Origin of the sequence: Gordonia zhenghanii, from assembly GCF_021738965.1 — a bacterium.
Lineage (GTDB): Bacteria > Actinomycetota > Actinomycetes > Mycobacteriales > Mycobacteriaceae > Gordonia > Gordonia zhenghanii.
Window position 1 is genome coordinate 230,687 of sequence record NZ_JAKKOQ010000008.1, and the last position, 57,671, is coordinate 288,357.

Here is a 57,671-nt window from a genome sequence, read left to right on the forward strand (position 1 = left end):
CGAACTCATCTCCGACCCGTCGATGTTCAAAGGCCGACGCAGCGGGAACATCGTCGTCGTCGCAGGCGACGGCGACCTCCCCGAGTCAGCGGCCCTCGAACGGGCGCTTCGCGCCGATCCCGAACCGTCTCGCCTGATGACCGGTCGCGACGCCGCTGCGTTCGGCTCGGGAAAGATCCGTCGCGACGAGGCGTCCGAATAGGAGGCGAGGGGGACGTCTTCCCCGTTCAGATCATGTAGTGCAGGCTGTCGACGATCGCCGATCCGAGGGCGACGTCGCCGTCGATGGTCACACTCGCCTCGGCCGCACCGGGCCGGCCGCCCGCGAGCCGCGTGTAGTCCGTGATCGTCGTCCGCAGCGTGACGTCGGCGGGACCGTCCAATTCGGGAACCAGAGCTGCCCGGTCGTCGACGGCGACGTGCACACGCATCGGCACCAGGCCGGTGAAGTCGAACGTGACGCGGCTTCCCTTCGGAGCCGAAGCCTTCTTGCCGACGATGTACGGCATGACTACCGCCATCTCTTCCAACGCGAACCGGGCGGGCACCGGATCCGACGGCTCGCCTGCACCGACCGCATCGCGCAGGTCCACTTCGTGCACCCAGCTGTCGTAGGTCCGCACCCGCATGAATCGCCCGTAGCTCTCCGGGCCGACCGGCGTGACGGCGTCCGCATTCCACGCTTCGTCGTCCATCGCGGTCAGGTCGGCGATGCGCTTGGCCGTCATCGACCGATAGTCCGCCATCAACTCGGCCCGGCTGCGGGCACGATAATGGTCGAGCCACCGTTCGTTGAGCTCACCGATCGGATTCTTCACGTGGTCCAGTCCGGATACGTCGCGACCGGCGTCGGCTTCGAGCCCGTCGATCATGTTCTCGGTGCCGACGATGTGGGCGATGATGTCGCCGACCGACCAGCCCGGCAGACCCGACTCGGACGAGAATTGTTCGTCGGAGAGATCGCTGACAAGCGTGTCGATCGTCGTCCACTGTGCGGCGAGCGCCGCGATGACCGGCGCCTTCTCGACTCGAGTCTTCACGCGGTTATCCTCTCGCTGGGGCAGGCCTCGGTCGAGTCTACGAACACCGGTTTGAGCCCGCCACCGCGCACCCGATATTGTTCTGTGGAGCCGCCGTTCCGACGACGGCCCACGCGCGTATAGCTCAGCGGTAGAGCTCTGGTCTTACACACCAGCGGTCAGGGGTTCAAATCCCTTTGCGCGCACCACGTTTGACCTGGTCAGTGGCAGTAACCATGCCACACAGCAGCACACCCACCCCCGGCACGACGACGCCGCATCCGCACCTTTCGGACCGCACCCTCGCATACCTCGTCACACCTTCATTGCGTCTTAGCAGCCTGGGCGGAGGCTGCTAAGACGCAATGAGAGTGTGACGACGTATCTGAGTGTGCGGTGCGTGAATCGAGGCTGCGGCTCGCAACCTCAGTACCTAGGAGGGACGATCAGGTATGTCCGCGTCCGAGTCACCCCACCCTGGGCCCGGAGAACTGTCCGCTGCTGACCGGGCGATCCTCGACCTGTCGCGGCGACACCACCGCACTGCCGAGGCCCACGCCGAAGCCGTCCAGGCCGAACTCGGCCTGTCGGTGACCCGCTACTTCCAAGAACTCAACCGACTGCTCGACGACCCGGCAGCACTCGCGTACTCCCCGATCGTCGTCAAACGCATGCGGCGGCTCCGCGGACTAGGCCGATGACCAGAGCGGATGGCGGGATTCGAACCCACGTAGACGGTTTTGCAGACCGCTGCTTAGCCTCTCAGCCACACCCGCGTGCAACGCCTCCGACTCTGCTCGACACCACCGATCTCGTCCAGGGTTTCGCGCACCGGTGCGCGGATCTGGCAAATCCGGAACGATCTGCCGACCTGCGACGACACCCGGTGTGATCGATTCGCAACCCCATTTCCCTTGAAACGGATGTGGTTCATGTTGTCTACTGTGGCTATTGTGACTACAAAGAATGAGTTCCGTTCCGCTTCACGTCGACCGACGTGGCGCCTTCGCGCCGCCGCATCGGTAGGCGCCGTCACCGTCGCCGCCACGTTGGCAACGGTCGCTCCCGGGCAGGCCACGGCCGAACCGACGATCGGCGAACTCATGGACAGCGCGGGAAACGTACTGCAGGAACTGCCGATCGACCCGAACGGCTCCAGCGATCTGACCTCGTTGTTCGATCTGCTCACCCCTGCGAAGCCCGGCACCCCGAACACGCCGACCACCGAGCGACGCACTTCGTGCACCCAGGTGACGCAGATCGGCGACTCCACGTCTGTCGGCGTCGACAGCGCGTCCAAGGTAGCTGCACCCGCAGATCGTCTCACCGCCCAATACGAGCGCGTCGGCGTCAAGAACGTCACCCTCGACGCGGGCGGCGGGCGCTCCATCGTCGAGAAGGTCGACGGTGAGCCCAACGGACTCGACGCCGTCGACACCGCGCTGGCCCGTGGCGACCGCGGATGTTGGGTGATCGCGTTGGGCATCAACGACGCCGCCAACATCGCGAAGGGCTCGAAGGTCACCGCCGACGAGCGGATCGACCGCATGATGAAGAAGCTCACGGACCAGAACGTGCTGTGGCCGACTGTGATGACGAACGATCCGAGCAACTCGGCGTACGCGAAGAAGAACATGACGGCGTTCAACGACGCCCTCGAGCGCGCCGCTGACCGCTACCCGAACCTGAAGGTCTACGACTTCGCCGCCGAAGCCCAGCCCACCTGGTACGCCGACGACGGAATCCACTTCAACGCCACCGGTGCGACACAGCGCAACCGCCTCTTCGCGACAGCACTGGCCACCGCGTTCCGCGACTGAGTCAGCGCAGCACGATTCAGCTGCGGGCGGTGAATGCCGCCGTCCAAGTGTCCTCGGTGCGCGCCTCGCCGGGGCCCACCATGGAGGAATGCCGAATCAATCCGTCACGACCGACGAGAAAAGTGCCGCGGTTGGAGTATCCGCGCTGCTCGTCGAGCACGCCGTAACTGCGCGCGACCTCGCCGTGCGGCCAGAAGTCCGACAAGATCGGGAACAGATACCCCTGCGCCGACGACCAGACCTTATGCGTCGGCGGCGGGCCGACCGACACTGCGACGGTCGTCAAAGTGTCGTCGGAGAACCGCGGAAGATTGTCGCGGATGTGCCCGAGTTCGCCTTCGCAGGTTCCGGTGAACGCAAGCGGGAAGAAGACGGCGAGAACGTCGCCGTGTTCACGTAGGCCCGAGAGCGAGACCCGTCGATTGTTCTGGTCGCGCAACTCGAAATCCGGCGCGACCGACCCCACCGGAATGGGGCCGGCGACAGCGGTGCCGGAACTTGTCATGCCTTCTTGCCCGACCGAGCCTTCGGTGTCACCAGTCGTGCGCCGGACCAGTCGTCCAGATTCACGATGGATGTCTGTGTCAGACCTGCGGTCGGTGCGGCTTCAGCGATGACAGCTGGATCGACGTGACCGTCGAGACCGGTTTTCGGCGACAGAACCCAGACGTATCCGCCTTCGGCCAACGGACCGATGGCGTCCATCAGCTCGTCGACCAGGTCTCCGTCGTCGTCACGCCACCACAGGATCACTGCGTCGACGACGTCGATAGCGTCCTCGTCGAGCATCTCTGCGTCGATTGCGTCTTCGATGTCGGCCCTCAGGTCGTCATCGGTGTCTTCGTCCCAACCACGCTCTTGAATCACCATTCCGTTGGTGAATCCGAGCTTGCTCGCCTTGTCGTCTGTGGCGGCTACCACCGCGTGAGTCCTCCCGATCGCTGTTCTGATTCCACGTCCGCCGAAGCGAGACGTAAGGCAAGCGTAGAGGGTTCGGCCGGTATTCGACAGCAGACACCCATGTCCGGGACCAAGTATCTGCTTCCGGCGATCACTGCGTCGGCAGGTATTCGGCACACCCGTCGAGCGCCGCGCTCCGCTTGTCGTCCCACTCGTCGGAGGCGCGATTGAGGCCGGCACGCTGCTTGCGCCCGATCCGCTCGGCGAGCTTCTCTGAACTGTCGACGAACTCCGAGACGTCATCGACGAGGTCGGTCGGCGTCGCAGGCGAGACGGCCTTTCGGACGACGTCGGCGCCGGTCTCGAGAGTCTCGACCGCCCAGCGATCCTCTGATCCGACACTCTCGTACGACTGCGTCTTGTTGAGTTGCTTCATGAAGGTGTTGTAGTCACGGACCATCACACCCGCCGACGTGATCACTTGGCGGCACACTTGAATCGCGGCCACCCGCTCCACGTCGGATCGCTCCGCAGACGGCGCGCCCGCCGACACGTCCGACACCGACTCGGCCGACGCCGGCACGGTCGAGGAATCGTCGGAGCACCCCGTGATCAGCATCGCGGCCGCTAGCAACGCCACCCCGACGACGGCTGATCGAACGCCTTTCATGCGACTCCCCCTGGCGTAGACACGAATGGTTTGAGGTTACCGCAGAGTAGAACGTGTGACTCGGCACATCGTTCTCCGAGCACCGTGATTTGAGGCACCATGGAACCGAGAGTGCGCAAGAATCCTTGAGTACTCCAAACGAATTCGACCGTCACCACCCCGACGGCCATGTGAGATGTGCACCGCAGACCATCACGGTGCGCTAGAGGAAGATTGGTGGATAAGTGACTGACCTGACCACGAGCACACCGAGCACCGGAGCGCGGTCGAGCCGCGTCAAGGTGATCCGCGACGGTGTGGCGTCCTACCTCGCCGACAGCGACCCTTCGGAGACCGACGAGTGGCTCGAATCGTTCGACGCGATGCTGAGTAACGCGGGCCCCGAACGCGCGAGATATCTGATGCTCCGCATGCTCGAGCGCGCCGACGACAAGCGTGTCGTCCTGCCGCAACTGACGTCGACCGACTACGTCAACACGATTCCCACGGATCTGGAACCCGAGTTCCCCGGCGACGAGGACATGGAGCGCCGCTTCCGCGCATACATCCGGTGGAACGCCGCGGTCATGGTCCACCGAGCCCAGCGACCGGGCATCGGCGTCGGCGGCCACATCTCGACGTACGCGTCGTCGGCGTCGCTCTACGAGGTCGGCTTCAACCACTTCTTCCGCGGTCTCGACCATCCGGGCGGCGGCGACCAGTTGTTCATCCAGGGCCACGCCTCCCCCGGCATCTACGCACGCGCGTTCCTCGAAGGCCGCATCGACGAGCACCGCATGGACGGATTTCGACAGGAGCACAGTCACGCGGGCCTGGGCGGCGGCCTCCCGTCGTACCCGCACCCGAGGCTGATGCCCGAGTTCTGGCAGTTCCCGACTGTGTCGATGGGCATCGGCCCGATGAATGCCATCTACCAGGCACGGTTCAATAAATACCTGCGGCTCAACGGCATCAAGGACACCTCCGAACAGCACGTGTGGGCATTCCTCGGCGACGGCGAGATGGACGAGCCGGAGTCGCGCGGACTCGCACAGGTCGCGGCGTCCGATCACCTCGATAACCTGACGTTCGTCGTCAACTGCAACCTGCAGCGCCTCGACGGCCCGGTTCGCGGAAACGGGAAGATCATCCAGGAACTGGAGTCGTTCTTCCGGGGTGCAGGCTGGAACGTCATCAAGGTCGTCTGGGGTCGCGAGTGGGACGACCTCCTGCAGGCCGACCAGGACGGCGCCTTGGTCAATTTGATGAACAAGACGTCCGACGGCGACTACCAGACCTACCGCGCCAACGACGGCGGCTTCATCCGCGACAACTTCTTCGGACGGGATCCCCGCACCAAGGAACTCGTCAAGGACTACACCGACCAGGACATCTGGAACCTCAAGCGCGGCGGCCACGACTACCGCAAGATCTTCGCCGCCTACCAGGCCGCGATGAATCACAAGGGACAGCCGACCGTCATCCTGGCGCACACGATCAAGGGCTACACGCTGGGCGAGCACTTCGAGGGACGCAATGCGACCCACCAGATGAAGAAGATGACCCTCGACGATCTGAAGGCGTTCCGCGATACGACGCGCGTTCCGATCTCGGACGCGCAACTCGAGTCCGACCCGTACCTGCCGCCGTATTACCACCCGGGCGTCGATTCGCCGGAGGCCCAATATCTGCTCGAGCGTCGGAGCACGCTCGGCGGATTCCTCCCGCGACGCCACATGACTCCGGAGCCGTTGCGGCCCGACACCACGCGCGCTCTCAAAGCGGTCGCCGGCGGCTCGGGCAAGCAGCAGGTCGCCACGACGATGGCACTGGTCCGCATCTTCAAGGAGTTGATGCGCGACAAGGAGATCGGCAAGCGGATCGTGCCGATCATCCCGGACGAAGCCCGCACGTTCGGCATGGACTCCTGGTTCCCGACATTGAAGATCTACAACCCGAACGGACAGCACTACCGGTCGGTCGACGCGGAACTGATGCTCGCGTACAAGGAGGCCGAGAACGGCCGAATCATGCACGAAGGCATCAATGAGGCTGGCTCCACCGCATGCTTCACCGCGGTGGGGACGTCGTACGCCACGCACAACGAGCCGATGATCCCGCTGTACATCTTCTATTCGATGTTCGGTTTCCAGCGGACCGGCGACGGACTGTGGGCCGCGGCCGACCAGATGGCCCACGGCTTCGTGATCGGTGCGACCGCAGGCCGCACAACGCTCACCGGTGAGGGCCTGCAGCATGCGGACGGCCACTCGCACCTGATCGCCGCAACCAACCCGGGCGTCGTCGCGTACGACCCGGCGTTCGGCTACGAACTCGCGCACATCGTCGACGACGGTCTGCGCCGCATGTACGGACTGGATCCGGAGAAGGTGTACTACTACATCACCGTCTACAACGAGCCGATCCACCAGCCGGCCGAGCCCGCAGACCTCGACGTCGCGGGTGTCCTGAAGGGCATCTACCTGCATCGTCCGGCCGAGGGCGACCACGACCAACGGGCAGGCATCCTCGCCTCCGGCATCACGATGAACGACGCGATCGAAGCGCAGCGCCTACTCGCAGCCGACTGGAACGTCGCTGCGGACGTGTACTCGGTGACCTCATGGAACGAGCTCGCGCGTGACGGAATCGCTTGTGACCGTGAGGAACTGCGCGAAGGCACAGTCCGGACGCCGTACGTCACCGAGGTGCTGAGCCAGCGCTCCGGCCCGTTCGTTGCGGCCTCGGACTACATGCGTGGCGTCCAGGAGCAGATCCGCGCGTACGTACCGGGCACCTACCTGACGCTCGGTGCAGACGGCTTCGGGTTCTCCGACACGCGATCGGCCGCTCGCCGGTACTTCAACATCGACGCGGCGTCGATCGCCGTCGGCGTGCTCGTCGCCCTGGCGCGGGACGGAAAGATCGATCGCTCCGTCGCCTCGGATGCCGCCACGAAGTACCAGATCACCGATCCGATGGCGGCCCCGGTGTCCACGGCCGACCCCGGCGTCGCCTGATCTGCAGTCGCGACCGACACGACGCCGTCACCGGGATCCGGTGGCGGCGTCGTACGTCCTGGCCGGGGTCCTACGCGGCGCTCGACCCTCGCAACGAGCCATCAGCGTTACATTGGTGACGTGTCCGACCAACCGCTGAAGTCCACCCGCGCAACCGACGTGTTCGCCGACAAAGGTGCGCACGTCCCGGCGCCGGCGACGGTGCACGATGCACTGCCCGATACGTTGTTGCGTCGAATGAAGCAGTACAGCGGCCGCTTGGCGACCGAAGCCGTGCACTCGATGTCCGACCAGCTCCCCTACTTCAGCGAGCTCGACGCAGCGCAGCGCGCGAGCGTCCAACTCGTCGTACAGACGGCCGTCGTCAACTTCGTCGAATGGATCCAGGACCCCGAGGGCAACGTGAAGTTCACGGTGCAGGCTTTCCAGGTGGTCCCCCAGGATCTGGCGCGCCGCATCACGCTGTTGCAGACCGTCGAGATGGTCCGCGTGGCAATGGAGTTCTTCGAGAAGTGGCTTCCGCTCCTCGCTCGCAACGACGCCCAACTGCGTGCGCTCACCGAGTCGGTGCTCCGATACGGCCGCGAGATCGGATTCGCGGCGGCAGCGATCTATGCCGCGGCCGCCGAATCGCGCGGGGCCTGGGACTCGCGGATGGAGGCGCTCGTCGTCGACGCCGTCGTCCGCGGCGACGACGACGCGCAACTCCTTTCCCGCGCGGCCGCGCTGAACTGGCCGAGCGACTCGCCTGCGACGGTGATCGTCGGAACGCCTCCGCCCGAGCAGAACGTGTCGGTGCCGATCGCCGTCCACACCACGGCGAAGCAGTACGACCGTGCGACGCTGTCCGTGGTGCAGGGCAGCACTCTCGTCGCCATCGTCGGCGGTTCACTGCGCCAGTCGGATCGATTCCTCACTGACCTCCTGGAACACTTCGCCGACGGGCCCGTCGTGATCGGGCCGACCACCGCGAACCTCACCGCCGCTCACGCGTCGGCTGTGGAAGCTCTCGCCGGCGTGCGCGCGGTGACCGGCTGGCAGAGCGCCCCGCGCCCGGTCTACAGCTCCGATCTGCTCCCCGAGCGCGCTTTGAGCGGCGACGCCGACGCCGTTCGAATGCTCATCGATTCGCTCGTCACTCCCCTCGGCGGCGACAACGACACCCTGATGGGCACCCTCGAGGCGTACCTCGATGCGGGCGGCTCCATCGAGTCGTGCGCGCGCAAGCTTTACATCCACCCCAATACTGTTCGATACCGACTAAAAAAAGTGACCGACGTCACGGGTCGTGATCCAGGTAACCCTCGGGACGCCTACATCCTTCGTGTGGCCCTGACCGTCGGTCGGTTGACTCATTTTCAGCAAGAATCGCATTAAACAGCCACGTGAGTCACATGCGTTACACATTGCGTGAGAAAGATCCGCACGTCCGGTACGTTTTTACCCAGGCGGTAACGGATAACGGGCCGATGACGATGAAGGTGCCACTCGTGACACTTTTGTAGGAAACCTACAAATTTCATGGCCAAGGTTCATACGACTCAACACCCACACGGAGGGCCTTAAGGGTGTTCGCTTAGTCACGTGCTTGCGATGCTTGCGCCCGGACAGGGCTCTCAGAAACCCGGAATGCTCGCCGAATGGCTTGAGCTTCCGGGAAACCGTGACCGTGTGGCCGCGTGGTCGGAGACGACTGGGCTCGACCTCGCGCGTCTCGGAACCACCGCTACGGCCGAGGAGATCACCGACACCGCGGTGACCCAGCCGCTCGTCGTCGTCGCCTCATTCCTCGCCTTCGACGAACTGACCCGTCGCAACGGCCCACTCCCCGCAGACACCGTCGTGGCAGGCCATTCGGTCGGCGAACTCGCGGCTGCAGCCATCACCGGCGTGATCACCCCGGACGAGGCGGTCCGCCTCGCGGGCATCCGCGGCAGCGAGATGGCCAAGGCCTGCGCGCTCGAGCCCACGACGATGGCCGCCGTCCTCGGTGGCGACGAGGCCGCCGTCCTCTTGCACCTCGCTGGACTCGACCTGGTGCCGGCCAACCGGAATGCCAAGGGGCAGATCGTCGCAGCCGGAACGGTCGACGCGATCGACGAGTTGGCCGCCAACCCGCCGGAGAAGGCCCGGGTCCGGAAGCTCGCCGTCGCGGGCGCCTTCCACACCGAGTTCATGGCTCCCGCGCAGGAGGCGGTCGCTGCTGCTGCCGCCGAGATCGCCCCCGCCGATCCGACGCACACCCTGCTGTCGAACGCGGACGGAGAGCCCGTCGGCGACGGAGCCCTCGCCCTCAAGAAGCTCGTCACCCAGGTCACCAGCCCCGTACGGTGGGACCTCTGTTCGCAGACGATGCTCGCAACCGGCACCGATGCGATCGTCGAACTCGCCCCGGCCGGAACCCTCGTCGGTATCGCCAGGCGCGAACTCAAGGGCGTGCCCTCGCGCGCCGTCAACGTCCCCGCAGATCTGGAGGACGTCCCAGGACTTGGATAGCGGTCGGGTAACCCCCGGCCACCGGAGAGTCGATCATCGACTTGTCCAGCAGCGAACCCGCTGATCTCCGGAAACACGCAAAGCAACACGAACTAGAAGGGAGCCACACAGTGGCTGCAACTCAGGAACAGCTCGTCGCCGGCATCGCCGAGATCATCGAAGAGGTCACCGGTATCGAGCCGTCGGAGGTCACCCTCGACAAGTCCTTCGTCGACGACCTGGACATCGACTCGCTGTCGATGGTCGAGATCGCCGTTCAGGTCGAGGACAAGTACGGCGTCAAGGTTCCCGATGAGGACCTCGCCGGACTGCGCACCGTCGGTGACACCGTCGCCTACGTCCAGAAGCTCGAGGCCGAGAACCCGGACACCGCTGCTGCTATCGCCGCCCAGATCGAGGCGAGCCAGTCCTGATGACTGAGCTGCGTGACTTTTCCACTCGCGGTGGGGAGTTCCCCAGCGTCGTGGTGACCTCTATGGTCGCCACGACGTCACTGGGCGCCGACCTGGACACGACCTGGGAAAATCTCGTCGCCGGTAAGTCCGGCATCCGCGAGCTCACCGACGAGTACGTCAGCAAGTACAACTTGCCGGTTCGTATCGGCGGCAAGCTCGTCGAGGATCCCACCCAGGAGGTCACCCGCATCGAGGCGCGCCGCATGGCGTACGTCGAGCGGGTCTCCCACATCATGAGCAAGCGTCTGTGGGCGCAGGCGGGTGAGCCGGAGGTCGATCGCGACCGTCTGGCCGTCGTGCTCGGCACCGGGATGGGCGGGGCCGACGCGATGATCGACGCCGACAACGCCATCAAGACGACCGGCAACTACCGCAAGGTGTCGCCGCTCGCGGTGTCGATGACGATGCCGAACGGCCCCGCGGCCGTCGCAGGCCTCAACGTCGGTGCACGCGCAGGTGTCATCACTCCGGTCTCTGCCTGCTCGTCGGGCGCCGAGGCCATCGCTCACGCCTGGCGGCACATCGTCTTCGGTGACGCCGACATGGTGGTGTGCGGCGGAGTCGAGGGACACATCGACGCGGTGCCGATCGCAGCGTTCTCGATGATGCGTGCCATGAGCACCCGCAACGACGACCCGGCAGCGGCGTCGCGTCCGTTCGACAAGGCACGTGACGGCTTCGTCTTCGGTGAAGCCGCCGCCATGCTGATCATCGAGCGGGAGGACCACGCCAAGGCGCGCGGTGCTCACATCCACGCCCGACTTCTGGGCGCGGGCATCACGTCCGACGGCTTCCACCTGGTGGCTCCGGACCCGTCCGGTCAGGGCAATGCGCGGGCGATGACTCGCGCACTGCAGACCGCCGGGCTCGCGAAGTCGGACATCACGCATGTGAACGCGCATGCGACGTCGACTCCGATCGGCGACACCGCCGAGTCGGAGGGCATCCAGGCGGCCGTGGGCAACCATGCGGCCATCTACGCGCCGAAGTCGGCGCTGGGACATTCGATCGGCGCCGTCGGTGCTCTCGAAGCGGTCCTGACGATCAAGTCGGTGGAGGAGTCTGTCATTCCGCCGACGCTGAATCTCGAAGAGCTCGACCCGGAGTGCGGCGACATCGACGTCGTGCACGGTGAGCCTCGACGCGGACAGATCGACTACGCGCTGAGCAACTCTTTCGGATTCGGAGGACACAACGTCGCATTGACGTTCGGTCGCTACTGATTCACCTCCCCCGCATAGGAGTAAACCGATGACCACACTGGCACCCATCCCCGGCCATGAGGAAGCGACGGATCCCCGTGACCCGCTGCTTCGGTTGACGACCTTCTTCGACGAGGGCACCGTCGAGCTGCTGCACCCCCGTGACAGATCGGGTGTGCTGGCGGCCGTCGGTGACGTCGACGGTGTCCGCACCGTCTCCTATTGCACTGATGGCACCGTGATGGGCGGTGCCATGGGGGTGGTCGGTTGCACTCACATCGTGAATGCGATCGACACCGCCATCGCCGAGCAGGCTCCGGTCGTCGGCATCTGGCATTCCGGCGGCGCCCGTCTGGCGGAGGGCGTCGAAGGCCTGCACGCGGTCGGCGGCGTCTTCGAGGCCATGGTCCGCGCATCCGGTTACGTTCCGCAGATCTCCGTGGTCGTCGGCTTCGCTGCCGGCGGAGCCGCGTACGGGCCCGCGCTCACCGACGTCGTCATCATGGCGCCCGAAGGCCGGGTCTTCGTGACCGGCCCGGACGTCGTGAAGTCGGTGACGGGCGAGAGCGTCAGCATGGAAGAACTAGGTGGCCCGCACACGCACGGCAAGCGCTCGGGCGTCAGCCACATCACCGCCGACTCCGAGACCGACGCCTACTGGCGTGCTCGCCGTCTCGTCGGCACCTTCTCGCGGCCGGGCGAGGTCGACCTGGCTCGCGCCGTGGCGGGCGACACCGATATCCGCGCTCTTCTGCCGAAGTCGAATCGCCGCGCCTACGACGTCCATCCGATCGTCGAGGCCGTTCTCGACACCCAGTTCGCCGAGGACGGTGTCACCGAGACCTCGACGTTCGAGGAGATGCAGGCCAAGTGGGCGCCGAACATCACGATCGGCCTCGGCCGACTCGGCGGTCGCTCGGTGGGCGTGATCGCCAACAACCCACTCCGGATGGGCGGCTGCCTGAACTCGGAGGCCGCTGAGAAGGCCTCCCGTTTCGTGCGCATGTGCGATGCGTTCGGCGTTCCGCTCGTCGTCCTGACGGACGTCCCCGGCTATCTCCCGGGCGTCGGCCAGGAATGGAACGGCGTCGTCCGACGCGGTGCGAAACTCCTGCACTCCTTCGCCGAGTGCTCGGTCCCGCGTGTCACGCTGGTGACTCGAAAGATCTACGGCGGCGCCTACATCGCCATGAACTCACGCGCGCTCGGCGCGACGGCCGTCTTCGCGTGGCCGGGTTCCGAGGTCGCCGTCATGGGCGCGAAGGCCGCTGTCGGCATTCTGCACAAGAAGGTGCTCGCCGCAGCCCCTGAGGACGAGCGCGAAGCTCTCCACGAACGTCTGGCCGTCGAGCACGAGCAGATCGCAGGCGGCGTGGGACGCGCGCAGTCGATCGGTGTCGTCGACGAGGTCATCGATCCGGCCACCACACGCAGCCGTATCGCCGAGGCGCTTGCTGCCGCCCCTGCGCGCCGTGGACGCCACAAGAACATCCCGCTGTAGCCCGAACCGCTCACTACAACGACGGCCGCTCACTTCGACGTCGTTCGCTCACCTCCCGAGATGAGCGAACGGCAGTGAAGTGAGCGGTCGTCGTTGTACGTCGCGAACATCTCGCCACAAATAGAACTAGCGCAACACGCACCTCACAAGGCATACTCTCTAACAGCAGTGTGCTATCCGATTCGACGCGGTGCCTTGGGGAAGACGTTCCTCGTCGAACCGGAGGTGAATGACCAGTGCGCAATCTCAATCAGTTTGCGGACCTGACGACAGGCGTGGTGTACATCCACGCCTCTCCCGTCGCGCTGTGCCCGCATGTGGAGTGGGCACTGTCGTCGACGCTGGACGCGCGCGCCGATCTCAAGTGGTCGGCGCAAGACGCCGAGCCCAGTCGTATGCGGGCGACGGTCGATTGGACCGGCCCCGTCGGGACTGCTGCACGGCTCGCGTCCGCGCTGCGCGAATGGCCGGGCCTGGCATACGAAGTCACCGAGAACGCCAGCGACGGCGTCGACGGCGAACGATTCAGCCATGTCCCCGGTCTCGGACTCTGGCGTGGTTCCACGGGTGCGAACGGTGACGTGATCATCGGCGAGATGCAGCTGCGGGCCATGATGGACAACCAGCCCGACAGCGCGGGCCTGGCTGCCGAGCTCGACACAGTCCTCGGCACCGCGTGGGACGAGGCGCTGGAGACCTACCGGATGGGCGGCGCTGGAGCCGAAGTCACCTGGCTGCGCCAGCGCGTCGGCTGATCACTCCCGGACGTCCACCAACGGTTCGTCTCGTTCGGCACGGAGGATGTGGACGATCCGGGACCCCACCGACTCGACGGTGAGCAGGACCGCGCACACGACAGAGATCGTGCCCGGGACGAACACCAGCAGGTCGTCGATCCGATCCCAGGCCGCTGGGCTCCACAACGCAACCCACGTCAGCAGCAACGCGATGACGGTCGACAGTTCGCCGAGGAACGTCAGTACGACGAATGTGAGCGCGGCCTTGCGGTGCCGCCGAACGGCTTTGCGGGAGAAGTGAAAGTTCGCGGCCAGTGCGAGCAGGAGCACCGCGAACAACGAGAGTAGAAGGCCGAGGTCATCGGCCGTCAGTGACCGCACGGCACCGTCCTAATCGGGTAATGATTCGAGTTCGTCCAGTATGCCCTGGTTGAACTCGCTCCACAGTGGCTTCGCCCACGCCCCGAACGGGCGGTCGGTCAGCACCACGCAGGCGGCGTGCCGGTCGGGATCGACCCACAGGAACGTCCCGGACTGGCCGAAGTGACCGAACGTCGACGCCGAGTGCGACGGCGCCGTCCAGTGCCGCGCTTTGGCGCCCTTGATCTCGGGTCCCAGACCCCAGTCGTTCGGACGGAACTTCCCGTAGCCGGGAACGAATCCGTCGATGTCGGGGAAATGGACGGTCCGCGCCGCACTCGCGGTCTGCGTGGACAACAGCGTCGAATCGAGGAGATCGGCCGCGAACCGCGCGAGATCGTCCACCGACGACCGCGCACCGTGGCCCGCCGACCCGGCCAGCACCGTCGACGTCATACCCAGCGGCTCGCACACCGCTTGGCGCAAATACTCGTCGAACGCGATTCCGGTCTCGGCGGCCACCAGATCGGCGAGCACCTCATATCCCCGACTCGAGTAGATCCGCTGCTCCCCCGGCGGCGCCTGAACCTCGTCGGCGTCGAAAGCGATCCCTGACGCGTGCGCCAGCAGATGCTCGACGCTCGCGCCGGGAGGCCCGGCCTGCGTCGAGAGACCGATCGCCTCTTCCTCCACGGCGAGGAGCACCGCGTGAGCGACGATCAGCTTGGTCACCGACGCGAGGTCGTACACGCGTGCGGTGTCGCCGAACGTGCCGGCGAGACCTCGTCCGGTGAGGAGCGCTCCGGCGACATTGTCGACGGGCCATTCGGACAGCGCTTCGAGAGCCTTCACACGTCCACCCTAAGCCCGACGCGCGGTCAGCCGACGCCGACGGTCTCACTCTCGGATGCCGACGGCTCGATGAGTCTCGACGGGTTGGACTTCAGGCCCTGCTCGACGCGGGTGATGTCGTCCTCGGCGAAACCGCAGGTGCGGGCCTCGGACTTCCACTGCTTGGTCAGACGTTCCTTGCCGGCCTCTTGCGCTGCGTCGATCGTGCCGTCGTAGATCGTGTTGTCCGCCGACTCCTGGTTGACCGCCGACACCTTGTCGCAGACGTGGTAGACCTTGCCCGACTTGGTCCAGTAGACCGGCGCGTCGGCGTCTCCGTCGTGCAGCAGGGTGATGACGTTCTGGTCCTCGGTGTACTTCTCCACCGAAGGCGGGTCGAAGTCAGCACTGGCGATGCCGACGACGACAGCCACCACCGCGGCGACGCCGCCGAGTATGCCCTTCTGCTTGCCGTCGAGATTCTTGTCCATCAGGACGAACACGATCAGTGGTAGGAAGGCCAGGACGGTGATGATCACACCGAGCTGGTTCTGCACGAAGAACCGGACCTTGTCTTCTTCAGACGCCGGGTCGAGCTTGTTCGCCTTCTTCCAGAGGAGGGACCCGATCACCGTCAGCACGCCGATGCCGACGATCAGACCGATCACGGTCCACATCCGCGCGTTGTCGAACTCCTTGTCGGGGACCAATGCCCACACGATGGTGAAGACCTCGAGCGCGATCGCCAGAGCCCACAGCACGCCTGCGACGACGCGCAGCTTCAGCGCCTTCGACTCGGCCTCCGGCGTCGCCGCCCACTTCTGTCCGGTTGCTGTCGCCCCACTGTCCTTGCGCGCCTTGCTCTTCGGGGTCTTCGCCGAAACGCTGACCCTCTGCTTTCCTGCCACGTGACGGGCCCTTTCTCGAATGATCGCGAACAGCGTAAACCACCCGGATCGCTTCCGAGACGGCCCTACCCACGAAGAGAGCCGCCGACCGGTGGTCGGCGGCTCTCGATCGGGTCGTACGACCCTCTCAGAAGATCAGTGATCCGCGTCGGTGTACCGGATGACGCCGCGGATGTTGCGGCCCTCCAGCATGTCCGTGTAGCCCTCGTTGATCTGGTCGAGGGTGTACTCGCGGGTGATCATGTCGGCGATGTTGAGCTTGCCGATCTTGTACATCGACAGCAGGTTCGGGATGTCGAGCTTCGGGTTCGCGCCGCCGAAGATGGAGCCCTGCAGGTTCTTCTGCAGCAGGGTCAGCATGGACAGGTTCAACGTCACCTGGTTCTCCATCATGTTGCCCATGCCGGTGAGAACGCAGGTGCCGTTCTTGGCGGTGATCGACAGCCACGTGTCGACGTCCTTGCCGAGCACCTCGCCGACCGTGACGATTACCTTCTGGCACATGCCCCACTCGGTGGCGTTGCCGATCTCGTTCATGGCCTCTTCGACGGAGGCGAATGCGTGGGTCGCACCGAACTTGAGCGCCTGTTCGCGCTTCCATTCGACGGGGTCGATCGCGAACACGTTGCGGGCACCCGCGATGACCGCGCCCTGCAATGCAGCGGTGCCGACGCCGCCGACGCCGATGATCGCGACGTCTTCACCCGGGCGGACGTCGCCGCTGCGGGTAGACGAGCCGTAACCGGTGGGGATTCCACAGCCGCAGAGGGCGGCGATCTCGAACGGAATGTCCTTGTCGATCTTCACCGCGGACGCCTCGTGGACCACCATGTACGGCGAGAAGGTCCCCAGGAGCGTCATCGGGTAGACGTCCTCTCCGGCCGCAGTGTGAATGCGGAAGGTGTGGTCGGAGACCGCTTCACCCTGCAGGAGCATGGCGCCGAAGTCGCAGAGGTTGGCGACGCCTGCCTTACAGGACTTGCACTTGCCGCAGGACGGGATGAACGACAGGACTACGTGGTCGCCCACCTCGAAGTCAGTGACGCCTTCACCGAGTTCTTCGATGACGCCTGCGCCCTCGTGTCCGCCGAGGATAGGAAATCCACCCATCGGGATCCCACCGGTCATCAAATGGTGGTCCGAGTGGCACATGCCCGCGGCTTCCATCCGAATCTTGACCTCGTGGGCCTTCGGGTCGCCGATTTCGATCTCTTCGATCTTCCACGGCTGGTTCAGCTCCCGCAGGAGCGCACCCTTCGTCTTCACTCTCAACCTCGCTTCGCCTGATTCGGCAATGTCAGATCACTGGGACGCGCAACTTCACGCTCCCCTGTGAGGGTAGTCACCTGAAACTAGAATTGGAACACGTTTCAACAACAATTCTAGAACGTGTTCCAATTCTGTCCAAGTCGATCAGCTGCCCGGCGCCGGGTCAGCCCTTGAGCGCCTCGTCCTTGCTGCCGTACTCGGCGCGCAGCGTCGGCTTGACGACTTTGCCGCCGGCATTGCGCGGCAGTTCCGACACCACGACGACGTCCTTCGGATGTTTGAACCGAGCCAGATTCTCGTTCAGGTACGGCTCCAAGTCCTCAATGGTCAGATCGTCGACGCCATCGGCGAGGACGACGACGGCCACCGGCACCTCGCCCCACTTCTCGTGAGCACGTCCGATGATCGCGGCCTCGCTGATGCTGGGATGCCCGAACAGGACGTTCTCCACCTCGGCGCAGTAGATGTTCTCACCGCCGGAGATGATCATGTCCTTGGCGCGATCGACGACGTAGAGGAATCCTTCCTCGTCCTCGCGGACGAGGTCTCCGGAGTGGAACCAGCCGCCGTGGAAGGCGTCGGCGGTCCCCTGCGGGTTCTGCCAGTAGCCGGACATCATGTTGGGGCCGCGGTAGACGATCTCGCCGATGTCGCCACGCTGCACGTCGTTCATCTCGGGGTCGACGATCCGCGCGGTGACACCCGGGACCACTCGGCCGATGGAGCCGATCTTGCGCAACGCGTCCTTACCCTCGAGGACGCAGGTGATCGGCGACATCTCGGTCTGACCGAAGACCGCGATGTTGATCGCGTCCGGGAACGTCTCGTTCATCGCGTTGAGGACGGTGTCCGACGCCGGTGCCGCACCCCACGAGATGACACGCAGGTTGAGCTTGCGCGGCTTGGCCTGCTGCGCGGCACACACTGCCTGCCACTGCGCGGGCACGAGGAAGATCGATGTGGTGCCCTCCCGTTCGAGGGTGTCGAGCATGTCGTTCGGGTCGAACGCGCCGAGCGGGTGGATCACCGAGAGCGCACCGATGTAGAACAACGGCGTCATCGCACCGAGGCCTGCGATGTGGAACATCGGGGCCACGCACGAACCGATGTCGTCGGCACTCGTGCTCAATGCCTGCAGCGTGTTCAAGCCCTGTGCCTGCAGGTTCTGATGGGTGAGCATGGCGCCCTTGGGCTTTCCCGTGGTGCCGGAGGTGTACATGATCAGCGCGACTGTGTCTTCCGGGATATCGGTCTCCGGCAGGTCGGACCCGTCTTCGGCGACGAGTGCCTCGTAGTCGAGGTGGTTCTCGTTCTGTGCGCCGCCGACGACGATCGTGTGATCGATGACGCCGGTGCTCGTGGAGACTGCGTCGGCGAGCGGCGCGAGCATCGTCTCGGTGACGATGATCTTCGCTCCCGAGTCCGAGACGAGGAAGCCGATCTCCGGCGGTGTCATGCGGATGTTGACCGGGACCGGGATCGCGCCGAGGAGGTTGGCGGCGAGGACGGCCTCGACGTATTCGCTGCGGTTGAGCATCAGGATGAGGATTCGGTCACCGAATGCGACGCCGCGGCGGTGCAGGGCGCCGGCGAGGGCGTGGGTGCGCTCATCGAGTTGGCGCCACGTCGTCGTCTCACCGAGAAACCGCAGAGCGCCGTTGTCCGGGGTCATCGTCGCGTGACGACGGACCTGGTTGTTCCAGTGATTGCGGCGCGAGCGCAACGGCTCGCTGTTCAGGGCGAAGCCCAGGTCGTGGGTCATCGGGTACTCCTCGGTGTTGTGCGCGGCGCGCGGAATCTTCTGGCGGGATCGGTAAGAGCGGTCAGCGGTCGCCGAATCCGGCGAGCGCTCGGTGAAACTCGGGCGACTGGAGCAGGCTCGTCTGTCCGGCGATCTCGCGGTGGATCGCGTCGTCGTAGCCGGCCAACGAGTGGGCGTCGAGAGCCTCCTTGGTGACGGCGAGCGCAGTCGGCGACTTGCGCAGCAGTCGGGACGTCGCACGGTCGACGAGGGCGCCGAGACCGTCTTCGTCATCAGCGACGGCGGTGAGCAGGCCCGCGGCGTAGGCCTCGCGGGCGGGCAGCTTCTCGCCCAGCAGTGCCATCGCGTTGGCACGGGCGCGGCCGAGGGACGCGGTGAACAGCGCGGTGGCTCCGCCGTCTGGCATCAACCCGATGTTGACGAAGGCGAGTAGGAAGTACGAGCGTGCCGTCGCGTAGACCAGATCGGCGGCCACGGCCAGCGACGCACCGATGCCGACGGCCGGGCCGTCGACCGCGGCGATCACCGGCACGCTCAGAGAACGCAGCGCACCGATGAGACGGGAGCCGCTCTCGATGATCGCGCGCGCCTGCGTCTCGTCGAAGCCACCGCCGGTAGCCGAGTCGGAGGCCATGCCAGCGACGTCGGCCCCGGCGCAGAATGCGCCGCCACGGCCGGAGATCACCACGACTCGAACGTCCGAGCGGTCGGCCCATTCGCCGCACAGTTCGATGATGCGGGCCGAGGCCGCACCGTCCAGGGCGTTCATCTGCGCGGGACGATCGATCTCGATGCGTGCCACACCGTCGTCATCGATGCCGTCACACACCCCGCCTACGTGCCGGGTCTCGCTGATCATCACACCTCGTATTCGGATACGTACCGTTTGCGAATTGCCAACACAGTACCATCGTCAGTGACCTAGGTCATGCGAATGTCTGTTAACTTATCAGCCCCATAAGTCTTCTTCACATGCAGTTATAGGATGTATCCTATTTACGCTGCATGTTTATAGCTCATTCGATAAGATGGCCGACTATGACTGCTCGGGTGCCATTGGCCAATAGCGCCGGCCGATCACGCACCCGTCCGACCGATCGACGCGAGGTCGTCTTACGAACCGCGTCCGACGTCTTCGGCGTGCACGGATATGCGGCCACCCGCCTCACCGACATCGCCGCCGAGGTCGGCATCTCCGCACCTGCCCTGTACCGCCACTTCTCGACCAAGTACGACTTGTTCGCCGCCGCTGTGGACCGGTTGTCCGCAGACGTCGACGCGGCGATCTCTGCGGTAGCCCGCCATGACGAACCACGACGCGAACTGGCTGCAGTGCTGGCAGCGTTCACCGAGACTGTGATGGAGCATCGCCGTGCCGGGAACCTGTACCGCTGGGAGCGGCGCGTCCTGGACGACGCGGACCGCACGCGCACGCGTGACGTCCGCATCGCCCTGCATCGCAGGCTGCGTTCGTTGATCGAGATCGCTCGGCCCGCCCTCGACCGTCCGACAGCCGACTTACTCGCTGTCGCCACCCTCTCGATCGCAGCGAGCCCGGCGACGCACCGAATCGCGATGGGTCGACGCGCCGCGGCCGAACTCGTCTCGACCGCTGCGGTCGCGCTCATCGACGTCGAGTTTCCCGATCCCTCACCGACGCCCGCGCAGCTACCCGGACTGGCCCCGACCGGTCGCCGCGAGTCGATCCTCGCCGCCGCCGTGTCGTTGTTCGCGCAGCGGGGCTTCCATGAGGTGACGGTCGAAGACATCGGTGCGGCGGTCGGACTCCCCGCGTCCGGTGTGTACCGCCATTTCGAATCGAAAGGGGCGATCCTCGCCGCAGCACTGTGGCGGACCGCCGACCGGACGACCGACGCGGTCGCCGTCGCACTGTCGCAGGCGCAGACTCCGCGGGAAGCGCTAGCCTCTTTGACCGGTCGATACAGCGAGCTGTGCGTCGACGACCCCGACATCATGGCCGTCTACTTGTCAGGAACGGGGGCACTCGACGACGACGAGCTGCGGGCATTGCGGCGTCAACAGCGGACGACGGTGGACGAATGGGCCACGTGGGTAGTGCGTGCACGTCCTGAACTGACGAGTGCGGCCGCACGCTATCTGGTGCACGCGAGCCTCAACCTCGCCAGCGATCTGGTCACCGGCCGACCCGGTGTCGACGCGCCGACCGTCGCTGCGGTGTCGGCCGCGACCCTTCTCGGCGACAGCGACACGAGCACTGGCTCTGAGAAGACCGCGAAGCGAGGTCTCGACTCCGCTCGACCGGCGGGAAGCTAGACCACTTCGAAGTCGGAGACGAGCCACTTTCCGTCGTCCTGAGTGAGAGTGATCTTCACCCGCGACTCGTAGGCTCCGCTCCCTTCACCGAGTGCAGGTGCCTGAGGACTGGTCACCGTGTTGTCGAGTGCGACGAGCACGACGGCCTCGCCGTCGTCGATCGACACGATGCCTGCCGTCTCGGCACTCCCCTTCGACGACGCGTGGGCGGCGTCGTTCGCTGCGCGGGCCTGCTGTGACGACTTGATATAGGTGTCGGCGAACTCTGGCGTGGAGATGGCGCGGATCCGCCGATCGAGGTCGTCGTACTTCCCTGTCTCGTACGTCAACATCTGGGCCGCATACGATTTCGCGTCTCGCACTGCGCCCGCGCCGTCCAAGTCGTCAGCGTCGTCGGAGCTCGATCCAAACGCCAGGTAGGCGAACACTGCGGCGGCCACCGCGAGGACGACGACCGCTGCGATGAGCGACGGGACCAACGCTCCCGATCGTGCGGATCCGATGGCCGCCGGCGCGCCCGTCTGTGGTTCATCCGTCCCGTGCTCACCCGACTCATCCGGCTTCGGCGTCTTCTTCTCCGACTTCCGATCGGCCTCGGCACGGATCTTTGCGCGCTCGGCCCGGTTCTTAGCCAGGAAGTCGTCGCCGTCGTGTGAGGTCGGGTCGTCGCCGGAGGTGGAGGACATGCGCCCCAATGTAGCGGTTACGGCGGGTGCCACATGTGGACCGGAGGTGTTCACCGCACCCGAGCCGAGGGCGGAGTACGCTGACTCGCACCCCTCGGTCCAGGCGTTTTGCGCCCGCCGCGATCGATGGGCTAGAGTTTCAAATCGGTTCGGAAAGAGCAATCCCCCATAGCTCAACGGCAGAGCACTCGACTGTTAATCGAGCGGTTATTGGTTCGAATCCAATTGGGGGAGCAAGAAAACCCGCTGGTGACAGCGGGTTTTTTGCGTTATCACCACAGAGTTCAGGACACGGGCTCAGTGATCGCGCACGGCCACCTGCCGCTCCCCGCGGTCAACTGTTCGAGCGAAACCGTGCGACCACACATAAATCCGCAGGTCATCACCGTCTTTCCCGCCTAACATCCGGAGGGTAGAACACTCCCTCGAATAAGAAGGCCGGCGCCGCCATGAGGCTCACCCGTATTCGCACAGTCGCCGCCGCTGCCCTGGCCGTCGTCACGCTGTGGGCCGTCGCAGCGTGCGGGTCGACTGACAGCGAAGCGAGCCGTCCAGAGACCGTGACGGTCACGAACACGGCGACCGAGACCGAGACGGTCACCGCCGCAGCAGGCACGTCGACGACCGTCGAGGAGGCCGCGACCACCACGGATGCGACCACCACCGATGCGACCACGACTCGAGACCAGGCGACGACTCGGCCCCAGACCACCCAGGCCACCGCAGCGGACTCGATGACCGCCTCCCAACGGAACGCGGTCGCAAAGGGCCGTGATTATCTGTCGATGTCCGGGTTCTCTCGACAAGGCCTGATCGATCAATTGGCGTACGAGGGCTTCAGCACGACCGATGCGAGTTTCGCCGTCGACTATCTCGGCCCCGACTGGACGGCGCAGGCGACCAAGAAGGCCGCCGAATACATGGCGATGAGCGCGTTCTCCGAGCAGGGCCTCATCGATCAGCTCGTCTACGAGGGCTTCACGCAGTCCCAGGCATCCGTAGGCGCAGCGAGCCAGTTCTGAGCCTGCCAACATGCACCCCCTGCCCTGCTATTCGTTCTCCCGCATGAAATTCATTCGACACTCCACCGTCGCGGGCCTACCCTGGGCTGCGTGTCCGACCGAGTAACGGGAGCCGATGGCGCGCACAGCGCCGCTTCCAGATGACCGCGCCCCGCAGCCGATCCAGTGCGATCGGCCGCTGACGCACACCCTCATCACTCTTCTGACACGAGAAGGTCATCTCTTCATGCGCACTCCCACTCAAAAGCAGATCCTGTCCGCGTTCCGCGGCGCCACCAAAAGCGAGATCGCCAAGGTCACGTTCCCGTTCGACTTCAATGACGTCGACTTCGACCGCCTCGAGTTCTACGGGTGGCGCGACCGCAAGATCCCGCGTCGGGCATATCTCGTCGTCGAGCACGGCGAAGAGCTCGTCGCGTTGATCCTGAACCGCGGCGAAGCGAAACCCCGGCGTCGCGCCATGTGCGCGTGGTGCCGGGACGTCGAGCTCTCGACCGATGCGATCCTCTACTCGGTGCGCCGGGCCGGTCCTCGCGGACGACGCGGCGACACCATCGGCATGCTGGTCTGCGAAGACCTCGGCTGCCCGAAACGTGCGCGGAAGCTCCCGCCCGCCTATCACAAGGGCACCGATCTCGATGCGATCCGTTCCATGCAGATCGAGAATATGTCGCACCGAGTCCAGACTTTCGTGGCCGAGGTCCTCTCGACCGACGAATGACGCCTGACGGGATACGAGTGAGTCGAAAGACCCTCGTATCCCCCCAGGGGGTTGTGAGACGATGGTGGGACATCGAGAGGAGTCCCCATGTCCGGATTCACCATGTCCACCGTCGTCCCCACCCCGTATGAGCAGGCCGTCGCCGACGTTCGCTCAGCGCTCGCCGATGCCGGGTTCGGCGTTCTCACCGAGATCGACATCAAGGCCACGCTCAAGACCAAGCTGGACGTCGACGTCGACCCGAAGATCATCCTCGGCGCCTGCCGTCCGCAACTCGCACACGCGGCGTTGACCGCCGACTCGCGCGTGGCCGCCCTGTTGCCGTGCAACGTCGTGGTCAGCGCGGACGGCGACGGCTCGTCGCTCATCGAGATCATGGATCCCGGCGTCATGGAAGAGTTCACCGGGACCGCCGAACTGGGGCCGATCGCCGACGACGCCCGCACGCGACTCACCGGGGTCCTCGACGCGCTGACGTCTGCAGAGTAGGCGTCGGCGTGCAGATTCCCGCAGACGACGTCAAACCGATCCTGACGCGGCTTCGACGCGCACACGGCCACCTTGCGACTGTGATCCGGATGCTCGACGAGGGCGCCGAATGCGAGGACGCTCTCACGCAGCTCGCCGCTGTCGACAAGGCTCTGCGCCGCAGCGGTTACGCACTGGTCGCGACCGGACTGGAGCACTGCCTGACCACAGAGGGTCCAGAGAACGTCGATCAGGACAAACTGGAGAGGCTGTTCTTGTCGTTCGCGTGAGGGTGGTCTGACGTATAGCGGATCGCTTCGCGTGCGGCACGTCTCCCGGCACGCGTCGCGCCGAGCGTGGAGGCGCTCCGCCCGTATCCGACGAGGTACAGTCCTGGCGCCTTCAGGACACTCACGTCGTCGTCGGCCATCAGGACGCCGCCGCTGCGTTCTCGCACCCCGAGCGGCGCGAGGTGACTCAGGGACGCGCGGAAGCCCGTGGCCCACAGGATCACGTCGACCGACTCGTGGGTTCCGTCGGCGAACTCGACGCCGTCGGACGTGAGCGCACGGAGCGGCCCCCGCGAGACGAGCACTCCCCGATCGATCGCGTCGAGGACCGACGGCGTCGTCGGCAGCCCCGTCTCGGCGACCACGCTGCGCGGCCGCAGACCCGCGCGAGTCCGGGCGGCCACGCGTTGCTCCACGCCGAGTCCGGCTTCGGTGTCGAAGGGGCAGTCGCGCCAGCGCGGCGGGGTCCGCGTCGACCACAGAGTGCCGACTCCGTACTCGTCGAGAAGCTGGACGAACTGGATGGCCGAGATGCCGCCCCCGACGACGAGCACTCGCCGTCCGACGAAATCACCAGGTTCTGTGAAGTCGCGGGTGGTGAGTTGCCTGCCGTCGAAGCGGCCGCGGTACCAGGGCACATACGGCTGATCCCACGTTCCAGTCCCGGAGACGACCGCCCCGGCCAGATACTCCCGCCTGCCACCGCCCGACCCTTCGGCGACGACACGGAACCGCGCCCCCTGCGCCTCGTCTGCTTCATCGTCGATCGACTCAACCGACCGCACGCGCCATGGCCGCTGAACGTCGAGCCCCTTCGCCTGCTCGTACCGCCCGTAGTAGCGCTTGACGACCTCACGAGCAGGCTCGTCGGGCGCCGCATCGCCGAGTGATGAATCGGGCAGGTCGTGCAGTCCGTTGACATGGTCGAACGTCAGCGCATCCCAGCGGTGGCTCCACGCCCCGCCTGCCGTCGGATTCGCATCGAGCACTTCGAGGTCGACGCCGGGCCGCAGGCCTGCGCGCGCGAGGAAGTACGCCGCGGACAGACCGGCCTGCCCCGCTCCGATGACGACGACCCGTCGACGTCGCGCACTCGGGTCCGCTGATGGATTCACATCGGTGACAACCCGCGGACACGCCTCGCGATTCCCCACAGTCTCGTCGATCACAATCGTTGCCTCACGTTTTGCACCCGTGCAATAATGCACTAGTGCAAGAAATTCAGGTAGGACTTCGGGAACGGCAACGCGCCGACACGCTGCTCCGTCTGCACGATGCGGCCATCGACCTCGTTCAAGAGAACGGCCTCACCGAGACGACGGTCAGCGCCATCGCCGACAAGGCAGGCGTCTCGCGTCGGACGTTCTTCAACTACTTCGCGTCCAAAGAGGACGCCGTCCTCGGTGCAGGCGAGCCGACCATTCCGGCCGACGCCGTCGACCGACTGTTCGACGGCCCCGACCGGCTCGACCGCGCGGTGCACCTCGTCTTCACGGTGGCATCGAGCGTCCGGCACGTACGGAATCGTCCCGCCGAGCGCCGCGAACTCGTCCTCGCGCACCCCGAACTCAGGGCTCGCAGCCAGCACCACGCCGTGGCTGCCCAAGAACTCCTGGCCAAGGCACTCGCCGAGCGCTACGACAGCGAGACGGCAGAGCGCGCTTCGGCCCTGCTCCTGCTGGCGACCGCAGTCATGCGCTTCGCCTACACCCGAAACCCCGACGTCATCGACAACCCGGACTCACCGACTGTGGCCGCTGCCATCGACGTTTTCAAGAACACGATCAAGGACCTCATATGACCTCCACTGATGCCGCTGCGGCCACGCCGCCTGGCACTGACGACAACCCGGCCGGGATGTCCAAGAAAAACGTCATCCTGCTGTTCATCGGCTTGATGATCACGATGCTCCTGGCCTCCCTCAACCAGACCGTCCTCTCCACTGCGTTGCCGACGATCGTCGGCGAGCTCAACGGCGTCGACCAGATGACCTGGGTCATCACCGCGTACATTCTCGCGATGACGATCGTGATGCCCGTCTACGGCCGCATCAGCGACCTGGTCGGACGCAAACCGGCCCTTCTGTTCGCGATCAGCGTGTTCATGGCCGGATCCATCGTCGGCGCGCTCGCAGGCAACATCCTGTGGCTGATCGTCGGCCGCGTCATCCAGGGCCTCGGCGGCGGCGGCCTCATGATTCTGGCTCAGGCGGCGATCGCCGACGTCGTCTCTCCTCGCGAACGCGGACGCTACATGGGATTCATGGGCGCGGTCTTCGCTGTCGCGTCGGTCGCCGGTCCACTACTCGGTGGCTGGCTCACTGAAGGACCCGGCTGGCGGTGGGCTTTCTGGATGAACATTCCGCTCGGCGCACTGGCCATCCTCGCCACCATCGCCTTCATGCGGCTACCGAAGCCCCAACACGAGAACCGTCCGAAGCTCGACTACCTGGGCATGGTGCTGATCGCGGCTTCGACGACGACGCTCGTCCTGATGTGCACCTGGGGCGGCCACACGTACGACTGGATGAGTCCGCAGATCATCGGCCTCGCCGTCGCGACCGTCATCCTCGCCGTCGCATTCGTGTTCGCCGAGAAGCGCGCGCAGATGCCGATCATTCCGATGCAGCTGTTCCGCAACCGCAACTTCACGCTCGTCACGATCGCCGCACTCATGGTCGGTATCGCGATGTTCGGCGCCATCGGCTACATGCCGACGTACATCCAGATGGTGACCGGCGTCGACGCCACCATCGCAGGTCTCTACATGACTCCGATGATGGGTGGTCTGTTGATCACCTCTGTCATCTCAGGACAGTTGATCTCCCGGCACGGTCGGTACAAGGTGTATCCGATGATCGGAGCCGTCGTCATCGGCATCGGTCTCGCACTCCTATCGACGATGCACCCGGCCACGCCGAACTGGCAGATGTGCATCTACCTGGGCATCTTCGGCATCGGCCTCGGCCTGATCATGCAGGTCCTCACGCTGATCGTCCAGAACGAGTTCCCCGGCGCATTCGTCGGCACCGCCACAGCTGCGAACAACTACTTCCGCCAGGTCGGTGCCACGTTGGGTTCGGCGATCGTCGGCTCCATCTTCGCCTCGCGACTCGTGGACCTGCTCAAGGAGAACCTCGGCGGCGCTGCAGACAAGCTCAGCAGTTCGGGCGGTGGGCAGAACAGCCTGACCCCCGCACTCGTCGACTCGCTCCCCGATGCGCTCCGGATCCCGATCGTCGAGTCGTACAACGACGCGCTCCTGCCGATCTTCCTGTTCTTCGTGCCGCTCGCGGCGATCGCGCTCATCGCACTGGTGTTCCTCGACGAGCGCGCGCTGTCGACCAAGGTCCGCGGCGAAGCCGAGGTCGAAGGCCTCGGCGAGGGCCAGGTCCTCCCCGAGCCGTTCGACGTCCCCGCTCGCGGCGACGAGAAGGTCTCGGTGGCGTCGACGGAGAGTGAGCACATTCGCCGCTGACCGAGCGGAGTCCCGCCCGCTGGCCGAGCGGAGTCCCTCCCCCGCCCGCCGGTCGAGCCCCACATGCCGGTCGAGCGGAGTCGAGACCCACCCGCTGATCGAGCCATCCCCCACATGCTGATCGAGCGGAGTCGAGATCTCGACTCCGCTCGATCGGCGTATAAGGGCTCGATCGACATGTGAGGGAAGCGATCTCGACTCCGCTCGATCGGCATATAGGGGCTCAATCAGCAAGCCCCACCCCTCACGCGACGGCGAGAGCGTCGACGGGCGTGACGGCGACGGCCCGTCGACTCGGCGGGAGTGACGCTGCGACGACCAGCGCCACGGTGCACGCCACGATCGCGACAAGTGCGGGCAGCGGCAGTCCGATCACGAATCCGTCTGTCATCGCACCGATCAGCGACTGCGCGCCGACCGAGCCGAACAGTATGCCGAGCACGAGTCCGAACACGACTGCGGTGCCGCTGAGCGCGACCGATTCGAGCGTGATCATCGACCGGATCTGCTTCGCCGTGAACCCCATCGCACGCAGCATCCCGATCTCCCGAGTCCGGCCGATCACGGTCAGCGACATCGTGGAGACGAATCCGACGGCTGCGATGACTGCCGAGATCGCGATCATGGCGATCAACACGCTCGACGTCACCGACAGAGTCTGCTCGGTCTGCCGAACCTCGTCCGCCGACATGCCTTCCCAGCTGTGCACTGACTCGGTGAGTGCCTGCATCCCACCTGCGATGGTCGTCACCAGCGTGACGCCGATCAGCAGCCCGATGGTCGACCGAGTGGTCCGTTGTGGGTCGCTGACAGCGTTCTTACGGGCGATCACCGCGGACGGCGAACTACCGGCCAGCCGGCCAGCCACCGAGACCAGACCGGGCACGATGCGTCCGGCGCCGAGCATGACGCCGACTCCGACTATCGCCGAGCCGAAGAAGGCGACGACGAACCCTGAAGTGCTCGCGTTCTCGCCCAGGTAGCACGCCGCGACGAGCAGCAACGCTCCCCCGGCGAGGACGACGACGGCGACGCAGTCCCGCAGCCACGATCGGACGACACGATCGGAATGGACCGCGCTCGCCGTCGCCAGTGCCGACCGTGATCCGATGAACGTCGCTCCGACCGCGGTACCGACTACCGCGAGCGCACCGACCAACACGAGCGGCGGAAGGACGTCGTAGTGTCCGCGCGGCAGCGTTCCACGGCCGACCAGGATCACGCGGAGGATCCACGAGGAGGCGACACCGACGACGACTCCCGCGACCGATCCGACGACTGCGACCTTCGCGACCGCGGTGACGAGTGAGTCGCGCAGTTGCCTGCTGCTCGCACCGACGAGCCGCAGCAGACCGAGTTCCTTGCGTCGTCCCGCGATCACCGTGTCGACACCGTTGCTGATCACGACACCCGACACGAACAACGCGATCATGATGAACACTCCCGCCACGATGTCGAGGAGCATTCCGGCGCCGCCGCCTTCGGTTGTCGCCGTCGTTTCGAGAATGCTCGACGCGCAGATCAACGTCGTCGCATACATGGCAGACAGTCCGCAGACGACGCCGATCGACGACAGTTCGCGCAGGGACCCCACCGTCAGGCGGGAACTCGTCGCCCTCATGCCGCCGCTCCCTGGAGGGTGATGAGCAGGTCAGAGATCTGCCGCGGATCCAGGCCGCGGTACTCGCCGACGATCGCTCCGTCGGCCAGCACCAGGATGCGGTCGGCGTACGACGCGGCGACCGGATCGTGGGTCACCATCGCGATTCCTTGACCGTATTCGCGAGCCGCGGTCGTCAACAGGGTCAGCACCTCACGACTGGTCCGGGTGTCCAGTGCGCCGGTCGGCTCGTCCGCCAAGATGATCGTCGGACGGCCGGCGAGCGCTCGGACGATGGCCACACGCTGTTGTTGTCCGCCCGAGAGCTCCGACGGCAGGTGGCCGAGCCGGTCGCGCAACCCGAGCGACGTCACAAGATGGCCGATCCAGGCTTCCTGCTCGGCATCGGGCCTACGCCCCGCGAGGACGAACGGTAGCCGAATGTTCTCATCGGCGGTCAGGGTCGGAACGAGGTTGAACGACTGGAAGATGAACCCGACGGTGGTGCGGCGAAGGATCGTTCGCGCGGTGTCACCGAGGCCGACGATCGGGTTGGCGCCCAACCAGATCTGACCGGCGGTGGCCTCGTCGAGTCCCGCCATGACGTTCATGAGTGTCGACTTGCCCGACCCGGACGGTCCCATGACCGCGGTGAACTCACGCCGGTTGATGTCGACGCTGACGTTGCGGAGCGCGTGGATGGGGTTGGCCGGGTCGCCGTAGGTCCGGGAGACGTTGCGGAGGGTGACTGCTGCGAGTGGGCCGGCAGCGGCGGCTGGTGCGTCGTTGAATCGTGTGCTGTTCATGCCACCAACGGTATGGCCCTGACCTGCACGAACACATCAGTCTGCGGGTTGGTTCGGCGTACCTCTCGAGATGTACGCCTGAGCCGGGTCAGACCAGTGCGTGCTCGTACGCGTACACCACGAGTTGTACGCGGTCGCGCAGACCGAGCTTGGCGAGGATCCGCGAGATGTGCGTCTTGACGGTGGCCTCCGACAAGTATTCGGCCGCGGCGATCTCTCCGTTCGACAGACCACGTGCCGCGCAGACGAGGATCTCGCGTTCTCGCGGCGTCAACTCGTCGTATTCGGGTCCGGGTTCGGCAGTCCGTCGAGTCCGGTGCCGTTCGAACAGTTGCCGGGTGGCCGAGGCGGCGACGACCTGATTGCCTTCGGCGACGGCACGCACCGCCGCGAGTAAGAGGTCCGGTTGCGCATCCTTCAAGACGAAGCCGCTCGCTCCCGCCTCGATGGCCGAGGCTGCGGCCTCGTCGACGTCGAAGGTCGTCAACACGAGGATGCGCGGGGCGTCCTCGCCCAACTCGCGCACGAGCGACGACGTCGCGGTGATTCCGTCCACTCCGGGCATCCGAACGTCCATCAAGATCACGTCGGGCCGCGCGGCCGAGACCATCGTGGTCAAGGCAAGCGCCGACGACTCCTGCGCGACCACCTCGATATCGGATTGGCTCTCGAGGATCATCGCAATTCCGCCGCGGAACAACGGCTGATCGTCGACGAGGGCGACTCGGATCATCGTGCGGGTCCTTCCGAATCGGGAACGGTCAGAACGACCAGCCATCCGTCCTGCGTACCGGTGCTCGACAGACGTCCGCCGACGTGGCCTGCACGCTCGGTCATACCGATGATGCCGTGGCGTGCACCTCCGGGTGCCAGCGGGTGGTCGGACACCGCGTTGCCGACGGTGAGGCGACAGCCTTCCGACCAGTCGTGGTGGACGGTGACCGCGTGCGTGAGATCGCCGTATTTCAAAGCGTTGGTCAGCGCTTCGGTGAGGACTGCGTGGGCCACCTTGACGGTGCCCGGCTCGGCGTCGTCCGCCGAACCGATCTCGTCCGCATCGATGCTCATGCCCGCGGCTCGCATGCGTGCGAACAGATGATCTCGGTCCGAGCGGCTGATCTCGCCTGCGCTGTCGGTGCTGCGGAGTTCTTCCAAGACGGTGCGCACGTCGGCGAGTGCGTCGCGGGCGGTGTCAGCGATGACTCCCAACGCGTCGCGCGCGGCATTCGGGTCGGCGTCGAGCGTGTACTTGGCGCCTTCGGCCTGCGCGACGACCACCGCGAGCGAATGCGCGACCACGTCGTGCATGTCGCGAGCCAGCCGAGACCGTTCGGACTGCTCGGCGTAGAGGTCGAGCACGCGACGACGTTCGAGTTCGGCGATCGTCTCACTCACCTCGGCGGCGGCGACGCTCCGCCGTTGGTGACTGACGAAGCCCGCCGTCCACCCGCCGACCACCACGACGGCAGTGAGGACCACTCCGAATGCCGTGCCCCACGCGACGGAGCCGCCCCCGAAGTCGATGTCTGCGTATGCGTGCGGGAGGGTCGCGCCCGCGACGATCGACCCGATCACGGCGACGACGAACGATCCTCGCCGGACCCGTCGGTCGGGGTGGGCTCCCGCAGTGAAGAACATGGGCGCGTACATCACCGACAGCGCGGTGACGTGCGTGGCCGCTACCTGCACGACTGCCGACGCGACCGCGGCCGTCATCATCACGCTGGGCGCCCAGCGGCGAACGGCCAGCGCGAGGGTGATGAGCCCGCCTGCCACGTACACCGAAGCACCGAGACCCGAGTTCGACACGACAACCACGAAGCCGACGAACGCCGCGACCACCAGGTCGAATGCGACCGCCGAGCGGCGCAGATCTGGCGCGGTCAACGGATCTCTCACGTGCCCCGTGTCGGGCTCGAACCGACGAATAACCGCTTTATGAGAGCGGGGCCTTAACCAACTTGGCTAACGGGGCGGTCCCAGATTACCGAGTGCCCCGACAGTCCGTTCGCCAGCCCCGCGCTTGCCCGAGTCACTTCTTGGACAGGGACATCGTCGCGAAGTCGCTGTCAGCACGTTTCTGCGTGTACCGGTACAGGCCGCCCACCAGCAGGGCGAAGACGATGACGCCGACGATCTGCGCCGAGTCGCCGTACCCTTCACCGAGGACCGACAGCGGAGCCTCGTCGCCGGTCGCTGCCACGATGCCCGCGAAGATCACGCCGTAGATGCTCTCGCCGACGATCAGACCGGTCGCCAAGAGGATGCCCAGGCGCTTCTTGCGTTCGCCGTCGACCTTGTCCCGTGCAGCCCACTTGTCGTAGTAACGGCCGATGAACGCGCCGATCGGGATGATCAGTGTCAACGACATCGGCAGGTACATGCCCATTCCGACCGCGAGCGGCGGCAGACGCAGACTCGACGTGCTGCGCTTGAGCACCTCGTCGACAGCGATGACGCCGCAGCCGATGAGCGCACCGACTCCCACGAGCGCCCAGTTCAGGTCGCCGCCGAAGACGCCCTTGGCCAGGGTCGACATCAGGTTGGCCTGCGGTGCGGACAGGCTGCCTTCGACGCCGTTGGCGTTGACGCCGCCGACGAACCCGAACGCATTGTTCATCAGGCTCAGGATCGGCGGGATGATCACCGCGCCGAAGAGCACACCGATGATCAGCGAGACCTGCTGCTTCCACGGGGTGGCGCCGACGAGTTGGCCGGTCTTGAGGTCCTGCAGGTTGTCGTTCGAGATGGTCGCGACACCGAAGACGACGGACGCGGTGAACAGCGTGTACGCGACGAGCGCATCGATCTCCGAGTCGTTGCTCACCGCACCGTGCGTCACCTTGATCAGCAGCGCCGCGCACAGCACAACGAGGATCCCGACGCCCGAGATGGGGCTGTTCGACGATCCGATCAGGCCAGCCATGTAGCCGCAGACTGCGGCGACGACGAGACCGATGACGAAGACGAAGGCGATGCTGACGGCGATGATGCCGCCGAGCGAGTCGGAGATGTGCGAGTCGGCGGCGAAGTCCCAGAGCAGCCATCCGATCGGGATCATGGCGATCACGACGGTCAACCCGACCCATTGGATCGGGATGTCGCGCTCGGTGATGTCGACCTGGTTGCCTGCCCGGCGATTCTTCGCGCTGGCCATCGCCGCGATGATGCCCTTGAGGATCGGGCCGATGACGGTGGCGAGCGTCCACACTGCGGCGACGGCGATCGCGCCCGCACCGACCATGCGGACCTCCTCGGAGAAGATCCGTTCGACGAGATCGAGCAACGACTCGTCTGCGCCCGGGCCGGAGCCCCACGTACGGACCGGAAGGATGATGAAGAACGAGATCACGAGGCCGACGAGCATCGCGATACCGACGGCAACGCCGACGAGGTGCCCGACACCGATGAGCGCGAGCGACAGGCTGCCGCTGACCATGGTGGCGCCGGACCCTGCCTTGAACGCCACGGAGGCTTCGGTCGCGAGGAGCTTGAGCGAGCCGAGGAGGGAGAACAGCGCCGCGCCCAGCGCGCCGACGACGATGGCACGCATCCCGCCGCGATTCTGATCGACGCCCTTCGAGTCGACGTCCGACTCGTGGTCGGTCGACGCCTCACCGACTTTGAGAACCTCGGCAGCGGCGACGCCTTCGGGATACGGCAGGTCCGATCCGGTGACGAGCGCACGTCGCAGCGGAATCGAGTACATCACGCCGAGGACGCCGCCGATCGCACAGACTGCCACTGTCGTCCAGTACGGGAAGCCGCTCCACCAGCCGATCATGATCAGCCCGGGCAGGACGAACACGATCGCCGACAGGGTGCCTGCCGCGGACGCGATCGTCTGGACGATGTTGTTCTCGATGATCGAATGGTCGCGGAAATATCGCAGCACAGACATCGAGATGACGGCGGCCGGAATGGCCGTGGCGAACGTCAGGCCGACTTTCAATCCCAGATAGACGTTCGCTGCGGTGAACACGAGTGTGATCAGTCCACCGAGGACGACGGCGCGAACGGTCAGTTCACGTGCCGTCGACCGTGCTGCAGTAGGTGCAGACAAAGTTCTTCTCCCAACGGGTCGCACTTCCTCGCCCGCACCGCTGTTGTCGGCACCGAACGAAACACGGTGTTACACGTTATTCCTATGCCCGCTCGTTCGAGTGAGAACCCCTGATGACGGCGGATTCTGGTGTAGCGGCGACGAGTTGATCGTCGCTCGGGCAGGACGGTGCGAAACGGACTTACCCGCCTGGGTTCGCCTACACGCCCGTCTCAAACGTCTGCTCGAGCAGGCTCCGTCGATACGCTTCGAGTGCGACGAGGTCACCGAATAGCGCGTTGTACCCGTCAGCGTCCCCGCCCGGCGACATCCGACGCAGCTTGGACTTGATGTCGGCGATCTGCGACCCGACCCACACCTCTTGGGAGCGGGCGAGCACGCTTGAGATGTAGCGCGAGATCTTGTCCTCCTCCACCGGCATCGGCTCCACCGCCAGTTCGGTGACGAGAGGTGTCGAAGCCTGATCGTCGACGGCTTGGATCACCGCGTCGACCCAGGTGGCGCCGCCGAGGCCGCTCGCGGTTCCGCCCGCAGCGGCGATGGCTTCCCGAAGTCGTCGGTACGACGGGTCGGAGAAGCACTCGCCCGGAAGGGAGTCGAACACCGTGCCCGCGATCGCCGGATACTGCAGCGCTGCCTTGAGCGCTTCCCGCTGCGCCCACAGGCGCGGATCGTTCGGCAGGGGGCGCGCAGTCGGCGGCGGCGACATCGCCTCGGGACGCATCCGACCACGAGTGCCTCGCCCGGCGGGACGTCCTCGACCCGACTTCGACATTCCCCTGACCCGGGACAGCACCTGACCGACGTCGTCCCAACCGACCCAGCCCGCGAGCTGGCGGGCGTACTCGTCGCGCAGTGCGACGTCCCGGATCCTCGACACCACCGGAACCGTGTCCCGCAGCGCGGCCACCCGACCCTCCGCGGTGTCGAGGTCGTGATTGCGCAGCAGTGCCTTGATCGCGAACTCGAACATCGGGATCCGGCGGGCGATGAGGTCGCGGACGGCGGCGTCACCCGACCGCTGTCGCAGATCGCACGGATCCATTCCGTCGGGTGCGACGGCCACGAACGTCTGGCCTGCGATCGACTGTTCGCCTTCGAAGGCCTTGAGCGCAGCGGCCTGGCCCGCGTCGTCGCCGTCGAACGTGTAGATCACTTCGCCGCGGAAGTAGGAGTCGTCCATCATGAGTCGACGGATCAATGCGAGATGATCTTCACCGAACGCGGTGCCACACGATGCGACGGCGGTGTGCACTCCGGCCACCTGCATCGCCATCACGTCGGTGTATCCCTCGACGATCACGACCTGGTGACTCTTGGCGATCGATTTCTTCGCGAGGTCGAGACCGAACAGCACCTGCGATTTCTTGTACAGCATGGTCTCGGGCGTGTTCATGTACTTGCCGAGTTGGTCGTCGTCGAAGAGCTTGCGAGCGCCGAATCCGATGACGTCGCCGCCCAGGTTTCGGATCGGCCACAGCAGTCGGCGATGGAATCGGTCGATGGGCCCTTTGCGGCCCATCTTCGACAAGCCTGCGGCCTCCAGTTCCGCGAACGCGAAGCCTTGGGACTGGAGCGCGCGCGTCATGGTGTCCCACCCCGCAGGCGCGTAGCCGCATCCGAAGGTCAGTGCGCTCGCCTCGTCGAACCCGCGTCCCGCGAGGAAGTCTCGGGCCGTCTGTGCCTCCGGGGTGCGAAGCTGTTCGGCGTAGTACCGCTGTGCGGCCGCGTTGACCGCGACGAGCCGGGCGCGGGTCCCACGATCTCGATTGATCGCCGCCCCGCCGCCCTCGTAGTTGATGCGGTAGCCGATCCGGTCGGCGAGCTGCTCGACGGCTTCGACGAAGCCGACGTGCTCCTGCTTCTGCAGGAACGAGTAGACGTCGCCGCCTTCGCCGCATCCGAAACAGTGGAAGTGGCCGTGGTTGGGGCGGACGTGGAACGACGGCGACTTCTCGTCGTGGAACGGGCACAGGCCCTTCATGCTGTCGGCGCCCGCGTTGCGGAGTGCGACGTAGTCGCCGATGACGTCTTCGATTCGCGTCTGTTCACGGATCGCCGTGATGTCGCTATCTGGGATACGTCCTGGCACGACACCCACTGTAGTCATTCGCCTCCACCCTCCCCGTTGCGGTCACTCGCTGCCGACGAACCTCGCCGCGGCAGCAGACCGCAGCGACTGGACGCCACTGGAAGATCGCACGTCAAAGGCGCGCGCCCCGTTCTGTCGGACCCTCGACCTATAGTTCCACCCAGATCGAACACATGAACGAACGAAGGAGTCAGGCATGTGTGAATTCGACCCCCGCTGCAGCGGGTCCGACGATCTGATCGGTCAGGCCCTCGCTCTGATCGCCCGAGGATCATGGGCGGTCACAGGCGTGTACGGCGACGAGACGTCGGCACCCGTCGCCTACACGTCTGGACTCACCGAACTCGGACGTCCCGAACTGGTGATCGCCGGTGTCGACCCCGAGCACGCAGGCCCCGTGCTCAACGAGGCCGCGGCCCGAGTGGTTTTGACACCGGGGTTCAGCTCGGGTTCGACGATCACGGACCTGCGATCGACGAACGGATATCCGCTGACCGCGATCGACGTGATCGACGCCTCGTCGATGCGCGTGACGTCGCTGCTGTTCGGACAGTCGTTCCAGGCCGTACAACTCGTCTGGCCCGACCGGGACGGACGTCTGCCCTGGGACCGTGGTTACGGACTCGCCCCCGACGAGCAGCCGCTGTACGGCGTGGCCACTCCCGCAGCAGGAGCCAGATGAGGTCGGCCCCGCTGCTCGGCCGCTCCTGCCGCCGGGCTACTTCTGCCGGACTGCGGCCAACGCGGCCGCCCGTACCGCCACTGCGTTCGCCATCAACAGGTCGGCCGACACCATGCCTGGGAAGTAATCGGCGAGCGCCGCCCACATAGCGCGACCCTCGTCGGTCAGACCGCCCTTCTTGAGGCAGTCGTTGGCCTGCAGTCTCGCGACGGCCGCAAAGGTCATCGACTGCATCGACAGCAACATCCACGGGCTGGTACCGGTGTCGACGCCTGCGAGCACTTCGTTGCGCGCGGAGATGAGGTCGTACATCTCCGGTGACGACCGTCGGACGTCCCGCAGCATCGTGTTGACGTGGCGCGGAGCCTCGACGCTCAGCGGATCGGCCATCCATTCCATCCGGTGATGGAACGCGTCGATCGTCGCGCTGGTCCGCATGTCTAGATCGAGCACCGGACCGGGGACGAGCCGGAAGTGCTCGAAGAGCATGTCGACCTGGTCGCGCCCCATCGACTCGACGGCCATCACGTTGCGGTCGAAGACGCCGGTCCTCGGATCACTCATCCGACCGGTCGCCAGCAGACGGAGCAACTCGTCGCCGCCGCGGGTCGTCAGATACGACTGGATCTCGTCACGGTCGGACGTCTTCGGATCGACGATCGCCGACATCGCGATGGTGCATCCGACATACGGGTTCGGATGTGACGTGCTCGCGCGGTCGCTCGGCGCGAACGGCCGTTCGGCGAGGCCGGACCGGATGAGCAGGGCCGGGATCCGACGCGGCGCGACCGGGCTGTCGCCGAGCGCGACGAGCGATGCGGTCGCGTCCGCGGTCAACACGTCGACCGACGGTGCCGGGCTCTCCGCGTCGGCGGCCTGTGCGGTGTCGAGCAGCATCCACGCGCCGGTCAAGTCGTCGACGGCGGGCGCCGAGGCGGACACAGCCGTGTTCGGCTGCTCTACTCCGCGCGTGAGCATCGCGATCGGCGCCTCGTCCGTCTCGCCGTCCGCGTCTTCGATGACCGCGACGATCGTGCCGCTCACCAGACGTCGCGCTGCGTCGGCGAGAGGCCTGGTTGCCAACGCGAACTCGGTGCCGGCACGTCCCTCGGACTCCCATTCCCGGACGATCTCGAAGTCGCCGTCGAGGAGAGCGAACGACACGTCGACGCCGCCGGGAACGTACACGGCCAGTCTTCTGTGATCGGTGGCGTCGACGTCGATCACCGGAAGCGCGGTCTGCCACGCGGACGGGACTCCCGCGCGTTCGAGTCGCACGAGTGCGTGCGGCGGACGCACCACCAGTTCTAGAGAGGCGTCGCCCGACCGGGTGGAGGTGATCTGTTCGACGTCGCTCGGGCCGAAGGTCAGTTTCGCGTCGTCGACGGCGAGGTCACCGTCTGCGGTCAGCTCGGTGACCGACTCGGCGAGTCCGTCGGCTGCGGGGAGCCGAACAGCTGGGTCGTGGGTTGCGCCGAGCCCTTCGACAATGACGGCCACGCGGCGTAAGTCCAGTGCGTACGAGTCGCTGACGACGATCTCGTAGGCTCCGACCAGCGGTGCGTCGACTCCGTCGAACGGGTCGGCCGATGTCACGAAGGCCTCGGACTCCCACGGATAGTCGACGAGCCAGTCGAGATCTCCGACCCGCCGGACCCGGACACGCCACCGCTTGTCGCCGTCGCCGTGGTGCGCAGGCAAGTCGACGAGGGGCCGCTCCCCGAACACCGGGTCGCCGTCCCTGGTCGTGATGCCGGGCAGCGGTTCGGGCAGTTCGATGCTCGGACTCTCCGCGGGCCGCACACGACGTGTCGTACCGGCCCGTCCGTCGCGGACCACCGTCAGTTCGCGGTGCCCCGCGAGGTCGAGAGTGCGCAGCAGCCACCCGTCCCATGGGCCGTTGCGCGTGTCTGTGACAGCGACCTTCTTGCGACCCGAACCGGTGAACTCGGCGTCTTTCGGTACAAGCGCCAAGACCTCGCCTGCGGGCAGAGTGCGGTGCCGGGACATGACGCGGCCGTCGGGTGCGAACAGGACGATCGGATCGCCCGGCAGGACGACCGGGATGGCCCTACGCGCACCGGTGTCGAGGTTGACGAGCACGCACTCGCGTAGCGCCGAAGTGACGGGTACGACGGCTGCCTCATCGGCGCCGGTCTGGACCTGTTCGGGAGCGTCACCTGCCCAGGCACGCCAGGTCGTGGGCTTCTCGTCCGACGGGATGACGACGTCGAGCGTGCCTTCGGCTGCGTCGTAACGCAGTTCCGGAAATCGGGCGATGCACAGCGCAGCCGCATCGTCGTCGCCGTCGAGGAACGGCTTGTCCGCCAACCGATCTCGCAGTGCGGACAGGATCGTCGGCGGCAAGTCGACGGCAGATTCGGTCAACGCATCCGCGGACCAGGTCGCTGGCTCGGCGATGCTTGCGACGAGGACGGCGCAGATCCGCGCGAGGAAGGTGACGGCGATGTCTGGGGCGTGATCGAGCAGTGCCCGGAACTCGGCGGGCAGTTGCCTGCGCCGGTGCGAGAATCCGGGTTCGGTCAGGTGGTCGAGGACGACGGTCCCCTGCGGCGCGCGACCGGCGGTCACATGCTGTTCGATGACGTCGACGAGCCCGCCGATGGCGTGCGCCGGGATGCCAGCGTGGAGTTCGAGCAACCACACCGGATCCCGATCGCGGAGTGCTTCGACGTCACGGAGCCCGATCGTCCGGAACATGTCGCCGGCAAAGCCGACGAGCGCGGCCTCGAACGACGGGTCGCGGTCCACTCCGATCGCGTCAGCGAACCCGTCCCAGAAGTCGGTGGCGCCGTCGCGGAGAGCGGCGTGCCCGACGAGGGCGGTCGCGATGAGTGCCGGATAGCCGGTGATGAGCGCGAAGTGCGCGCCCGCTGGCATCTGGGACATCAGCCTGCCGAGCTGTGAGTGCACTCGGCTGATCTCGTCGACTGTCGGATCGGTCTCGACGACGAGTTCGGCGTCGGTGTATCGATTGCGAATACAGTCTTCGAATTCGTTGTCCTGCAAGGTCGCCGAACCTGTCATGCGCGTTTGCTCACCACACCTCTTCTACTCGCGTCGCTGGGAGGTGCGGCGCGTCGTGAAGCACACAAGTTACCCCGCGACGGTTCCCCGTCTCGACCCCGGACGGCGACGCTGTGGGAAGGCTCACGCGGATGCTCGGATCTGGCAGACTCGAGGGCACTATGGACACCTTCTCGCGCGACGGCCTCACTTTCGACGTGATCGATTCCGGACCGTCCGACGGCGACCCGGTGATCCTCCTTCACGGCTTCCCGCAAACCGCGTCATCCTGGTCTCAGGTATCGGAACTATTGACGGCGCAGGGATTTCGGACGATCGCCCCGACGCAACGCGGGTACTCACCCCGAGCGCGCCCCCGTGGACGACGCTGTTACCGGACGAGTGAGCTGACCGCGGACATCGTCTCGCTGATCGAACAGCTCGACCAAGGCCCGGTCCACGTCGTCGGGCACGACTGGGGCGCGGTCGTGGCGTGGTCGTTGGCGTCCCGCAGACCGGAGCTGGTGCGGTCGTTGACGACGGTGTCGGTGCCTCATCCTGGTGCGTTCGCGCGGTCGATGACGCGCAGTCGTCAGGCGCTCATGTCTTGGTACATGTTCTTCTTCCAGCTTCCGTGGCTGCCGGAGTTCGCTATCACCCGCGCACGGTCGGTTCTGCCTACCGCATTGCAGCGCACCGGCATGGCACTCGACGAGGCACAGGCGGTCCAGCGCGAAGTCATCGACTCGGGCGCGTTGACCGGTGCTCTGAACTGGTATCGCGCCATGCTCCTCGACGGCCCCGGCGGCCTCGGCGCCAAGGTGTCGGCGCCGACGACCCACGTGTGGAGTTCCGGCGACACCGCGCTCTCCCGCTGCGGAGCCGAACTCACCCACGAGTACGTCACGGGCGACTTCCGCCTCGCGATCATCGACGGCGCCTCCCACTGGCTCCCCGATCAGCGTCCCGCCGACCTCGCCGCCCTCATTCTCGACCGCATTCGCTGACCCGTTCCGCCGGTCGGGCCACGTCTGCTGGTTGAGCCCTAGTTCGTTGGTCGGGTCCTAGTTCGTCGGTCGAGCCCTATTCGTTGGTCGAGCCCTAGTTCGTTGGTCGAGCCCTAGTTCGTTGGTCGAGCCCTAGTTCGTTGGTCGAGCGGAGTCGAGACCCCGACCACCTTCAGAACGCACGAAACAACGGGACCCGCCCCCACCGCTGGTCGAGCGGAGCGCCGTCCTGAGCGAGCGGAGCGAGTCGAAGGGTCGAGACCCCCACCAGCGATCTCGACTCCGCTCGATCAACGACAAGGACCGCTCGATCAACGACGGCACCGCTCAATCAGCGGTACCGCGAGTCGAAGGGTCGAGACCCCTACAACAGCACACCAGGGTTCAACAGCCCGTCGGGGTCGAGCGCGGATTTCAGAACAGCCGTGAGTTCCATGACGTCGTCGCCGACCTGGTCGCGGAGGAATCCCTTCTTCAACCGTCCGACGCCGTGCTCACCGGTGATGGTGCCGCCCAACGAGATCGCCAGACTCATGATCTGACCGAACGCGGCATTCGCGCGGGCGGTCTCGTCCGGATCGTTCGGGTCGTGGACGATCAGCGGGTGGGTATTGCCGTCGCCTGCGTGCGCGATCACTGCGATCATCACCCGGTTGTCGGCGGCGATCGCCTCGACGCCGTCGATCAGCGCGGGCAGCGACGGAAGCGGAACGCCGACGTCCTCGAGCAGAAGGGCGCCGAGCCGTTCCACAGCGGGGATCGCGACCCGTCGCGCCTGAGTGAACGCCTCCGACTCTGCCGGGTCCGACGTCGAGAACACTTCTCCCGCGCCGCATGCGGAGAACGCTTGCTCGATGAGTTCCACTTCGGCGACACCCGCGGGCCCCGGCGCGTCCGACTGCGCGACGAGCATTGCCCCGGCCTCTCGATCGAGACCCATCTTGAGCATGTCCTCGACGGCGTTGATCGATGCCGAGTCCATGAACTCGAGCATGGCGGGACGGATCTGCGAGGTGACGGCCAGTACTGCTTCCGATGCGGCGCGCACACTCGGGAACGATCCGACGACGGTGCTCGCGGATGCCTGTGGCGGCAGGAGTCGCAGCGTCACCTCGGTGACGATCCCGAGGAGGCCTTCGCTGCCGACGAACAGCTTCGTCAACGGCAGTCCAGCCGAGTCCTTGAGTTGCTTGCCGCCCAACCGGACCGCGCGGCCGTCGGCCAATACGACTTCCAGGCCGAGAACGTAGTCAGTGGTGACGCCGTATTTGACGCAGCAGAGTCCCCCCGCGTTGGTTGCGACGTTTCCGCCGATCGAGCAGATCTCAAACGACGACGGGTCCGGCGGGTACCAGAGCCCTTCCGCTGCTGCTGCCGCTTTGACCTCGGCGTTCAACATGCCCGGCTGCGAGACGGCGGTCCGGGTCGACGTGTCGATGCTCAGGTTTCGCATCTTCTCCGTCGAGATCGTGACGGCGCCGTCGACCGCTGTCGATCCGCCGGACAGACTCGTCCCCGTCCCCCGCGTGATGATCGGGACTTTGTGCTCGGCGCACCAGCGGACTGCGGTCTGCACGTCCTGGGTGGTGAGCGGTCGAACCAGAGCGAGTGGCGTGCCGGCATCCGGATCATTCGCTCTGTCGAAACGGTAGGCCCCGAGGATGTCGGGGTCGGTCACGACCATTCCTGGAGCGAGCGCAGCGGACAGGGTCGACAGGTCTGGACGCGTAGACATGCGCCCAACGGTATTCGTCACACAGTCGGCACGCGATGCTTCGCCTCACATTGCGACGGCCGCACGTGTGTTTGAATCGTTACCGAGTCCGGCCGGGGGGTCGGAAGTCAAACTCGAACGGAGTTCTGTCAACGTGAAGATGTTCAAACGAGTGCTGGTCGCGGTCGCCGCGGTCGCCACTACTGCGGCGCTGATGCCGAGCGCACCTGCTGACGCCGCGCCGCGTGCCACGGTCGGCGGTGGCTCGGGAATCATCCTTGCGGGCAACTCGCTGTGCACGATGACCGCGGTCGGCCATGATCGCACCGGCCGTCTCGTCGGCCTGACCGCCGCTCACTGCGGCGGCGTCGGCAACACCGTCCAAGCCGAGCGCAAGCGTTCCGCAGGCGTCATCGGGACCATCGCGACCCGGAGCGAGAAGCTCGACGTGGCGGTCATCGCGCTGAATCCTTCGCGCGTGAAGGCCGTCCGCCAGGTCGGCAAAGCCCGCATCTCGCGTGTCGGCGTCTACCCGAAGCCGTTCTCGAACGTGTGCAAGGCAGGCCGCACCACCGGGTTCACCTGCGGCCCGACACTTCTCGACGACGGTGACGCTTCACTGAACTACGTCTGCGCCGACCACGGCGACTCGGGCGGACCGATCATCGTCGGCGGCCGTCTCGTCGGCATGTTGAACGGCGCACTGCGCGTCGCAGGCGCGGGCACTCCGTCGATCCCGTGCGTTGACCCCGCCTTCCCGGTGTACAGCCCGATGATCGCTACCAAGATGACGGACATTCTGCGTCCCCTCAACCGGACCAGCATGGTCGGATCGGGTTTCCGCCCCATCTGATTCCTCACGCGAGACCAGTTGAGGCCCGGTGCATTTCATGATGCACCGGGCCTCAATCGTGTGTCGGGCCTACATTGTGCGTATGCAGGCCAAGAAGATCAGCACCAACATTCCGGTCGACGACATCGAGCAGGCGAAGTCGTTCTACCAGGACTTCCTCGGGCTGCAGACCGAAGAGTTCAACCTGGGTTGGGTGGCTCGCTTCACCGATGCCGAGTCCGGCGCACACGTGCAGCTCGTCACCGAGGACCGGACGGCTCCTGCTGACTCGGCTCTCTCGGTGCACGCCGACGACGTCGACGCCGCATACGCCGAGGCGCAGGAGCTCGGATACGAGATCGTCTATCCGCTCACCACCGAGGAGTGGGGTGTGCGGCGATTCTTCGTCCGAGCCCCGGACGGCACCCTGCTCAACATCGTCGCGCACCGCGACTGACCCGGCGGCCCACCCGCCACCACGCTGTCCGATCGGCCCGCGACTACGACTCTCGTGGGGTCACTCGTTACCCTGTCCCAGTGCAATTCGACGAGATCGTCGCCGTGCGGAAGTCCAGCGCGGCCTGGAGGCTGCTGCGCGCGGATAACGCGCCGCTCGTCTTGTCGTTCCTCGGCCGGGTGTTCGTCGACGACAACATCCGCGAGATCTCCGAGTCGGGTCTGATCAGTCTGCTCGACGACGAGTTGTACGGCCTCAACCAGCGACTGGGCGAAGGAACCTATCCGCGAGCGCCGAAGGCGTATCTCGACGAATGGGCGGCGCCGTCTGCCGGTTGGCTCCGCAAGTACTACGTCACCGACAGCGACGAGCCGCATTACGACGCGACACCCGCTGTCGAGAGGGCCGTCGCCTGGCTTCAGTCCTTGCGCGAGCGTGACTTCGTCGGCACCGAGTCGCGCCTGAACACGGTCTTCGACCTCCTCCGTCAGATCGTGTACGGGACGAACACCGATCCGCAGGTCCGACTGGCCGAGCTGCGCCGCCGCCGCGCCGAGATCGACGCGGAGATCGACGCCGTCGAACGCGGCGAGGTGAGCGTCCTCGACGCGACGCGACGCCGGGACCGGTACCAGCAGTTCGGCGAGGTGTCGCGAGCCCTGCTGTCGGACTTCCGCGAGGTCGAGGCGAACTTCCGCGGATTGGACCGGCAGATGCGCGAACGCATCGCCACGTGGCGCGGCACCAAGGGCGAACTCCTCGACGAGATCGTCAGCAGCCGCACCATGATCACCGACTCCGACCAGGGGCGCAGCTTTCAGGCGTTCTACGACCTGCTGCTGTCGGCGGACCGCCTCGACGAACTCGACCGACTCGTCCGGGAGACTCAGGCGTTCTCCGACGTCGCGGACGACCGGTTGGCCAATATCCACCACGACTGGCTCGATGCGGGAACCCGCGCACAAGACACCGTCCGCCGCCTGTCCGAACAGCTCCGGCGGTTCCTCGACGACCAGGCATGGTTGGAGAACCGACGCGTCATGGATCTGCTCCGCAGCATCGAAGCGTCGGCGTATTCGGTCCGCGACGGGCGCACCGACGAGTTCTCCCACGAGATCGACTCCCCCGCACCGACCGTCGTACTACCGATGGAACGTCCCCTCTATCACCGGGCGCCCACCGTCGACATCGAGAGCGACGACATCGAATACGGAGAGGCGGAAGGCGATTCCGATGCGTTGTTCGAGCAGATCCACATCGATCCTGCTCCTCTCGTCGACGAGGTCCGGCGTCGTCTGCGCCGTCACGATCAGGTGACTCTCGCCGACGTCCTCGCCGAGTCGCCGCTGTCGCAGGGGCTCGCCGAACTGATCACGTACCTCTCGCTCACCGATGAGAGCTTCACGAAGATCTTCGACGACGCCACGACCCAACACGTCGGCTGGACCGATGAGTTCGGCGCCCGTCGGACCGCGCGTGTCCCCCGCGTCATCTACTCACGCCCCCGAACGACCGGCCCAGGCGATCGCATCGACGCGATCGAGACACAGGAGTCACGATGAGCCGTACAGTCCCCCGCGACGAACTGAGCCTGTCGATGGCAGTCACTTCTCTGATGAAGGGCGTCGTCTACCGCGACTCGGCCGAGACCACCTGGCAGCACGTAGTCGGATTGGCTGCACAGGTCAGCGACTACGTGGCGACGCTCGGTCTCGCCGTCGTCGTCGACGAGGCCGAAGGCTATGCGTTCCTGCGCTCCCGAAGCGACGACGAACTCGCCGAGTCGGGGATCCCCCGCCTCGTCGCCCGCCATCAGTTGCCGTTGCACACGTCGCTACTGCTCGCACTGCTCCGCAAGAAGCTCGCCGAACACGACACGACCGATGCGGGCAGCCGACTGATCCTGACCGGCGACCAGTTGCGCGAACTGCTCGATCCGTTCTATCCGGCGACGACGAATGAGGCTCGCACCGCCGATCAAACCGATACCGCGGTCCGACGCGTCACCGATCTCGGCTTTCTCCGCCGCATGCCGGGGCAGGACGGCGAGTACGAGGTGCGTCGCGTCATCAAGGCGTTCGTCGACGCGCAATGGCTGTCCGATCTCGATTCACATCTGGCCGAGTACGCCGATATCGCACGGGAGGAGACGCGATGACGGGGCTGTTCGCCGCGACGGAATTGGAGAACACCGAGTCGGCCCGGTCGGGTTTTCGACTTCAGAAGTTCCAGGTGTTCAACTGGGGAACGTTCGACCAGCGGGTCTGGACACTCGATCTCGCGGGCGAGAACGGCTTACTGACCGGCGACATCGGCTCCGGCAAGTCGACGCTCGTCGATGCTCTCACCACCCTGCTGATGCCTGCCCACCGCATCGCCTACAACAAGGCTGCGGGCGCCGAGTCGCGAGAACGCGACCTCCGCTCCTACGTGCTCGGCCACTACAAGTCCGAGCGCAACGACTCGTCTGGGGCGTCGCGCCCCGTCGCTCTGCGCGGCATGTCGAACTACTCGGTGATCCTCGGTGTCTTCGCCAACGAGGGCTACGACGAGACGGTCACGCTCGCGCAGGTCTTCTCGATGCGCCACGACAGCGGCCAGCCTGAACGTTTCTTCACCGTCACCGACCGCGCACTCGACATCACCTCGGACTTCGCCGATTTCGGCACCGACCTGCGCGCGTTACGGAAACGATTGAAGGACAGAGGAACTCGTATTCACGAGCACTTCCCGGAGTACGGACGCGACTACCGTCGCAGTCTGGCGGTCCGGTCGGAGCAGGCGATGGAGTTGTTCCATCAGACCGTCTCCATGAAGGCTGTCGGCAACCTCAACGACTTCGTCCGCGACCACATGCTCGAACCGTTCGACTCCACCGGGTGGGTCGACACGATGGTCGCCCACTTCGAGGATCTGACGGCAGCGCACGACGCCGTCGTCCTCGCGCGCCGCCAACTCACTGATCTCGCACCGTTGTTGGCCGACTACGACAAGTACACGAGCCACACGGAGATGGCCGCCGAGATGCGGCAGCGACGTGGCGCGCTCCGCTTCTACTTCGCGAACCGACGCTCCGAACTCCTGGAATCCGATCTGGCCGAGTCCAATCGCGAACTGGCCGCGACGCGCAGTGCGTTGGAAGAGATCGACCGAGACATCGCCGACCTCCGGATCGCGTTGCGCGAGTTGGAGCTTCGGCAGGCAGGGTTGGGCGGCAACGACATCGCCGCGTTGGAGGCTCAGATCGCCGAGGCGCAACGCCAACGAGACGAGCGCGCAGGCGCGTACGAGAGGTACACGACGCTTCTCGAAGACTCGGGGCTGGCGCCGGTCGCCGACCGCGGTCAGTTCGAGCAGCGGCGCAGCGAGATCACGGACGCCGTCGACGCGCTCGACGCGGAGATCGCCGACGTCGCGAACGGCATCACCGAACTCGTCGTCGACCGACGTCAGATCGATGGCGAGGGACGCCGGGTGGCCGGCGAGATCGCGAGTCTGCGCGGTCGGACCAGCAACATTCCCGAACGCAACCTGCGGATGCGCGAACTGATCTGCGCAGGCGTCGGCCGCTCGCATGACGAACTGCCGTTCGTCGGCGAACTGATCGGCGTCCGTCCGGACGAGACCCGTTGGGAGGGTGCAGCCGAGCGAGTGCTCCGCGGGTTCGGGCTGTCGCTCCTGGTGTCGGCCGATCTGTACGACGAGGTGTCGGCCTGGATCGACGCCAACCATCTCGGCGGTCGGCTAGTGTACTTCAAAGTGCCCGAACGCCTTTCCCCCAAGACCACGGCCACTCCGCCGTCCAACGCGCTCGTCCACAAGCTCGACGTCAAAGAGGGCCCCTTTTACGAGTGGCTCGAACGCCGACTGTTCGAGCGGGCCCGCCACATCTGCGCCGAGACGCTCGACGATTTCCGGAACGCCGACTACGCCGTCACCGCCGCCGGTCAGGTGCGGTCGGGCGGCGGCCGCCACGAGAAGGACGATTCACAGCGCGTCGACGACCGTCGCAACTATGTGCTCGGCTGGAGCAACGAGCAGAAGGTCACCGCGCTGTTCACCGCGGGCCAACGGGTCCAGGACGATCTGAACCGGATCGACGGCGACATCGAAGAGTTGGAGGACTCTCGCCGTCGGCTGATGAATCGGCGCAATGCGCTCACCGGGTTGGAGACGTATCAGAGCTTCGACACCGTCGACTGGGAGTCGGTGGCGGGCCGCATCTCCGAACTGACTGAGCGCAAGACCGACCTGGAGCACTCGTCGGACGAGTTGGCTGAGGTGACCGAGCTCGTTGCGTCCACGCGCGACCAGTTGTCGGTCGCCGACGCGACCCGTGACGGCTTGCGCGACAAGGTGTCTCGACTCGAGATGTCGCGGACGCAGGGCGAGCAGACTCGCGACGCAGCCCGGCATGTGGCGGCCGAGCCGGGATCGCAGGACGCGTCGACACATTTCGACGCGATCACCGAGTCGATCGGCGACGTCGAACTGACCGTCGAGATGTGCACCGAACTGGAGGCGACTCTCACCCAGTCGCTGACCGACGCATCCGAGCAGCACACGTCGCGGGCCGGCACGTTCGAGACGCGCGTGGTGAATCGGATGTCGGAGTTCAACCGAGACAACCCGATTCTGACGACCGAGTTCGATGCCGACATCGCGTCTGCAGACGAGTACCGCGAACTGAACCGCCGACTGTCCGAGGACGATCTGCCGCGATTCGAGGGCGAGTTCAAGGACTATCTGAACACCAACGCGATCCGTGACATCGCGATCTTCGCTGCGAAGCTCAACAAAGAAGTCCATCTCATCCACTCCAAGATCGACACGATCAACGAGTCGCTGTCAGGTATCGAGTACAACCCCGGTCGCTACATCCGCCTCGAGGTCAATTCGAGTGCATCGCAAGAGATCAAGGAGTTCCGCGCCGATCTGCGCCGCTGTGGCGACGGCGAGATGGAGATCGGGGCACAGGAGCAGCAGTACACGGAGGAGAAGTTCCTCCTGGTGAAGGCGATCGTCGAACGCTTCCGGGGTCGTGAAGGGTTCGCCGACGTCGATCGGCGGTGGACGTCGCTGGTCACCGACGTCCGGAACTGGGTGACGTTCGCAGCGTCCGAGCGCCACGTCGAGGACGACGAGGAGTACGAGAACTACACCGATTCCGACGGTAAGTCGGGCGGCCAGAAAGAGAAGCTCGCCTATACGATCCTCGCCGCGTCGCTCGCATACCAGTTCGATCTGAAGTGGGGCGCAACGCGGTCGCGGGACTTCCGGTTCGTCGTGATCGACGAGGCGTTCGGCCGCGGTTCGGACGATTCGGCACGGTACGCGCTGTCACTGTTCGCGAGGCTCGGGCTTCAACTCCTCATCGTCACTCCGTTGACGAAGATCTACACGATCGAGCCGTTCGTGTCGGCGGTCGGCTACGTCGAGAACCGCGGCGGCAGCTACTCGCAGTTGCAGTGTCTGACGATCGAGCAGTATCGGCAGTCGAGGCGGGCACGCGAGAGCCTCTGAGCTGGCACAGTGGGTGGCATGGGAACCGATAGCACCGCCGCAGCCCGTCACGCCTACGAGAGCCTCGAGCCCTTTCATGTCCTCGCTTACTTCAATCCGGGCATCGGTCCTGCTCAGGACGAACTCGGCCTGGACGGCTACGCCTTCTACACCGGTGGACGCGGCGCACCGCTCGCGGGCGCCCCGGGATCGGTTGTCGCAGCGATGTTCTACAACTTCTCCCCGGCACTGGTCGCGTCCGCGTGGGACGCCGCGCAGACCCGCGGCCTCGACGCGGTCGACGCGCGGCGGTACGAGATGCTCGACGAGCAGTTCCGCACGATCTTGGGCGACGACTGCGAACTCCTCGCTCCCCTGATCCCCGAATTTCAAGCGGTCGCTGACGCGCTGCCGTTCTCGGGTCGTCCGCTGGCCGCAGCGTGGGCGTCGACGGATGTCCCGGACGCACCCCATCTCGCGGTGTGGCGCACGTGGACGATCATCCGAGAGTGGCGCGGCGACAACCACATCGCCGAACTCGTGTCGCACGGTCTCGACGGGATCGACGCAGGCGTCTTCCACGAGTCCGAGCTTCCCGATCCGTCGATTCACCGTCGAGTCCTGGGCAAGAAGCTGTTCCAATTGACGCGCGGTTGGTCGGACGACGACTGGTCGGAGTCGGTGGAACGACTCTCCTCACGCGGTCTGCTGGAATCCACGGGTGATTCGACCCGACTGACCGCCGACGGTTTCGCGCTCTACCAGGAGATCGAGGACCGCACCGACGCAGTCTCGGGCCGCTCCCTCCCCGACAGTCTCCCGGACCTCGTCGAGCGCACTCGCCCCTTCGTCAAGAAGGTCATCGACGCAGGCGTCCTCCCCGGCACCAAGAAGCGCTAGCCTCCCCCCTCCCCGCTGGTCGAGCCTCTTCCGTCGGCCGAGCGGAGTCGAGACCCTCCGCCGGTCGAGCCCCCTCCGCCGGTCGAGCGAAGTCGAGACCCCCACTTCCCCCGCCGGTCGAGCGAAGTCGAGACCCCCACTTCCCCCGCCGGTCGAGCGAAGTCGAGACCCGACTCCCACCGCCGGTCGAGCGGAGTCGAGACCCCGCCGACTACTCCGCTGCGTCCAACCGCTCAGCGACGTCGGCGGGAAAGCCGCCGGTGGCGATGGGACCCCAACGGGTCGGCGTGATGCGGAGGAGTGACTTGTTCTGCAGTCGCATGGCTGCCCGATACTCATCCCAGTCCGAGTGCTCGCCTGAGATGCTGCGGAAATAGTCGACGAGACCGTCCTCGGCTTCGGGCATGTCGAGCACCTCGGCGGTACCGTCCACCTGCACCCACGCTTCACCGAACTTGTCGGACAGCACGCACACGCTGACCTGTGGGTTCCGCTTTGCGTTGGCCGTCTTGGCCCGTCCCGGGTAGGTCGCGATCACGATGCGGCCGTCGGCGTCGACGCCCGCAGTGACAGGTGACATCTGGGGAGAGCCGTCGCCGCGAGACGTGAGGAGGACCATCTGATGACGTGTGCGGACGAAGTCCAGGAGGTCGGCTAGTTCGACGGAGGATGCGGTTGCGACTGTTCGTGCCATACCGCCCTACCCTACGGACGAGTCCCTATCCCTGCGGACGGTTCTGGGGCGAGCCGCCTGGTTTACCTGGACCTCCGGGAGGCGGTCCGCCGCGCCCGCCCGGCGCGGGTCCGCCTGCCTGCGGCTCGGTCTTGGTGTCGACGCCGACCGGCAGTTTCGCGACGTATCCGGATACCGCGTTGCCGGTGACCGACGCCGTCTGGAGCTTGCCGCCGTCGTCACCGAAGACGTTGTCGCTCGCCAACGTGATCTGACTGAGGTTCTGGGCTGAGCCCGAATAGGTCGAGCGCGAGTAGACGGCATCGCAGACCTTCTTCGGCAGTGCCAACTGCGACGTCGCGATGGCCTTCGTGTGGTCGGTGATCGATCCGACGTCCGGGTACACCTCGAAGTGGATGTGCGGCCACCGGCCCATGTAGCAGCCGGGGACGATCGTCGTGAACGTCACCGCACCCTTGTCGTCGACTACCTGCACACCGCGCAGAAAGGTCTCGTTCTCGATGCCGTCGCCGTACATCGAGTACTCGCCCTGCGCATTGCAATGCCAGACGTAGACGGCGGCCCCGGCGAACGGCTTGCCGCCGCCTGCGATGTCTGTGACGTCGAGTGTCACTGTCAACGGGACACCGTCGGCTGTCGCGCCGCCGCCCAGACTGGAGGTGATGTCCCTGCGCACTATGCCCGACCGGTCGAGCACGTCGGGGCCGTTCGATCCGTCGCCCGGGTACGGACCCGCAGTCTCGTCGGGGATCTCGCCTGCGCTCGTCCCGGACGACGCGGCCGAGGAGCTCGACGACGAGGTGTCACCGGCCCCGTTCGAACATGCTGCGAGCAACGCCGCCGCACCGCCGGCACCGATGAGTGCCAACACTTTTCGACGACTCGACAGGGTCTGCAGATCGAACGCGGCACCCTGATCGACGATGGGCTCGTCGGGCCGGTGCAGGGCTCGTCCTTCGTAGGTTCTGACTCTCATGAGGTCGATCGTTTCACTGCTTGCTCTCACCGCACTGGACGTCAGCTGGAAGATCGCTGTGCAGAACGAAATTGTCGGTACCCGGCGATATGGTCCTCGCAAGCAAAACGCCCGCGAGCCCTGAGGAGGCCGACGTGACTGTACTCACCCCCGAACAACGCGACCGTGCGCGCGGTGCACTCCTCGGTTCAGCAGTCGGCGACGCACTGGGTGTCCCCTACGAGTTCGAGCCTGCCCTGTCGTCTACGACGGAGCCCGTGATGAAGGGCGGCGGCCTCGGCGACTTCGAGCCTGGCGAGTGGAGCGACGACACAGCCATGATGATGAGCGTGGCTCGCGCAGGAGCGCACCACGGCACGCTGTTGACCCAGACCGCGCTCGACGAAGTCGCCGACGGATTTCTCGAGTGGTTCGCGTCCGACCCGCCGGATGTCGGGAACCAGACGCGCCGCGTCCTGAGCGACTCGCTTCGGAACCGGTCGGCGACCGAGTCCATCAGTGAGACCATGCTGCGGATGTCGACCGCGCTGCGCCAGACGGGTACGAGAACTGGCGGAAACGGCGCTCTGATGCGCACGGCGCCTGTTGCTCTCGCGCACCTCGACGACCGAGATGCATTGGCGCAGGCTGCCTCAGCAGTCGCCGCGTTGACACATTCCGACGACGATGCCGAAGACACGTGCGTCCTGTGGTGCGAAGCAGTTCGAATCGCGATCGTCGAGTCACGGATCGACGTCTACACCGGCGTCGACCTGCTCCCAGCGGAGCGTCGCGATGTCTGGATGCGCCGACTCGACGAGGCGCGCGAGAACGATCCGAAAGAGTTCACACCGAACGGCTATACCGTCACCGCACTGCAGGCTGCCGCGTCGTCCATTCTGCACGCGTCTGGCGACGGCGCAGACCATTTTCGGGACGGACTGTTCACCGCGATCCGCATCGGAGACGACACCGACACCGTTGCCGCGATCACCGGCACGTTGCTTGGCGCGCGGTGGGGTCAGGCAGCGATCCCGACGACCTGGCAGGCCGACGTCCACGGATGGCCCGTCACTGATGGTCGTCCGTCTACCGCCGACGACCTCGTCGGATTCGCCGACGCGCTCACCCGTGGATAGCGCAGGTGAGCACCGGCGTAGAGGCCGCCCATCCGCATGTCCCGCCTCGATCGACGCCGAACCTTACGTGAGAGTCACAAACGCGGCGGCGACTCACCGAAGTCCCCGATTCGGCATCCGCGCCGTGACACAGTGAACGCCATGCGATCGACATGCGCCCTGTACATCGACGCCGGTTACCTCCTCGCCGCCGCCGCGACGCGGGTCACCGGAACGTCGCTCCGCAGCGGCATCCACGTCGAATACGTGAAGCTCATCAGTTCCCTCATCGACACCGCGCAAGAACTGTCCGGGCTGCCGTTGCTGCGGGTCCACTGGTACGACTCGGCGCGCAACGGCGTCCCCGATGCCCGGCAGGAGCGGATCGGCGAGATCCCGCGCGTCAAACTCCGGCTCGGCCGCTTCGGGATGGATGGCGAGCAGAAAGGCGTCGACCTCCGCATCGGCCTCGACCTCGTAACGCACGCCCGCAACGACGCATCGGACGTGTTCTTCGTCCTCTCCGGCGACGACGATCTGACCGAGGCCGTCGAGGAGTCCCAGGTCCACGGCATCCTCGTCAGCCTGCTTGCCGTCCCGAACCTCGAAGGCCGGCCCCACGGCGTCAGCCGACACCTCATTCGCGCGGCAGACGACATCCACACCATCGACGGTGCGGCGATCGACGACGCCGTCGTCAAGATCGAGCAACCGCCGGTGCCGTGTGTCGACGAACCCCTGCCCGCCGCGGCAGCGGTAACTCCGGCTCCGACGCCTAAGCCCGGGCCGAAGCCCGGCCGTCCAGCGACGAAGACTCCGCTCGACGTCGCGGCAGCAGTCCGTCAGGCCCCCGAGCCGGGGCCCGAACCCCGAGAGATCCTCGCCTACAGTTCGTCGACCGGCTCGGCCGGACACGTCATGCCCGGATACGACGCGGAACTCAGCGACGAGGTCGTCGACGGCGTAGTGGCGCGCGTGCTCTCCTCATTCCGCGAAAGCGCGACGCCGGAGACGATGGCGACGCTCGAACGGGACAAGCCGTCGATTCCCCGAGACATCGACCGCGCGATGCTGCTCGACGCGTCCGACGCCCTCGGCATGTACGACCTCGACGACGGTGTCCGATACCGCCTCCGCGCTCGGTTCTGGGAGATGTACAGCGACTCCTGACCGTTCGCACACCCGTGCGAAGCTGTCACTCCGGTATGCGAAAATGACGTGAGCAACGGAACTGACCAGAAGGACCCGCCCATGCCTCCGCGCCGCCGCTCGACCCCCGTGGCCGAGTCGTTGACACCCGACGACCTCACCAAACTGGCCACCGCGTTGGCCGACGGACGACGAGCCACCGTTTACCTTCGCGAAGCCGTTCCCAGCCTCGGCCTCGAGGAGGGAAGCTCCGCGAAGGTCGTATCGATCGCCGGCACGACAGTCACTGTGAGTCCACGCGGCGTCGACGACGAACTCCCCTACGAGGCAGACGAATTGCGGATCACGAAGGACGCGCCCCCCAAACCCGAACCAGCCAAGAAGGCTCCGCAGCGTAAAGCGGCGCCCCGTAAGGCCGCACCTCCGGCTGTGACGCCTGCTCCGAAACCCGCGCCGACCCCCTCTGCGCCAGCCCCGTCGTCGAGCGGTCCGGACGCCACACCCCGCCCTGCCGTCAAGCGCACACCGAGGAAGGCGACCCCGAAGAAAGCAACGCAGTCGGTCACCGTGACCGTCTACGGCACCACCGACAACGACTGGTTCGTCTCGATGACTCGCGGAGCCAAGAAACCGCCCCGATCGCGGTCCGTCACACCCGAGGCAGTCGACGCCGCCGTCCGAGAACTCGGTGACGCCACCACCCGCGACGCCGTCACATCGGTACTGAGTGCCGCTCACGAAGAGGCCCAACGCCGCGTCGAAGAGCTCAGTCGCGAACTGGCGGCCGCGAAACAAGCACTGGCAGCCCTGGAAAAGGCGTGACACACAGCCGGTCCGCCACGACTGCTGAACAGAACACATCCCGCCGCGACGTGCTGATCGTCCTGGCGCTACTGTTCACGGTCGGTTGGGCCACCAATCATTTCGTCGCGATGATGCCCGTCCTCCATGACGACGAGCACATCTCCGACGCGGCCCTCGAAGGAGCGTTCGCGATCTATGCGATCGGACTCCTGCCCGGACTACTCACCGGCGGCGGACTGTCCGACCGCATCGGACGACGTCCCGTGGTGCTCACGGGCGCGACGGGCGCGGCACTCGGAAATCTGCTCATGCTGATCTGGCACACCGAGCCGGGGGTGTTCGTCGGTCGGTTCATCGTCGGCCTCGGAGTGGGCCTCGCGGTCAGTGCAGGCACCGCCTGGTCCGCTGATGTCGGCGGCGTCCGCGGAACCGTACTCGCCGGCCTGACTCTCACCTGCGGATTCGCCATCGGTCCGTTCGCCTCCGGCCTGATCGCCCAGTTCACCGACGGAGCGGCACTGATCGCACCGTTCGTCGTCACCGTCGTCGCATCGTTGGCAGCGGTCGCAGCCGGGTTCGGAGTCTCGACCCCTCGATCCGCGTCACCCGCACAGGACGACGCCCCACTCGAGTGCGGCGACTTGCCGGCCGCCCGATCGGACAAGTCACTGTTCCGAGCGCTCGCCACCAGCCTCCCGATGTCGTTGTGGGTGTTCTCGGCGGTAGCGACGTCGGTGGTCACGATGGCAGGCCGCATGACCGATTTCTCCGGGCCGTGGGTGCCGGGGGTCGCCGCGGTTCTGGCGCTCGGCTCCGGCGTGGTCAGTCAGGCGCTCGCGCGGCGAGGATCGTGGGGGCCGCCAGCCGGGATCGCGGGCGCACTCCTCGCGGCGACAGGCTTCGTGGTCGTCGCGGTCGGCGGATCAGACCCGGCACCGATCGCGTTCCTCATCGCGTCGATCCTCCTCGGCGCAGGGTACGGGCTGTGCCTCCGCGAAGGGCTCCTCGACGTCGAGGAGTACGCGCCTCCGGAACGACGCGGCCTCGCGACCGGCGTCTACTACGTTGGCACCTACCTCGGGTTCGGTTTGCCGCTCCTGCTGCGCGCCGTCGAACCCTCCGTCGGCATCGTCGGGCCACTCCTTGTGATCGCCGCCTGCGCCGCAGTTTGCGCACTCGTCCGAGCAGGGCAGATCAGATCGGGGATCCTCGCACGCCACTGAACCTCACCTGGTCCCATGCTATGGCGGCAGAGCATTGCCGATGCGATGCCATAGGCTGAACAACGATGCCCGCCGCCCCGTGGAACCCCCAGCAGACCGCCCAGATCTTGACGTTCTTCGACAAGGGAAGTCTGTCGCGGGGTCGGAGCTACGCGGAGTCGGGTCTCGTGCACGGAATCGAGTGGTCGGGCCACACGCTGTCCGGACATTCCGAGGGCAGTCACGGGCAGACGTACCGCTGCACGGTGAAGGCTGAGTTCAAGGGTCCGCGCGCGCAGGTCTCCGCCCGCTGCACATGCCCGGTCAACACGTTCTGCAAGCATTGCGTCGCCCTCGTCGTGACAGCGACCGACACCGGTAAGCCGACGCCACAGGCGGCGTTCGCAGCGGAAGCTCAACCGCCGAAACCGCCCGCGAGCGCCCTCGAACTCAGCCGTTGGCGGACGCTCGTCGACGAGATCACCTCGCCGAAGGCGTCCGCCGAGGCTCCGACCGACCGCGGTCCGGAACTGCCGCTCGCACTTCAGTTCTCATTCGATCTCGACTCCCGCGGCCACCGTCGTGTGTACGCGCGCCCGATGACGCACGGAGCCCGCGGCAAGTGGATCGCCTCGCGCGTCACATGGCGATCGCTGCTGACCACCAACCGGCCCGGCGACAACCACGACCCGACAGCACTCGCCCTCCTCGTCGAGATCGGCGGCGTGCTCGCCGCACGTACACAGCGGTCGACGCCGCCCGACACTCTGCCCGTCTCGTCGGCGCCCGCCCGCCTCTGGCCGCTCCTGTCTCAAGCCGCAGAGGTCGGCATCGAGTTCGTCGGTCGGGGCGGCTGGGGACAGCCGCAGACCGTCGCATACGACTCCGCGATCACGACGAGCCTGCATATCGAACGCGTCCAGAGTCATCTCGACGTCAGTGTCGCCGTCGTCGTCGACGGGCAGCCCGTACTCCCCGACCGCCTTCACCTGATCGGTTCTCCGCGCACCCACGGAGTCGCCGTCCTCGTCGACCGTCATTTGAGTCTCGGTCCGCTGAGCGAACTCACTCCTTCGGAGATGATGCTGCTCACCACATCGAACAAGCTCTCCGTCCCGGCGACCGACGTCGAAGACTTCCGGGCGGCCCTCCCCGCCCTCATCGCCGACCGGACCGTGA

The 57,671-nt window shown here is 66.0% G+C and carries 52 protein-coding genes and 4 tRNA genes (2 of these 56 running past the window's edge); 32 read left to right on the forward strand and 24 right to left on the reverse strand.

Annotated elements, in window-relative coordinates; translation table 11 throughout:
- Positions 1-202, forward strand: partial view of a spermidine synthase gene (locus tag L5G32_RS11305; protein WP_237011131.1) — the 3' portion only. The gene continues 614 nt to the left of window position 1, outside the view; 202 of the gene's 816 nt are visible here — the last part of the coding sequence; its start codon lies off the left edge, out of view; its stop codon occupies positions 200-202.
- A gap of 25 nt (positions 203-227) precedes the next feature.
- Here L5G32_RS11305 and L5G32_RS11310 read toward each other — a convergent pair whose 3' ends face one another.
- A complete protein-coding gene (locus L5G32_RS11310; protein ID WP_237011132.1) occupies positions 228-1,040 on the reverse strand; it encodes a maleylpyruvate isomerase family mycothiol-dependent enzyme in 813 nt (270 codons plus the stop codon).
- A gap of 113 nt (positions 1,041-1,153) precedes the next feature.
- Here L5G32_RS11310 and L5G32_RS11315 point away from each other — a divergent pair.
- Positions 1,154-1,228: transfer RNA gene (locus tag L5G32_RS11315), tRNA-Val, on the forward strand.
- Positions 1,229-1,471: 243 nt separating this feature from the next.
- A complete protein-coding gene (locus L5G32_RS11320) occupies positions 1,472-1,720 on the forward strand; it encodes a DUF3263 domain-containing protein (RefSeq protein WP_237011133.1) in 249 nt (82 codons plus the stop codon).
- 4 nt (positions 1,721-1,724) lie between these two features.
- Here L5G32_RS11320 and L5G32_RS11325 read toward each other — a convergent pair.
- Positions 1,725-1,795 (reverse strand) — tRNA-Cys (locus L5G32_RS11325).
- Between the two features lie 177 nt (positions 1,796-1,972).
- Between L5G32_RS11325 and L5G32_RS11330 the strand changes: the two genes are divergently transcribed.
- The gene (locus L5G32_RS11330; protein WP_237011134.1) at positions 1,973-2,839 is read left to right on the forward strand and encodes an SGNH/GDSL hydrolase family protein; all 867 of its coding nucleotides are present in this window, start codon (positions 1,973-1,975) and stop codon (positions 2,837-2,839) included.
- 16 nt (positions 2,840-2,855) lie between these two features.
- Here the strand turns inward: L5G32_RS11330 and L5G32_RS11335 are convergent, their stop codons facing one another.
- The 3 genes from L5G32_RS11335 to L5G32_RS11345 all read right to left on the reverse strand — a co-directional run bounded on the left by L5G32_RS11335 (position 2,856) and on the right by L5G32_RS11345 (position 4,409).
- The gene (locus L5G32_RS11335) at positions 2,856-3,344 is read right to left on the reverse strand and encodes a peroxiredoxin (protein ID WP_237011135.1); all 489 of its coding nucleotides are present in this window, start codon (positions 3,342-3,344) and stop codon (positions 2,856-2,858) included.
- Positions 3,341-3,760 (reverse strand): DUF3052 domain-containing protein, encoded by a 420-nt coding sequence (locus tag L5G32_RS11340; protein WP_237011136.1) that lies wholly within the window; start codon positions 3,758-3,760, stop codon positions 3,341-3,343. Before L5G32_RS11340 ends, L5G32_RS11335 begins: the two co-directional genes overlap by 4 nt.
- A 130-nt stretch (positions 3,761-3,890) precedes the next feature.
- Positions 3,891-4,409, reverse strand: a complete 519-nt coding sequence (locus tag L5G32_RS11345; protein ID WP_237011137.1) for an Rv2240c family protein — start codon at positions 4,407-4,409, stop codon at positions 3,891-3,893.
- 224 nt (positions 4,410-4,633) lie between these two features.
- On the opposite strand from L5G32_RS11345, the gene aceE reads away from it, so the two are divergent.
- The 7 genes from aceE (at position 4,634) to L5G32_RS11380 (ending at position 13,817) form a co-directional block, all read left to right on the forward strand.
- Positions 4,634-7,408: a pyruvate dehydrogenase (acetyl-transferring), homodimeric type gene (gene aceE, locus L5G32_RS11350; protein ID WP_237011138.1), complete on the forward strand. Its 2,775-nt coding sequence runs from the start codon at positions 4,634-4,636 to the stop codon at positions 7,406-7,408.
- 120 nt (positions 7,409-7,528) lie between these two features.
- On the forward strand, positions 7,529-8,785 hold the full coding sequence (locus L5G32_RS11355; protein WP_237011139.1) for a PucR family transcriptional regulator: 1,257 nt from the start codon (positions 7,529-7,531) through the stop codon (positions 8,783-8,785).
- Positions 8,786-8,992: 207 nt separating this feature from the next.
- Positions 8,993-9,904, forward strand: a complete 912-nt coding sequence (locus L5G32_RS11360; protein ID WP_237011140.1) for an ACP S-malonyltransferase — start codon at positions 8,993-8,995, stop codon at positions 9,902-9,904.
- A 110-nt stretch (positions 9,905-10,014) separates the two neighbouring features.
- Positions 10,015-10,317, forward strand: coding sequence for a meromycolate extension acyl carrier protein AcpM (gene acpM / locus L5G32_RS11365; protein ID WP_237011141.1), 303 nt, complete (start codon positions 10,015-10,017; stop codon positions 10,315-10,317).
- Positions 10,317-11,582, forward strand: a complete 1,266-nt coding sequence (locus tag L5G32_RS11370; protein ID WP_237011142.1) for a KasA/KasB family beta-ketoacyl-ACP synthase — start codon at positions 10,317-10,319, stop codon at positions 11,580-11,582. The genes acpM and L5G32_RS11370 overlap by 1 nt, the downstream gene beginning before the upstream one ends.
- Before the next feature lie 28 nt (positions 11,583-11,610).
- Positions 11,611-13,062, forward strand: coding sequence for an acyl-CoA carboxylase subunit beta (locus L5G32_RS11375; RefSeq protein WP_237011143.1), 1,452 nt, complete (start codon positions 11,611-11,613; stop codon positions 13,060-13,062).
- 236 nt (positions 13,063-13,298) lie between these two features.
- Complete coding sequence (locus tag L5G32_RS11380) at positions 13,299-13,817, forward strand: DUF3145 domain-containing protein (RefSeq protein ID WP_237011144.1); 519 nt, start codon at positions 13,299-13,301, stop codon at positions 13,815-13,817.
- Here the strand turns inward: L5G32_RS11380 and L5G32_RS11385 are convergent, their stop codons facing one another.
- From L5G32_RS11385 to L5G32_RS11410, 6 genes are all read right to left on the reverse strand, one after another.
- A complete protein-coding gene (locus tag L5G32_RS11385) occupies positions 13,818-14,180 on the reverse strand; it encodes a hypothetical protein (RefSeq protein ID WP_237011145.1) in 363 nt (120 codons plus the stop codon).
- Between the two features lie 9 nt (positions 14,181-14,189).
- The gene (locus L5G32_RS11390) at positions 14,190-15,011 is read right to left on the reverse strand and encodes a serine hydrolase domain-containing protein (protein WP_237011146.1); all 822 of its coding nucleotides are present in this window, start codon (positions 15,009-15,011) and stop codon (positions 14,190-14,192) included.
- A gap of 26 nt (positions 15,012-15,037) precedes the next feature.
- Positions 15,038-15,898 carry a hypothetical protein gene (locus L5G32_RS11395; protein WP_237011147.1) on the reverse strand — a complete coding sequence of 287 codons (861 nt, stop codon included), beginning with the start codon at positions 15,896-15,898 and terminating at the stop codon, positions 15,038-15,040.
- Positions 15,899-16,033: 135 nt separating this feature from the next.
- The gene (locus L5G32_RS11400) at positions 16,034-17,164 is read right to left on the reverse strand and encodes an NDMA-dependent alcohol dehydrogenase (RefSeq protein ID WP_237011148.1); all 1,131 of its coding nucleotides are present in this window, start codon (positions 17,162-17,164) and stop codon (positions 16,034-16,036) included.
- Between the two features lie 166 nt (positions 17,165-17,330).
- Positions 17,331-18,929, reverse strand: coding sequence for a fatty-acid--CoA ligase FadD5 (fadD5, locus tag L5G32_RS11405; protein ID WP_237011149.1), 1,599 nt, complete (start codon positions 18,927-18,929; stop codon positions 17,331-17,333).
- A gap of 61 nt (positions 18,930-18,990) precedes the next feature.
- Positions 18,991-19,788 carry an enoyl-CoA hydratase/isomerase family protein gene (locus L5G32_RS11410; protein ID WP_237011150.1) on the reverse strand — a complete coding sequence of 266 codons (798 nt, stop codon included), beginning with the start codon at positions 19,786-19,788 and terminating at the stop codon, positions 18,991-18,993.
- Between the two features lie 179 nt (positions 19,789-19,967).
- Here L5G32_RS11410 and L5G32_RS11415 point away from each other — a divergent pair, with 179 nt between their 5' ends.
- Positions 19,968-21,224 carry a TetR/AcrR family transcriptional regulator gene (locus L5G32_RS11415; protein WP_237011151.1) on the forward strand — a complete coding sequence of 419 codons (1,257 nt, stop codon included), beginning with the start codon at positions 19,968-19,970 and terminating at the stop codon, positions 21,222-21,224.
- Here the strand turns inward: L5G32_RS11415 and L5G32_RS11420 are convergent.
- Entirely contained in the window at positions 21,221-21,910 is a 690-nt protein-coding gene (locus L5G32_RS11420; protein WP_237011152.1) for an Rv1363c family protein, read from the reverse strand. The genes L5G32_RS11415 and L5G32_RS11420 overlap by 4 nt on opposite strands.
- A gap of 162 nt (positions 21,911-22,072) precedes the next feature.
- On the opposite strand from L5G32_RS11420, the gene L5G32_RS11425 reads away from it, so the two are divergent.
- From L5G32_RS11425 to L5G32_RS11445, 5 genes are all read left to right on the forward strand, one after another.
- A tRNA-Asn gene (locus L5G32_RS11425) sits at positions 22,073-22,144 on the forward strand.
- Positions 22,145-22,359: 215 nt separating this feature from the next.
- Entirely contained in the window at positions 22,360-22,932 is a 573-nt protein-coding gene (locus L5G32_RS11430) for an Ltp family lipoprotein (RefSeq protein WP_237011153.1), read from the forward strand.
- A 226-nt stretch (positions 22,933-23,158) separates the two neighbouring features.
- Positions 23,159-23,653 (forward strand): FBP domain-containing protein, encoded by a 495-nt coding sequence (locus L5G32_RS11435; protein WP_237011154.1) that lies wholly within the window; start codon positions 23,159-23,161, stop codon positions 23,651-23,653.
- 87 nt (positions 23,654-23,740) lie between these two features.
- Positions 23,741-24,142 carry a DUF302 domain-containing protein gene (locus L5G32_RS11440; RefSeq protein WP_237011155.1) on the forward strand — a complete coding sequence of 134 codons (402 nt, stop codon included), beginning with the start codon at positions 23,741-23,743 and terminating at the stop codon, positions 24,140-24,142.
- 8 nt (positions 24,143-24,150) lie between these two features.
- Positions 24,151-24,411 (forward strand): metal-sensitive transcriptional regulator, encoded by a 261-nt coding sequence (locus tag L5G32_RS11445; protein ID WP_237011156.1) that lies wholly within the window; start codon positions 24,151-24,153, stop codon positions 24,409-24,411.
- Here L5G32_RS11445 and L5G32_RS11450 read toward each other — a convergent pair.
- Positions 24,372-25,526, reverse strand: a complete 1,155-nt coding sequence (locus L5G32_RS11450) for a flavin-containing monooxygenase (RefSeq protein ID WP_237011157.1) — start codon at positions 25,524-25,526, stop codon at positions 24,372-24,374. The two genes, L5G32_RS11445 and L5G32_RS11450, sit on opposite strands and share 40 nt — an antisense overlap.
- 95 nt (positions 25,527-25,621) lie before the next feature.
- Between L5G32_RS11450 and L5G32_RS11455 the strand changes: the two genes are divergently transcribed.
- The gene (locus tag L5G32_RS11455; protein WP_237011158.1) at positions 25,622-26,212 is read left to right on the forward strand and encodes a TetR/AcrR family transcriptional regulator; all 591 of its coding nucleotides are present in this window, start codon (positions 25,622-25,624) and stop codon (positions 26,210-26,212) included.
- Complete coding sequence (locus L5G32_RS11460) at positions 26,209-27,888, forward strand: MDR family MFS transporter (RefSeq protein ID WP_237011159.1); 1,680 nt, start codon at positions 26,209-26,211, stop codon at positions 27,886-27,888. The genes L5G32_RS11455 and L5G32_RS11460 overlap by 4 nt, the downstream gene beginning before the upstream one ends.
- 244 nt (positions 27,889-28,132) lie before the next feature.
- Here the strand turns inward: L5G32_RS11460 and L5G32_RS11465 are convergent, their stop codons facing one another.
- The 7 genes from L5G32_RS11465 to dnaG form a co-directional block, all read right to left on the reverse strand.
- On the reverse strand, positions 28,133-29,509 hold the full coding sequence (locus L5G32_RS11465) for an ABC transporter permease (RefSeq protein WP_237011160.1): 1,377 nt from the start codon (positions 29,507-29,509) through the stop codon (positions 28,133-28,135).
- On the reverse strand, positions 29,506-30,294 hold the full coding sequence (locus L5G32_RS11470) for an ABC transporter ATP-binding protein (protein WP_237011161.1): 789 nt from the start codon (positions 30,292-30,294) through the stop codon (positions 29,506-29,508). The genes L5G32_RS11465 and L5G32_RS11470 overlap by 4 nt, the downstream gene beginning before the upstream one ends.
- An 88-nt stretch (positions 30,295-30,382) precedes the next feature.
- Positions 30,383-31,027, reverse strand: coding sequence for a response regulator transcription factor (locus tag L5G32_RS11475; protein WP_237011162.1), 645 nt, complete (start codon positions 31,025-31,027; stop codon positions 30,383-30,385).
- Positions 31,024-32,181 carry a sensor histidine kinase gene (locus tag L5G32_RS11480; protein ID WP_237011163.1) on the reverse strand — a complete coding sequence of 386 codons (1,158 nt, stop codon included), beginning with the start codon at positions 32,179-32,181 and terminating at the stop codon, positions 31,024-31,026. Before L5G32_RS11480 ends, L5G32_RS11475 begins: the two co-directional genes overlap by 4 nt.
- Before the next feature lie 13 nt (positions 32,182-32,194).
- Positions 32,195-32,269 (reverse strand) — tRNA-Ile (locus tag L5G32_RS11485).
- Positions 32,270-32,326: 57 nt separating this feature from the next.
- Entirely contained in the window at positions 32,327-34,357 is a 2,031-nt protein-coding gene (locus L5G32_RS11490; RefSeq protein ID WP_237011164.1) for an OPT family oligopeptide transporter, read from the reverse strand.
- A 199-nt stretch (positions 34,358-34,556) separates the two neighbouring features.
- Complete coding sequence (dnaG, locus tag L5G32_RS11495; RefSeq protein WP_237011165.1) at positions 34,557-36,449, reverse strand: DNA primase; 1,893 nt, start codon at positions 36,447-36,449, stop codon at positions 34,557-34,559.
- A gap of 196 nt (positions 36,450-36,645) precedes the next feature.
- Between dnaG and L5G32_RS11500 the strand changes: the two genes are divergently transcribed.
- Positions 36,646-37,131 (forward strand): DUF4262 domain-containing protein, encoded by a 486-nt coding sequence (locus L5G32_RS11500; protein WP_237011166.1) that lies wholly within the window; start codon positions 36,646-36,648, stop codon positions 37,129-37,131.
- A gap of 36 nt (positions 37,132-37,167) precedes the next feature.
- Here L5G32_RS11500 and L5G32_RS11505 read toward each other — a convergent pair whose 3' ends face one another.
- Positions 37,168-40,179 carry a hypothetical protein gene (locus L5G32_RS11505; protein WP_237011167.1) on the reverse strand — a complete coding sequence of 1,004 codons (3,012 nt, stop codon included), beginning with the start codon at positions 40,177-40,179 and terminating at the stop codon, positions 37,168-37,170.
- Positions 40,180-40,340: 161 nt separating this feature from the next.
- On the opposite strand from L5G32_RS11505, the gene L5G32_RS11510 reads away from it, so the two are divergent.
- Complete coding sequence (locus L5G32_RS11510; RefSeq protein WP_237011249.1) at positions 40,341-41,165, forward strand: alpha/beta fold hydrolase; 825 nt, start codon at positions 40,341-40,343, stop codon at positions 41,163-41,165.
- Positions 41,166-41,529: 364 nt separating this feature from the next.
- On the opposite strand, the gene L5G32_RS11515 is transcribed toward L5G32_RS11510, so the two are convergent.
- Complete coding sequence (locus tag L5G32_RS11515; RefSeq protein WP_237011168.1) at positions 41,530-42,900, reverse strand: FAD-binding oxidoreductase; 1,371 nt, start codon at positions 42,898-42,900, stop codon at positions 41,530-41,532.
- A gap of 139 nt (positions 42,901-43,039) precedes the next feature.
- Here L5G32_RS11515 and L5G32_RS11520 point away from each other — a divergent pair, with 139 nt between their 5' ends.
- From L5G32_RS11520 to L5G32_RS11545, 6 genes are all read left to right on the forward strand, one after another.
- Positions 43,040-43,732: a S1 family peptidase gene (locus L5G32_RS11520; RefSeq protein WP_237011250.1), complete on the forward strand. Its 693-nt coding sequence runs from the start codon at positions 43,040-43,042 to the stop codon at positions 43,730-43,732.
- A gap of 82 nt (positions 43,733-43,814) precedes the next feature.
- Positions 43,815-44,168: a VOC family protein gene (locus L5G32_RS11525; RefSeq protein WP_237011169.1), complete on the forward strand. Its 354-nt coding sequence runs from the start codon at positions 43,815-43,817 to the stop codon at positions 44,166-44,168.
- Between the two features lie 80 nt (positions 44,169-44,248).
- Positions 44,249-45,730: a DUF3375 domain-containing protein gene (locus tag L5G32_RS11530; RefSeq protein ID WP_237011170.1), complete on the forward strand. Its 1,482-nt coding sequence runs from the start codon at positions 44,249-44,251 to the stop codon at positions 45,728-45,730.
- A complete protein-coding gene (locus L5G32_RS11535) occupies positions 45,727-46,326 on the forward strand; it encodes a DUF4194 domain-containing protein (RefSeq protein WP_237011171.1) in 600 nt (199 codons plus the stop codon). Before L5G32_RS11530 ends, L5G32_RS11535 begins: the two co-directional genes overlap by 4 nt.
- Complete coding sequence (locus L5G32_RS11540) at positions 46,323-49,691, forward strand: ATP-binding protein (RefSeq protein WP_237011172.1); 3,369 nt, start codon at positions 46,323-46,325, stop codon at positions 49,689-49,691. Before L5G32_RS11535 ends, L5G32_RS11540 begins: the two co-directional genes overlap by 4 nt.
- 18 nt (positions 49,692-49,709) lie before the next feature.
- Positions 49,710-50,570 carry an SCO6745 family protein gene (locus L5G32_RS11545; protein ID WP_237011173.1) on the forward strand — a complete coding sequence of 287 codons (861 nt, stop codon included), beginning with the start codon at positions 49,710-49,712 and terminating at the stop codon, positions 50,568-50,570.
- Positions 50,571-50,781: 211 nt separating this feature from the next.
- Here L5G32_RS11545 and L5G32_RS11550 read toward each other — a convergent pair whose 3' ends face one another.
- Positions 50,782-51,264: a PPOX class F420-dependent oxidoreductase gene (locus tag L5G32_RS11550; protein WP_237011174.1), complete on the reverse strand. Its 483-nt coding sequence runs from the start codon at positions 51,262-51,264 to the stop codon at positions 50,782-50,784.
- Positions 51,265-51,289: 25 nt separating this feature from the next.
- Positions 51,290-52,240: an intradiol ring-cleavage dioxygenase gene (locus L5G32_RS11555; protein WP_237011175.1), complete on the reverse strand. Its 951-nt coding sequence runs from the start codon at positions 52,238-52,240 to the stop codon at positions 51,290-51,292.
- Positions 52,241-52,374: 134 nt separating this feature from the next.
- Here L5G32_RS11555 and L5G32_RS11560 point away from each other — a divergent pair, with 134 nt between their 5' ends.
- The 5 genes from L5G32_RS11560 to L5G32_RS11580 all read left to right on the forward strand — a co-directional run.
- A complete protein-coding gene (locus tag L5G32_RS11560; RefSeq protein ID WP_237011176.1) occupies positions 52,375-53,358 on the forward strand; it encodes an ADP-ribosylglycohydrolase family protein in 984 nt (327 codons plus the stop codon).
- 141 nt (positions 53,359-53,499) lie between these two features.
- Entirely contained in the window at positions 53,500-54,507 is a 1,008-nt protein-coding gene (locus L5G32_RS11565) for an NYN domain-containing protein (protein WP_237011177.1), read from the forward strand.
- 81 nt (positions 54,508-54,588) lie between these two features.
- Complete coding sequence (locus L5G32_RS11570; RefSeq protein ID WP_237011251.1) at positions 54,589-55,308, forward strand: DUF6319 family protein; 720 nt, start codon at positions 54,589-54,591, stop codon at positions 55,306-55,308.
- A complete protein-coding gene (locus L5G32_RS11575) occupies positions 55,305-56,513 on the forward strand; it encodes an MFS transporter (protein WP_237011178.1) in 1,209 nt (402 codons plus the stop codon). The genes L5G32_RS11570 and L5G32_RS11575 overlap by 4 nt, the downstream gene beginning before the upstream one ends.
- A 65-nt stretch (positions 56,514-56,578) precedes the next feature.
- Positions 56,579-57,671, forward strand: partial view of a DEAD/DEAH box helicase gene (locus L5G32_RS11580; RefSeq protein ID WP_237011179.1) — the 5' portion only. 2,309 nt of this gene lie beyond the right edge of the window; 1,093 of the gene's 3,402 nt are visible here — the first part of the coding sequence; it begins with the start codon at positions 56,579-56,581; its stop codon lies off the right edge, out of view.

Coding starts and splice junctions, on each gene's coding strand:
- L5G32_RS11320 (WP_237011133.1), top strand. CDS start 1,472: ATGTCCGCGTCCGAGTCACCCCACCCTGGGCCCGGAGAACTGTCCGCT.
- L5G32_RS11335 (WP_237011135.1), bottom strand. CDS start 3,344: ATGACAAGTTCCGGCACCGCTGTCGCCGGCCCCATTCCGGTGGGGTCG.
- L5G32_RS11345 (WP_237011137.1), bottom strand. CDS start 4,409: ATGAAAGGCGTTCGATCAGCCGTCGTCGGGGTGGCGTTGCTAGCGGCC.
- L5G32_RS11370 (WP_237011142.1), top strand. CDS start 10,317: ATGACTGAGCTGCGTGACTTTTCCACTCGCGGTGGGGAGTTCCCCAGC.
- L5G32_RS11375 (WP_237011143.1), top strand. CDS start 11,611: ATGACCACACTGGCACCCATCCCCGGCCATGAGGAAGCGACGGATCCC.
- fadD5 (WP_237011149.1), bottom strand. CDS start 18,929: ATGACCCACGACCTGGGCTTCGCCCTGAACAGCGAGCCGTTGCGCTCG.
- L5G32_RS11410 (WP_237011150.1), bottom strand. CDS start 19,788: ATGATCAGCGAGACCCGGCACGTAGGCGGGGTGTGTGACGGCATCGAT.
- L5G32_RS11415 (WP_237011151.1), top strand. CDS start 19,968: ATGACTGCTCGGGTGCCATTGGCCAATAGCGCCGGCCGATCACGCACC.
- L5G32_RS11420 (WP_237011152.1), bottom strand. CDS start 21,910: ATGTCCTCCACCTCCGGCGACGACCCGACCTCACACGACGGCGACGAC.
- L5G32_RS11430 (WP_237011153.1), top strand. CDS start 22,360: ATGAGGCTCACCCGTATTCGCACAGTCGCCGCCGCTGCCCTGGCCGTC.
- L5G32_RS11435 (WP_237011154.1), top strand. CDS start 23,159: ATGCGCACTCCCACTCAAAAGCAGATCCTGTCCGCGTTCCGCGGCGCC.
- L5G32_RS11440 (WP_237011155.1), top strand. CDS start 23,741: ATGTCCGGATTCACCATGTCCACCGTCGTCCCCACCCCGTATGAGCAG.
- L5G32_RS11460 (WP_237011159.1), top strand. CDS start 26,209: ATGACCTCCACTGATGCCGCTGCGGCCACGCCGCCTGGCACTGACGAC.
- L5G32_RS11465 (WP_237011160.1), bottom strand. CDS start 29,509: ATGAGGGCGACGAGTTCCCGCCTGACGGTGGGGTCCCTGCGCGAACTG.
- L5G32_RS11470 (WP_237011161.1), bottom strand. CDS start 30,294: ATGAACAGCACACGATTCAACGACGCACCAGCCGCCGCTGCCGGCCCA.
- L5G32_RS11475 (WP_237011162.1), bottom strand. CDS start 31,027: ATGATCCGAGTCGCCCTCGTCGACGATCAGCCGTTGTTCCGCGGCGGA.
- L5G32_RS11500 (WP_237011166.1), top strand. CDS start 36,646: ATGTGTGAATTCGACCCCCGCTGCAGCGGGTCCGACGATCTGATCGGT.
- L5G32_RS11505 (WP_237011167.1), bottom strand. CDS start 40,179: ATGACAGGTTCGGCGACCTTGCAGGACAACGAATTCGAAGACTGTATT.
- L5G32_RS11510 (WP_237011249.1), top strand. CDS start 40,341: ATGGACACCTTCTCGCGCGACGGCCTCACTTTCGACGTGATCGATTCC.
- L5G32_RS11515 (WP_237011168.1), bottom strand. CDS start 42,900: ATGTCTACGCGTCCAGACCTGTCGACCCTGTCCGCTGCGCTCGCTCCA.
- L5G32_RS11520 (WP_237011250.1), top strand. CDS start 43,040: ATGTTCAAACGAGTGCTGGTCGCGGTCGCCGCGGTCGCCACTACTGCG.
- L5G32_RS11525 (WP_237011169.1), top strand. CDS start 43,815: ATGCAGGCCAAGAAGATCAGCACCAACATTCCGGTCGACGACATCGAG.
- L5G32_RS11535 (WP_237011171.1), top strand. CDS start 45,727: ATGAGCCGTACAGTCCCCCGCGACGAACTGAGCCTGTCGATGGCAGTC.
- L5G32_RS11540 (WP_237011172.1), top strand. CDS start 46,323: ATGACGGGGCTGTTCGCCGCGACGGAATTGGAGAACACCGAGTCGGCC.
- L5G32_RS11545 (WP_237011173.1), top strand. CDS start 49,710: ATGGGAACCGATAGCACCGCCGCAGCCCGTCACGCCTACGAGAGCCTC.
- L5G32_RS11550 (WP_237011174.1), bottom strand. CDS start 51,264: ATGGCACGAACAGTCGCAACCGCATCCTCCGTCGAACTAGCCGACCTC.
- L5G32_RS11555 (WP_237011175.1), bottom strand. CDS start 52,240: ATGAGAGTCAGAACCTACGAAGGACGAGCCCTGCACCGGCCCGACGAG.
- L5G32_RS11565 (WP_237011177.1), top strand. CDS start 53,500: ATGCGATCGACATGCGCCCTGTACATCGACGCCGGTTACCTCCTCGCC.
- L5G32_RS11570 (WP_237011251.1), top strand. CDS start 54,589: ATGCCTCCGCGCCGCCGCTCGACCCCCGTGGCCGAGTCGTTGACACCC.